Below are 57,671 nucleotides of genomic sequence, written 5' to 3'. Positions count from 1 at the left end.
TCATGTTAGACATTCTCTTGGTCCAGTAGCTGTTCTTGGTGAGATGGTATCTGTAGATAGTCTTCCAAAAACAAAAAGTGGAAAAATAATGAGAAGAATTCTTAAAGCTAAAGAAGCTGGTGAAGATCTGGGTGATACTTCTACATTAGATGATTTATAAAAAACAGATCAATTGATGATATTTTTGTTGAATATTTTTAAATTATTTTTTATTAAACTATTTTTATTAAATTTTTTAGGGAGATTTAATTTTTTCTCCTTATCTTTTTTTTATTTTTATTTCCTTACACAGATCTTTCTTAAAATTTTGTTTTATTAAGGAGAGTTATAATTTTATTATATATTAAGTTTTAGGCAAACCAAAACTTTTTATATTATTAAAATCATAATTATATTATTACATATATTAAAATATAGAAATATTTTTAATATTAGTATTTTTAATTTTAATATTAGTGTTTTTAATAATACTATCTTTAATAAAATAATACTATCTTTAATAATATTTCTAATAATAAAACTGAAGTCAACAAATATTATAAAATTATTAAATAATAATTATAATTAAATTTTTTAAAAGATATAAATTCAACTAATAATATTCAACTAATAATAATTAGTAAATATTATATTTTGCATGATTAGCATTTTGTTTATTTATATCATTTATCATTAATTTATACTTTCGGTGATTTTATGTCAAATAAAGAGCTTAGTGAGAATATAGAGGAATATTTAGAAGTTTTATATAAGTATGGAGATAAAGAAACCTATGTTTCAACAACAAAAATTTCTAAAATGTTAGAGATAGCTCCTGGTAGTGTTACTCAGATGCTAAAAAAATTAGAAGATTTAGGTTATATTAACTATATTCCATATAAAGGTGCTAACTTATCAGATAAAGGATTTAAAGTAGCTCAAAAAATCACAAGAAAACATAGAATACTTGAAAAATTTCTCACTGATGTATTAAACGTAAAACCTGAAAATGTCCATATACAAGCTTGTGATATGGAACATTCATTGTCAGATGAAGCTGAAAGAGCTATGTGTCATATATTGGAACATCCTGATTTTTGTCCAGATGAAAAACCAATTCCTCCATGTGATTTTGATTTTAGCTCTTGTCAAGATTGTGTAAATGAAGAAAAAGACATTGAAGAAATTGGTGTGAGAAAATCTAACTTAATTTCTATTGTAGATCTTTATACTAATGAAAAAGCTGAAGTTTCATTTATTAGAGGCAATTCTGATGTTTTAAAGAATCTAATGTCACTAGGTATAGCTATTGGAACTCAAGTTAAACTCAATGAAATAGATGAAAATAAATCCTCTTTGAATATTTCTGTTAATGGAACAGACATAGAGCTTCCAGGAAATATAGCTAATAATATTTTTGTAAGTATTTTATAAATTTAATTTTTTTATAGATTTAATTTTTTCATTTTTATTTTTAGTAATCTTTTTTTTAAATTTCATTTTCAGAATTATTAGATTCTATCTTTATAATTGTATAAAATATTCTTCATAATTTTAATTCTTTATCAATTGATTATTATACAATAGCTAAATTTATTAATAAGAATTATTATAATTATGTTTATTATAAAAAATTAATATTGATTATAAGTTAATAATGTTTATAAAAATATTCATAGGTATGTTATAAATTAGAAATAGAAGGTTGTGAAGCTAGTGGAACTAAAAATAGCTAAGTTCGGAGGAACTTCGATAGGTAATGGAAAAAAAATAAGAAAAGCAGCCCAATCAGTTGTTAATGAATATATGAAAGGAAATAAGGTAGTTGTAGTGGTATCTGCAATTAATAAGACAACTGACAACCTTATAAAGATTGTTAAAGATTCTGTGGATTCTAATGTTACTGATAAACAAATGGCAGAGATATTATCTATGGGTGAAATGACTAGTGTAAGAGTAATGTCTTCTGTAATTGAATCTTTAGGTGTTAAATCTGAATATATTGATCCTTATTCAGATGAATGGCCTCTTTTAACTAATAATAAGGTTCTTGAAGCTAAAATTGATTTTAAAGCTTCAGAACTTATGAGTAAAGAATTGAATAGAATATTAGATCAAGGAATAATTCCTGTTGTTTGTGGATTTTTAGGTAAAGGGCCTGATGGTGAAATAACTACTCTTGGTCGTGGTGGAAGTGATATTACAGCTTTTCTTTTAGGGCATTCTTTAAATGCTGATGAGGTAATAATTGTCACTGATGTGGATGGTGTAATGTCCACCGATCCAAATAAAATCCAAAAAGCTAAAAAGCTTGATAAGATATCTGTAGAGGAAATGAGAGATTTAGCTACTCATGGAGCTCAAGTACTTCATCCACATGCTTTGAAATATAAGGATCCTTTGATTAATGCAAAAATTATAAGTCATGAGTATGGTGATCTTTCTAATCCTGGAACTACTATTGTAGGTCCTTATGAGGGAGAAATGATGAAGACTACTATTTTATATCCTGAACCAATATCTGTTGTAGCTATTGTTGGTGATGGTATGCTTAAAAAACCAGGTTTGCTTTCAAAAATAACCACAATTTTAGCTAAAAATGACATAAATATATTTGGTATTTCTGCTGGTCAAAATTCTGTGACTATTTTTATTAATAAAAAGAATTCTGATGAGGCTTATCATTTATTACATGATATGGTTATTGATTCTGAGGAACTTAGTTCTCTTTCTCTTGGTAAAGAGATAGCTATGTTAACTCTAGTTAGTCCTGATTTTATTGAAACTCCAGGTATTATATCAGATATTACAGTTCCATTAAGAGAAAACAATATTAATATTGTTGAGATATCTTCTTCTCAAACTGCTGTTGTTATCTTTGTAGAATTGGCAGATGGGGAAAAAGCTTTTGAATTAGTTAAAGATGTTTTAGAATAATATTAAAAATTAATATATTCAAATTTATTTAAAATTATTCAAATTTATTCAAATTTATTTAGAATTATTTAAAATTATTTAAAATTATTTTAAATTTTTTTAAATTTTTTTAAATTATTTAGAATTATATTAAAATGTGAAAAATTAAATATATGAGGGGAAAAATATGAATTTTGAAGGTACAGCAGTAGCTATGATTACACCTTTTACAGAAGATAATGAAGTTGATGAAGAGGGGTATAGAGAAAATATTAACTTCCTGATTGAAAATGGTGTAGATGGTTTATTAGCTGCTGGAACAACTGGGGAATCAGCTACTATAACGATTCCTGAACAAAAAAAACTTATTGATATTTTAATTGAAGAAGTTGATGGAAGAGTTCAAACAATTGCAGGTGCAGGAAGCAACTCAACAAAAGATGCATTGGAGCTTGTTCAATATGCAGAAAGTGCTGGTGCAGATATGGCACTTGTTATAACTCCTTACTATAATAAACCACAACCTCATGGGCTCATTGAACATTATAAAACTATAAACAACAATTCAGATATTCCAATCATTGTTTATAATGTTCCTAGTCGTACTGGTACTGATATTGATCCTGAAACTATAACTGCTGTAGCAGGATTAGATAATGTTGTTGCTATAAAAGAAGCAAACCCAAATCTTGACAAAATGTCTAAAACTCGAAAAACATTAATTGAAGCTGATTTAGAAGATAAATTTTCTATTCTTTCTGGAAATGATGATCTTACAGTTCCTATGATGTCACTTGGGGCAAAAGGTGTTATTAGTGTTGTAGCTAATGTTGATCCTTTTAGAATGAGTCAAATGGTTAATAATTGTCTGGATGGTAGCTATGAAAGAGCTATGGACCTACATTATGAATTATATAATCTTATGAAAATTTTATTTATTGAAAGTAATCCTGTTCCAACTAAAGTTGCTTTGAAAATGTTAGGGAGACCTTCTGGAGATATAAGATTACCTCTTGCTCCATTAAAAGATGAAAATAGGTTAAAAGTTAAACAGGTTTTAAATGATTTAGAATTATTATAATCTAAGGTCATTATAATCTAGGACTATTCTGATTTGAAGATTATTCTGATTTAAATGTTATTATAATCTAGGATTATTCTGATTTGAAGATTATTCTAGTTTAAGGATTATTATTAAGTTTAAAATTATTATAATTGTGAATTATTACTAAATTTAAAAATATTACTAAGCTTAAAAATAAAGATTATATAAAAAGTTATTAATATTATATAAAAGATTATTAAGGGTGTTATATTTATGTTGAAAGTTGCTGTAACTGGAGCTGGTGGGAGAATGGGCTCTGGTATTATTAAAAAAATCCTTGAACAGGATGATATTGAAGTAGTAGCTGCTATTGAAATACCAAACACTCCTCTTGAAGGAAAAGATATTGGGGAAGTTATTGGAATTGGTAGTATTGGTGTTAAAACTAATGGAGCTCAAAATTTAGAGTCCGTACTTAAAGATGCAAAGCCAGATGTTTTAGTAGACTTTACAATAGCTAATGCTGCATTTGAAACAGTGAAAATAGCTGCTTCACTTGGTGTTAATATTGTTGTTGGAACTACTGGTTTTACAGATGAACAATCTATGGAAATAGCTAATATTGTTGAAAAATCTAATATTAAAGCTGTTGTTTCTTCAAATATGGCCATAGGTGTTAATGTTTTCTTTAAAGTCTTACGTGATTTAACTCCAATTCTAAATGATTTTGACATTGAAATTATTGAAGCTCATCACAATAAAAAGAAAGATTCTCCTTCTGGAACAGCTATGACTGCTTTTGAGACAATAGCTGATTCTCTTGAAAGAAATGCTGATGAAGTTTGCGTTTATGGTAGACAAGGTCTTGTAGGGGAGCGAACTAAAGAAGAAATTGGTCTTCATGCTATACGTGGTGGAGATATTGTTGGTGACCATACTGTAATGTTTATAGGCGATGGTGAACGCCTTGAAATCACTCATAGAGCTCATACAAGAGAAGTTTTCATAGCAGGTGTTATGAGATCTTTGAGGTTTATTATGAATTCTGAATCTGGTAAAGTTAGTGATATGGCTGATGTTTTAGGAATTAAATAATGTAATAAACATTTTTAATTAATAGTTTTAATTAATAGTTTCAAAAAATAAGTTTAAATAAATAATTTTATTAATAGTTTTATTAATAATTTTAAATAAATAGTTTTAATAATTTTAATTAATAGTTTTAAAAAATAAGTTTAAATAAATAGTTTTAATTAATAATTTTAATTAATAGTTTTAGATAATAATCTTAATATTTGGTTTATTAAAATCTTAATGGTTTATTTGGTGATGAAATGGTAAATGTAGGAGTACTTGGTGCAACTGGAATGGTCGGACAAAGATTTATTCAGCTTTTGGATAAACACCCTGATTTTGAAATAACTGCTTTAGCAGCTTCTTCTCGTTCAGCTGGTAAAAAATATGAAGATGCTACAACATGGTATCTTGATGATGCTATGCCAGAATCTGTAAAAGATATTGTTGTATCAGAGACCGACCCTTCTTTAATAAGTAATGATGTTGATATACTGTTCTCATCTCTCCCCACTGAAAATGCAGCTGTTGTAGAGCCAAAATTTGCAGAAAAGTTTATAGTTGCATCTAATGCAAGTGCGATGAGAATGGAAAAAGATGTTCCTCTTGTAATTCCAGAGGTCAACCATGAATTTTTAGATATTATAGAAATTCAGCAAAAAAATAGAGGTTGGGATGGCTTCATAGTTACTAATCCTAACTGTAGTACTATTGCATTAACATTAACTTTAAAACCAATTTATGATAATTATGATATAAATAGAGTGTATGTATCTACTATGCAAGCTGTTTCTGGTGCTGGTTATAATGGAGTTCCTTCAATGGCTATTGTGGATAACTTAGTTCCTTTTATTGGTGGTGAAGAAGAAAAAATGGAAAGTGAAACACTTCATTTACTTGGAATTCTTGATGGATTAGAGGTTAAACCTGCTCAATTCGGTCTTACAGCATCTTGCCATAGAGTAGCTGTTTTAGATGGTCATACTGAATCAGTTTTCATTGAATTAGATCAAAATGTTGATATAGATGATATAAAAAATGATATAGCTAATTTCAAATCTCTTCCTCAAGAATTAGATTTATATTCTGCTCCAAAAAGCCCAGTTATTGTTAAAGAGGAAGATAATAGACCTCAACCAAGAATGGATAGAAATGCTGATGGTGGCATGGCTGTAACTGTTGGAAGACTTAGAAAAGATCCTGTGTTTGACAATAGTTTTAAATATGTTTTAGTTGGCCATAATACTATTCGTGGTGCAGCTGGAGCTTCTATTTTAAATGCTGAATTGATTAATAGGACTATTTTATGATCTTTATATATTATTAACTTTTATAATTTTTTAAGGTTTATAATATTTTAATTCATATTATTTTAATTCTTATTTTTTATAATTATATTTCTTTTTTTATTTTAAGAGCTCTTAATTAATTATATAAATCAAATAACTATATATATGATTTTTAATAAATATTTTATTATTTAAGATTATGATTGAAATTATAATAATATTATAATTAATTATAATTAAAATGGTATCTATATTTGATAAAATAAAATTAATAATAATATTAATAATAAAATTATTAATACAATTTTAATAATACAGTTAGTAATACAATTTTAATAATACAATTAGTAATAAAATTTACAATGGTTTTAATAATAAATTTAATTATAATAAATTTAATTAATATTCTCTATTAAAAATAACTTTAATTAATACTTTAGTTAATAATAGCTTTAATTAAAAATAGACATAATAAAAATAGAATAATCTTTACAATAATAGCTTTATTAATAATGTTTATTAAAAATAATATTATTAGAATATAATATTAGAAATAATGTTTTTTTTATAATTAATATTATAAATTAATATTATAATTAATATTAGAATTATTATTAGAATTAATATTAGAATTATTATTGGAAATAATGTTTATTAGAATTAATAATATTAAGTATCACATTTTTTATTATATGTCATTCTTTATTTAGGGACTTGGGGATATTATGGTAGAAAAAGATAAAGAGAAGATTAAATTACAAAATCTAGTTAAATCTTGCTTATTAGAAATAAATGAACTTAAAATAGATCTCATGAATCTTGAAAATGAAAAAAATCTTTTAAAAAATGATGAGACTGTTGAAAAGTTAGAATCTATTGTTAAAGAGAAAGAATCTGTTATTTCAAATTTAAAAGTTGATTTAAATAATTTAAAAGTAGATATTAGTAGTAAAGAAAACATAATAAAGAGCCAAGAATTAAAAATTGAGGATCTTAGTAATTTTAAGGATTCTTTTAATGATATAAAAACTGCCCTTGAAAAAGACCTTAAAAAATTTAAAACAGAAGAACTCAAAGAATATAATGAAAAAATTGAATCTTCTTTAGCTACTATTGTTGAAAAAGATAAGAAAATTAATGTTCTTTTAGATGAAATAGAGTCTTATAAAGAGAAAATAAATGATTTAGAAAGTAATATCGCTAGTAAAGATAATTTAATAGGGATGCAAAGAGAGATTGATAGTAAAGAAAGCGAAATTAAGTTATTAAAAGCAGCTTCTGTAGACCAAGAAGTTTTTAAGTCTATCAAAAAAGAGTTAGAAGATAAAAAAATTAGAATTAAAGAGTTAGAAGATTTTCAGTCATCTTTTGAAGAAATAAAATTGTCTTATGAAGATAAATTATTTGATAAGGATAAACGGATTGAGGAATTAGAGAAGATTCAATTATCTTTTGATGATATTAAAGCTTCTCTTGAAAAGGATATTGAACAATATAAAAACAAAGAACTTGAAGAAATTAATTCTAAACTTCAATCTGCTCTTGATAAAATTGTTGAGAAAGATAATAAAATCAAATCTTTAATTAATGAGATCAATGATAAAAAACTAGAAATAAAGGAAATTAAGGATAATAATGTTTCTAAATTAGATTATGATCGATTGAAAGATGAAATTAATATTAAAGATTCGAAAATTCAAAGGTTAGAGGAAATAAAAGGATTATTTTCAGACTTAGATAAAACTTATGGTGATAAATCACAGGATTCTTTAGGCAAAGCAGTGGACTCTGATTCTGAAACATTAATTAGTGAAAAGTCCTTTGGAAAACTAGGTGAATTGAATAATATTCAGAATGAAGATAATATTAATAAGATTAAAGAAAGTAAAAATGAGATAAAAAGACTTAAGAATGAATTAAACTCATGTAAACAAGTTAATAAAGAATTGGAGTTTATAAAAGATAATTATAAAAAATTAACCTCTTCTCCAAAGAAAGATTTAACTTCTTTCCAATCTCAGATTTATTATTTAATTCCTGATGAACCTATGGATTCTCAGGAAATTCATAATTATATTCAAAAAACAGCTTTTAAAGATATTTCCTATAATAATATAACTAATATTATTCGGGGTCTAGAAAGAAAAGGTTATTTAAAACCTGAAAATCCAGAAAAGCCTAATGAAACTAAATGGTTTAGAATAAATAAAAATAAATAAATTTTATAAATTCAAATAATTTTTTATTAATCAATATCTCTTATTAATTAGTATTTTTTATTATTAACAATTTTTATTAATTAATATTTCTTATTAATTAGTATTTTTTATTATTAACAATTTTTATTAATTAATATTTCTTATTAATTAGTATTTTTTATTATTAACAGTTTTTATTAATATTTTTTTATTTTAATACTTTTTTATTAATTATTTTTATAGATATTAATTTCTTATTCATTCAAATTCTCTTTGTTTTGTATTTTTTCATATTTTACTCTTTTACAAAAGCTCTTATGTAAGATGCTTCTGAGGATATGTTTAATGGAATAAAATAGGAGTCATATTTTTCTTTTACTAATTTATCTGTCTTATTTAAGTTTTCAACAATCCATATATTATTTTTAAGTAATTTTTTATGAATTTTATTTTCACCTATTTTATCCACTGAACAGGTATCTATAGCAATCCCAGAAATCTCATTTTCAATAAAGAACTTAGCTAATTGTTTTGAGATATAAGGATTTTTAAGGAAATAGTCTTCTTCACCCCAATGCTTGTACCAATTTGTATTTAAAATAATGATTTTTTCTAGACCATCTTTTGATTCAATATTTTTCATTGATTTAATTTCTTCAAGTTCCTTGTTTTTATATTGTTCAATATCTTCTATTTTTATACTTCTATTAAAAACATCATCTTTTGTTTTTAAAACACTAGCTTTCCCTGTCAATGTATTAAGACTCAAATCATTAACTTTTTTACCATTTTTAATATAATGATAAGGAGCATCAATATGTGTTCCAGTATGTAAACTTCCACTTATTTCGAACAAAGAGTAGTTAGAATCTTTTGTAATATCTTTTAATATGAATTCAGGATCTCCGGGATAAACAATCATATTATCTTTCATTTCATGACTTAAATCTATATATTTATGGTTCATTTTATCCTCATTTTATCATTATTGTATCCTAATTTTATTCTATACTTATAATTGTTGTATCCTACTAACTTTATTCTATATTTATAATTGTTGTATCCTAATTTTATCCTATCTTTATTGTTATTTATTCTATATTTATAATATCTTTATTCTAATTTTATCTTTATTTTATCATTATCTTATCATTATTTTATCTTATTTTTGATATTCGTATCCTTTTTAATATTTATATTATTCATATCAAATATTGTATTTATAATTCTTTGTATTAATTGTTTTTTCTGTATTTTTTATTTATCTTTATTTTTCTAATATTATTATTTATTATAAAAGTATTACTATTTATTAGAAATTAATATAAATTATATAAACTAAAATATAAAATGATAGTAATAATTTGAATAAAATAACTTTGAATTTTCTTATTATAAAGATTAAAATATTTTATTTGGAGCGATCTTTTGGAGCGATCTTATGAATAATGAGGATGGTAATGATAACGATATTATTGATGATAAGAAAATTAATAATGATATAAGGGATGATTTTGAAACAGAAGGAGTATCTACTATACTTGGGGATCCAAAGAAAGCTATATTGAAATTATCTGGACCTATGATTATAGCTATGTTAATAACTTCTTTTTACAGTCTTATTGATGGCATTTGGGTAGCTGGAATTGGTCATAATGCTCTTGCAGCTATTGGATTCATATATCCTATTTTTTTGATGGTTATGGGATTTTCACAAGGTCTTGGGGTAGGAGCTACCTCTGTAATTTCTAGATTCATTGCTGAAGGAGATAAAACTAAAGCTGACAATGCTGCTCTTCATATTATTCTTCTTACAGTAATTCTGACTATTCTTTCTATGGTTTCTATGGGATTGTTTTTACATCCAATTTTAGAAATGCTTGGAGCTGGAGTCACAACAGAGGCAATGAATTTAGCACTTAGCTATGGTAATGTTTTATTTGCTGGTTCAATATTCATTGTATTTACTGCAACTGCTTATGGAATACTCTTGGGTGAAGGAAATGTTAAAAAAACTACCTATGCTATGTCTTTTGGAGCTATTTTAAATATAATTCTTGATCCTATTTTTATATATGTCTTTAATTGGGGAATGGCTGGTGTAGGATTTGCTACTGTGGTATCTTTAGGTATTGTAAGTGTTATAATTCTTTATTGGTTTAGAGGTGATACTTACATAAATTTTTCCTTAAAGTATTTTGATTTTAATAAAGATCTTTTAAAGAAGATTTTAGCTGTAGGTATGCCTGCAGGGGCAGAATCTATTATAGTTGCTTTTTTAGAAGGATTTTTAATCATGATATTAGTTACAGTTTCTGGAACTGATGCTGTAGCTGTTTATTCATTAGGTTGGATAGTTATAATGATAGCTATTGTCCCAGTTCTATCTGTTACAGATTCTGTTGTTCCTGTAGTCGGTGCTTCATTTGGTGCAGGAAGGTATGAAGATTTGGAAATAATTCAAAATTATTCAATAAAAATTGGAACTTTAATAGCTATTATGTCTGCTTTAATCACTTTTATATTGGCACCTTATATTGCAGGATTATTTACTTATTCTCCTGAAACAGTGGGGTTACATAGTCTTATTACAGACTTTTTAAGAATAATGACATTATTCTGTATATTTATTCCAGCAGGATATGTATCTTTATCAATATTTCAAGGTTTAGGAAAAGGTTTGTATTCTTTTATATTGAACTTAGTAAGTCAACTTATTTTCATTGTAATATTTGCTTATATTTTAGCTATTCCTATTGGCATGGGTCAATATGGTGTTTGGTGGGGAATTATCTTTGGAAACATAATTGGGAGTACAATCGGTTTCATATGGTCAAAATTATATATAAAAAACATTATAGCTTCTAAAAATAGGGAAAATAAAGTTTTTTGATTATTAAAAATTATTCTATTGATTTTAGCTACCTAAATATAAAAACCTAAATATAAAATATTAAATATAAAATACTAAATATAACATAATATAATTTAATATGATTTAATATGATTTAATATGATTTAATTAATAATTTTGATAAATCTCTGATTTTTATTCGTATCAATAATTATTATTATTACTAATTTTTAAATTATTATATTTTAAATTATTATATCAAAAAGTTTAGAAAATTATTGGGCTTCCGAAAGTTTTATATATAACCTCAAACCCACTTTATATTGTAAATTTATTAAAGTTAATAGAAGTTAATAAATTTTAAATAATTTTAATATGCAAATTTATTTTAAATATGTATTTTTTTTGCAATATAACTTTATTAATGCTTGTTAGAAGTTGATAGGTAGCTTATATCTATCTATATATTGTATTAATTTCTCTTAGCTTGTTATAAATCTTGTAAATTTATACATATTTAATTATAATTATTATATCTAAATTTAATATTTTATTTGCATATTAAATTATAAAAGTTTATAATAAATAAATTATGAGGTGATTTTTATGGCACAAGGCCAAGGACAACCAATTTTAGTTTTACCTGAAGGTACTAATAGAATTTTAGGCAGAGATGCTCAAAGAAATAACATTTTAGCTGGTAAAGTATTAGCTGAAACTGTAAGGACTACACTCGGTCCAAAAGGTATGGATAAGATGCTTGTAGATGGATTAGGGGATATTGTAGTTACTAATGATGGTGTAACCATCTTAAAAGAAATGGATATTGAACATCCTGCTGCTAAAATGCTTGTTGAAGTTGCTAAAACTCAAGAAGATGAAGTAGGAGATGGAACTACTACTGCAGTAATTATTGCAGGAGAACTCCTTAAAAAATCTGAATCTTTGTTAGACATGGATATTCACCCAACTATCATTGCTATGGGTTACAGACAAGCAGCTGAAAAAGCTCAAGAAATTTTAGAAGATATATGTATCGATGATATTGAAAAAGATACTTTAGTAAAAGTTGCAATGACTGCAATGACTGGTAAAGGAACTGAAAAAGCTCGTGAACCTTTAGCTCAGCTCGTTGTTGATGCAGTTGAACAAGTAGCTGAAGATGGTGAAGTTGAATCTGATCATATTAAAATTGAGAAGAAAGAAGGAGGTACTGTTGATGAATCTGCTTTAGTTCAAGGTGTAATTATTGATAAAGAAAGAGTTCATCCAGGCATGCCTAAAAATTTAACCGATGCTAAAATTGCTTTAATTAATTCTCCAATTGAAGTAAAAGAAACTGAAATGGATGCTGAAATTAGTATTACTGATCCTACTCAAATGCAAGCTTTCATTGAACAAGAAGAAACTATGGTTAAAGATATGGTAGCTAAAATTGCATCTTCTGGTGCAGATGTTTTATTTGCTCAAAAAGGTATCGATGATTTAGCACAACATTACTTAGCTAAAGAAGGAATTATGGCTGTAAGAAGAGTCAAAAAGTCCGATATTGAAAAATTAGCTAAAGCTACTGGAGCTACTGTTGTATCTAACATAGATGATTTAGCTGCAGAAGATTTAGGTTCTGCTGGAGAAGTAACTGAAAAGAAAATATCTGGAGAAGATATGATCTTTGTAGAAAAATGTAAAGAAGCTAAAGCTGTAACTTTACTTGTAAGAGGAAGTACAAAACACATAGTTGATGAAATCCAAAGAGCTATAGATGATGCTATTGGTGTAGTAGCTGCTACTGTTGAAGATGGAAAAGTTGTAGCTGGTGGTGGAGCTCCAGAAATTGAAATGGCTAAAAAATTAAAAGATTATGCTGATTCTATTAGTGGAAGAGAACAATTAGCTGTAACTGCATTTGCAGAATCTTTAGAAGTTGTTCCTAAAACTTTAGCTGAAAATGCAGGTCTTGACAGTATTGATTCTTTAGTAGATCTCAGAGCTTCTCATGAAGACTCTCCTTATATGGGTCTCGATGTCTTTGATGGAAAAGTCACTGATATGAAGGAAGCTGGAGTAATCGAACCTAAACGTGTTAAAAAACAAGCTATTCAATCTGCTTCTGAAGCAGCTGAAATGATTTTAAGAATAGATGATGTAATTGCATCTGTTGGTGGCGGTGCACCTGATATGGGTGGTATGGATCCTGCAGCAATGGGTGGAATGCCTCCTATGATGTAATAATTTTACATCTTTTTTCTTTTATTTATTTTTTTTTATTTTACTACTTTCTATAATATTTGTATCTTTTGTAATATTTTCGTATTTTTTGTATTTTTTGTATTTTGTTTTTATTCTCTTTGTATTTTTAGGTATTTTTAAATTTTACATTAAAGATTATTTCATATTTTATTAATTTTTCATGTTTTGAATTTCTTATTTTTTAAATTATTTTCATTTATTTCAAATATTCTTAAAAATTAATAAGTAATAATCAATGATTAATAAGTAATATTTAGTAAACTAATAAGTAATATTTAGTAAATTAATAAGTAATAATTTGAAAATATTGATTTTTAAAAAAATAAGTCAATAAAAATTAGTATAATTATAAATTAAGATGTCTATTTTGTATTAAGATATCTGTTTTGTTTATTGTGTTATAAATTAAACTATAAGTTAAAATGAGAAAAATTAGGCATTGAAAATAGATATTATGAAAAGTAAATATTATAAAATTCTTAAAACTATTTTAATAGATATTTTAAAATTAGATTTTTTTTAGATAATGCGGCTGCCGGGATTTGAACCCGGGCTGTAGGCTTGGAAGGCCCAAGTACTAACCAGACTATACTACAGCCGCGATGCGGCGTCCGGGATTTGAACCCGGGTCACTGACGTGGCAGGCCAGAGTCTTAACCAGGCTGGACTAACACCGCAATTGTATAAAATATTCTATAATTCAGAACACAACTATACATTATTTCTTATCATATATAAAATTTTGCATTTTTTAATTTGATTAATAATACAATTCTATATTATGCCTTATTAATTATATAAAAACTATATATTATTATAGCTACTTTTTGTTAGTTTAATCCTAATTTGATTAAGTTTATATATCTTAAATGTAATAATCTTTAAAGGCAATAAAGATTTTTAATTTATATAAATTTTCATATGGATATTTTATATAATTTGATAATAGTTGTTGTAGATATTAATTATTTGTTTAAATGTTATATAAAAATGATTATTGGTATTTTAATCATTAAAATTGATTATAATATCTATTAATACTCAGAGGAAATTTCATGGACTTTAAAAAAATAGGCTTGCCATTAGCTATAATTGTGGCTATAATTATAATGGTTATACCTCTAGATGGTCTTAGTTACTCAGGTCATATGGCATTAGCACTTCTTGCTTTTGCTGTTATAATGTGGGTAACTGAAGCTCTTCATTTAGCAGTTACTTCTATTATTATATTATTTATGCAACCTATACTTGGTATTGCATCTTTTGAAAATGTAGCTATCGGATTTGCAAATCCTATTCTATTTTTAATGATAGGTGGATTTATTATAGCTGAAGGTATTAGAAAAAGTGGTTTAGTTGGAAGATTGACTTATGTCATGTTGGATAAAGTGGGAACGACATCGAGTAAGGGTTTATTTGTTAGTGTATTTTCAACTGGAATACTGTCAGCTTGGATTGAAAATGTAGTTGCATTTGCGTTAGTTCTTCCTATAATTAAAGAAATTATAGATTTAATGGGTTGTAAAGATGTTTGTAATGCAAAAAGTAATTTTGCAAAGGCTATGGTTTTAGGTGCTTCTTTTGCTTCTCTTGCTGGAGGTTTAGCTACTGAAATAGGTACTGCTCCAAACTTAATGGCTGCTGCATATACTCATATTCCATTTGCTAATTGGATGGTATTTGGTGTTCCTATTGCTATCATAATGTTATTTGTAATATGGAAATGGTTAGGTTTTGTTTTCCCATCAGAAGTTAAAGAGGTTATTGGTGGAAAAAATACTTTAACTGATAAATTAGATGCACTTGGATCTATGACTAAAAATGAAAAAATTGCTTTATCTATATTGTTATTTACAATTGTTTTATGGATTACAGCTGGTTTCACTGGCTTAAACAGTTATTCTATAGCTTTAATAGGAGCTTCACTTTTCTTTATATTTAGAATTATTGATTGGAGAGATGCTCAGAAAAATGTTGATTGGGGACTTATCATGTTTTTCGGAGGAGCATTATCATTAGGTGCTGCACTTTTAAATACTGGTGCTGCTGCATGGTTAGTTAATGATATATTCCATATTCTTGGTTCTAATCCATCTACAATGGTTTTAGTTTTAGTTTTAATGGTAATTGGTATTTTAATTACACAAGTAATGTCTAATGTGGCTTTAGCTGCTATTTTAGTACCATTATCTGTTACTTTAGCTCAATCTCAATCTTTACCAATTGGAACATTTGCAGTTCCTGTAGCTATTGCTTGTTCATTATCTTATATGCTTCCAACAGCTGATCCTACAGTTGCTATGGCATATGGTACTGGATTTGTAAAGATAAAAGAGATATTTAAGGCAGGAGCTCCGTTGGTATTTATTGGTATGATAGTTTCTATTATAATTTTATTTACTATTGGAGAACCATTTTTAGCAACTTAAATATTTTTAATTTTTTATTTTTAATTTTTAATTTTTTAGTTTTTTAGTTTTTTAGTTTTTATTTTTTAGTTTTTTATATATTTTTTATTAAGTTTTTATTTTTATTTCTTAATTTTTTATATATTTCATTTCTTAATTTTTTCATTGTTTATTTTTTCATTTTTTAGATATTTTGCTATTATTGGTGGTTATAGCACAATTATTGGTTATTGTACACTTTTTTAATTTTAAAATTAATTATTATTTTGTTATATTGGACCTCTTTATTTTACTGTAATATATAGGAAACATTAATATACTATAAAAACAAAATGCTAAATACTATATAATGATTAATAAATTCAATTAATCTAAAATTAATTTTATTCTTTTTAAAATTTTTAATCAATTAAAACAATATTAATAATTATGGTGTGATTTTATGGCGGGAATTATTGGATATGGTGCTTTTGTGCCATCATATAGGATCAAAGTTGAAGAAATAGCTAAAGTATGGGGAGATAATCCAAAAGCAATATCAAATGGGCTTGTTGTGAATGAAAAATCAGTTCCTGCTCCTGATGAAGATACAGCTACAATATCTGTTGAAGCTGCTAGAAGTGCATTGGCTAGAGCTAAAATTAATCCTCAAGATATTGGGGCAGTTTATGTGGGTTCTGAATCTCATCCTTATGCAGTTAAACCAACAGCTACAATTGTTGCTGAGGCAATTATGGCTACACCAAGTATGACTGCTGCTGATCTTGAATTTGCATGTAAAGCAGGTACTGCAGGTATGCAAGCTGCTATAGGTCTAGTTGACTCTGAAATGATAGATTATGGATTAGCAATAGGTGCAGATACTTCTCAAGGAGCTCCTGGTGATGCTCTTGAATACACTGCATCTGCTGGTGGAGCAGCTTTTATAATTGGAAAAGAAGGTAGTGAAAATGGATCAGTAGCTGATTTTGGTGATACATATAGCTTCACTACTGATACTCCTGATTTTTATAGACGTGAAGGTCAACCTTATCCATCTCATGGTGGAAGGTTTACAGGTGAACCTGCATACTTCAAACATGTAGTAGGTGCAGCTAAAGGAATTTTTGAAAAAACTGGCACTGGTCCAGAAGATTATGATTATGCAGTTTTTCATCAACCAAATGGTAAATTTTACTTAAAGGTTGGTAAAAAATTAGGATTCAATAATGAACAGATAAAAGATGGTCTTTTAACTCCTGTTATTGGTAATACTTATTCTGGAGCTACTCCCCTTGGCTTAGCTTCTATTCTTGATAAAGCTAAATCTGGGGATAATATATTGGCTATTTCATATGGTTCTGGCTCTGGTAGTGATGCTTTTACATTATCTGTAACCGATTTGATTGATGAAAAAAGGGAATTAGCTCCTAAACTTAGTAATATGATTGAAAATAAATCTTATGTTGATTATGCTGTTTATGCTAAGTATAAGGGTAAATTAAGAATGTCCTAATATTTTATTTGGAATGATGTTTGAAATATAAGTTTAATATAATAATTTGGAGATAATTTAATATAATAATTATATTTATAATAATTATGTTAATATTATAATAATATTAATAAAAAATTTATAATAATATTAATTAAAATATTAATAACAATACAATATTGTAATAATATTTATAATACTATTTATAGTAATAGTTATAATAATAGTATATAATTTGGAGATATAGATAATATGAGAGATGTTGCGATTATAGGAGTTTCACAAACAAAATTTGGAGAATTGTGGGATTCATCATTTAGACAATTAATAGCTGAAGCAGGTCTTAATGCTATTGAAGATTCTGGAGTAGGGGGTAATGATTTAGATGCTATGTTTGTTGGAAATATGACTGCTGGTCTTTTTATCCAACAAGAACACATTGCTGCACTTATAGCTGATCATACTGGATTAAATCCAATCTCTTCAACTCGTGTTGAAGCTGCTTGTGCTTCTGGCGGACTTGCTCTTAGACAAGGGGTGATGGCTGTTGCTTCTGGATATCATGATATAGTTATTTCTGCTGGTGTGGAAAAGATGACTGATGTTGTTGATGCAACACCAGCTATAGCTACTGCATCTGATCAAGAATGGGAAGCTCAACAAGGTGTAACTTTCCCTTCACTTTATGCAATGATAGCTAGACGTCATATGTATGAATATGGAACTACTCGTGAACAATTAGCTGAAGTTTCTGTAATTAATCATAAGAATGCTTCTAAAAATCCAAGAGCTCAATATCCATTTGAGATTAGTGTGGATAAAGTTTTAAATTCTACTGTAGTTGCAGATCCTTTAACTCTTCTTGATTGTTCTCCTGTTACTGATGGTGCAGCTGCAATAGTTTTATGTCCTGCTGAAATGGCAAAACAATATACTGATACTCCTATTTATGTAAAAGCTTCTACTCAGGCTTCTGATACAATAACTTTACATGATAGGAAAGATATTACTACCATTGGATCTACTAAAGTTGCAGCTAAAAAAGCTTATGAGATGGCTGGTGTCACAACGAAAGATATTGATGCTGTGGAAGTTCATGATTGTTTTTCAATAAATGGTATTTTAGCTATTGAGGACTTAGGATTTGTTGAGAAAGGAAAAGGCGGAAAAGCAGTAGAAGAAGGTATAACTCATATTGATGGTGAAATACCAGTAAATCCATCTGGAGGACTTAAAGCCAGAGGCCATCCATTAGGTGCTACAGGTATTGCTCAAGCTGCTGAAATTGTATGGCAATTAAGAGGGGAAGCTGATAAACGTCAAATTGATGGTGCAGAAATTGGTATGACTCATAATATTGGAGGTACTGGTGGTACTGCAGCTGTTCATATCCTTTCTAGATAATTTTGTGTTATTTAATTATAACACTTTTTTAAATATAATTATATTTTAAAAGAAGTTTTTATTTTTTTATTTTTATTATTTATATTTTAGTTTTTATTATTTTTTATATTATTTTTGTATTTATTTTATTAAAAATAATATAATTTATAGAATTATAATTTAAATCATGTTTTAGGATGTTATTTTAGGAAATACTTTTATAAAGATATACTTTTATAAATATTCTTAGAATAATAATTAAAAATAATATTAAAATTAATATTAAGAAGATAATAAAAAGAAGATTTTAGAAGAAGAGATTAAATTCTCTTGGGGGGAGAATTATGAAATCTTCTTCTTAGTGTTTAGATTTTTAATGAAATCATTAACACAATTCTTATTTATGTTTATGTTTTCATATATACTTTATTTTTATTTAATTGTAGTAAAATAGTTTGCATTGGATAAAAAAGTTTTATTAAATGAATATAATACAATTAATAATTAGATTATTTTATCAATGTTTAAAATTAATTCTTTTAATTAATGTTTTTAATCTTATTTTTATTTGTTAATTTTATTTACTGGTTTTATTTTTCCATGCTTTAATTCTTTGATATTAATTTATTTATTATTTTATTTATTAATTTATCTATTAATTTATCTATTAATTTATTCCTGATTATTTAATAGATTATCAATGAATTCCATATCTAAGTTTTCTTCAACTATTTTAGCTAATCTGTCAATAGAATAATCTTTTTTTGTTTCATAAGGGTCTTCTTCAAACTTTGTTTCAAGCCCTTTATTTTTTCTTATATAATTTAAAAATTCTCTTCTAAAGTTATAATTATGAAATATCCCATGGAAATAGCTACCAAATACATTTCCATTTATTGCTCCATCAAAGAGCATTTTCTCATCTTTTTGTTTTATGTTTCCTATACCTTTCTTTATTTTTAATAATGGTAATTCGGTTCTAAAATTATTAGTGTCTTTATTATTTTTATTAATGTTATTATTTTTATAATTATTATTATCATCAGTATTATTATAATTATCAGCGTTATTATCATTAACAGTATTGTTATAATTATCAGCGTTATTATTATTAGTAGTATTAGTAGTGTTATTGTTATTATTGTTATAATGGGAGGGGTCTAATGTTGTAATTCCTTCATGAATTTCATAACCTTTAATTATTTCACCTTTTATAGATGAGAATATGTTTTTAAAGTCTCCATATTCATCTTTAATTGTTCCTTCATTTAATATAACTCCCTCACTTTGTTCGACAATTTTTTCTTCTGAAAGATTGTTCTTAAAAAATGTTTCTATATTTAAAAGACCAAGACCATCAACTGACCCTTCCTCAGATTCTCTTCTATTTTCATCATATATTTTTTTTCCAAGAATTTGATATCCTCCGCATATTCCTACTATTGGAACATTAGGATGTTTCTTGTTAATCTCTCTTATTTGATTAGCCATTCCACTTTTTTCTATAGCTATCATATCTTCGGTTGTGTTTCTTGTTCCAGGTATTAAAATTGCATCAATATCAATAATTTCACCATTAGGATTTATTATATTATCATTTATATCAATAAGCTTTAAACCAACATCATCTTCAAATTCAAAAGGATCAATATCTGTAAAATTAGCTATTTTAGGCAGACGAATAACTCCAATAACAACATCCTTATTTGAATTAAATTTATGCTCAAATAATGATGCAGAATCTTCTTCTGGTAAATGAAGGTCATGATCATAAGGTAAAACTCCTAAAACTGGGGCATCAATAATTTTCTCTATTTTTTCAATTCCAGGCATTAATATATCTAAATTTCCACTAAATTTGTTTATTATAACTGCTTTCAGTCTTGATCTATCATAATCATCTAAAAGTGAGAAAGTTCCAGCTATTGATGCAAAAACTCCTCCTTTATCAATATCTGCAACAAGTAGTACATCAGCATTAGCTATATGGGCTATTTCCATGTTAGCTAAATCTTCTTTTCTCATATTTATTTCTGCTGGTGATCCTGCTCCTTCAATAAAAATGATGTCATATTCCTTTTTAAGTTTTTCAAGTGACTCATTTATTGCTGTTAGAGCTTTTTCTCGGAATTTGTGCTGATAATCATAAAAATTCATATCAGCTACAGCTTTTCCTTGGATAATTACTTGGGATTTGAAATTTCCTTTTGGTTTAAGAAGGATAGGATTCATATGTATGCTTGGTTCAACATCTGCAGCTTCTGCTTGTAAAACTTGGGCGATAGCTATCTCTCCATTTTCTTTTGTAGTGTAAGAGTTAAGTGACATATTCTGTGATTTAAATGGTGCTACTTTATAACCTCTTCTGGAATATATTCTGCAAAGAGCAGCTACCATAACACTTTTTCCTGCATTTGATGAAGTTCCTTGAACCATAATACATTTAGCCATTTTTTTACCTTTTTAGATAATTTTATTTTTTAGAAGTTTTTTGATTAATATATAAATATGGACTTATAAAATTGTTAGTTGAATATATAATTCTTGTAAACTTGATAAGATATTTGTTTTATTAAATTATATCTTAATAAAATCATATATTAAAATTTAATTTAAGTAAAGTTTAATTGATTTATTTATTTTTATTTTTTTCATATTTAAATTAATTACATAATATAATAATTAATAATCTGTAATAGTTAATATTTTCCATAATTAAATTATTATAATATAAAATTTAATATTAAGTTTCATATTTTTTTAATTAAGTTTATATTATTTTATTTACTTTAATATTACTAGAAATGATTTGATATTATTTTAATTATACTGGTATTATATTAATCACTCTTTTTTATATTTTTATTACATAATTTTATAATTTTTACAAATTTTTATTATTATTAGAAAATTAAAGATTTCTTAATTTTATAAAAATAAAAAATTTTTATAATTATATAAAACTTATAAAGTACTTTATATTGAAAACATTTATTAATGATAGAGTACAACATATTCATACAAAAAGTTAGTTTAATATTTATCTATTTTTTTATTATTTTTATTTGAAAATCTATGTCAAAATAGATGAAAATGTTTTTTGAAACTAACATATTCTATATATAAAAAGATAAATAATATTCTATCCTAAATATTAAATTTTATTAAAAAAATTTCTAATATTAAAAAATTTCTAATAACATAATTTGAATCAATGATAATTATTATTAAAATTATTGTTGAACAAAAATAATAATCAATAAAATAATAAAAAGATTTAAATGTTTATTAGATAAATAAGACTATTGAATATTAATTAAATTTAATTGATTATAAAAAATAAATTTTAGTTAATTGTAAAATGGTTAAAAATCCAATTCAAGCTTAATTGAGGTTACTATATGAAAATTAATAAAGAATCCTCTAAATTTTTGGATGATTCACAAAAAAAATTTGAAAGTAGTATGAATTATAATAATATTAAAAGTACTTATAGTATTAAAAAAACTAATATTAAAAGTACGGAAAATATTTGTTTTAATGATATTAATGGTAGTGTGAACTCTATCAAAGATATAAATCCAAATAAAACTTCAATTAAGAAAGAGGCGATTAAAATTACATTTGATACTAATAAAAATCATACTAATAAAAATCACAATCTTGCAGAAAATATGGAGAATGATGATATTTCTGAAGATGAACAAAAAAATGAGAATATAGGAAAAGAAGAAATTGAATCAGAGGATAATGATTTAGAAAATAATAAAGATGAATTACCTCAAAGTAATGAAGATTCTAATCATGAAAAACAAAACATGTTAGATTACGAAGATATTGGGAGTACTAAGGATATTGATGTTCCTCCTCTTTTAATAGATCAAGTTATTGGGCATGAAGAGTCTGTTGAAACCATTAAAAAAGCAGCTAAACAAAGAAGAAATGTTCTTCTTATTGGTGACCCTGGTGTTGGAAAATCTATGATAGCTAAGGGTATGGCAGAACTTTTACCTCCAGAAGTACTTCAAGATGTTTTAGTCTATCCAAATGCTGAAGATTCTAATAATCCTTTGATTCGTACAGTTCCTTCTGGTGATGGTAAAAGAATTGTAATGGCAAATAAAAGTACTACAAAAGGTTATGAAGAGAAGAAACTTATTGTCACAATGATCTTAATTGCTGGTGTTCTAGCTCTTGGTTTTATATATAGGACTCAGCTGTTATTTGCAATTTTAGCTGCTCTTTTCATATTCTTTATATCCATGCAAATAAAACCTAAAAACATCACAATGGCTCCAAAGCTATTAGTTAATAATTCTGAAAAAAGATTTGCACCATTTGAAGATGCTACTGGTGCTCATGCAGGTGCACTTTTAGGAGATGTTCGTCATGACCCTTATCAATCTGGTGGTCTTGGTACTCCTGCACATGAGCGTGTTGAACCTGGTATGATTCATAAAGCTAATCGTGGAGTTTTATACATTGATGAAATTGGTACAATGACCATGAAAACTCAACAAGAACTCCTTTCAGCTATGCAAGAGAAAAAATACTCTATAACTGGTCAAAGTGAAAACAGTAGTGGGGCTATGGTTCGTTCTCAAGCAGTTCCATGTGATTTTGTTCTTGTTGCATCAGGTAACATTCAAGTTTTAGAAGGTATGCATATTGCAATGCGTTCTAGAATTAGGGGTTATGGTTATGAAGTCTTTATGAAGGATAACATGCCAGATACAAAAGAAAATAGGAAGAAACTTATTCAGTTTGTAGCTCAAGAAGTTAAAAACGATGGTAGAATTCCTCATTTTTCACCAGAAGCATTGGATGAAATTATAAGAGAAGCTAAGAGAAGAGCTGGTAAAAAAGAATCTCTTACTTTACGACTTAGAGATCTTGGAGGGCTTGTTCGTGCAGCAGGTGATGTAGCTAAAGAAGAAGGAGCTAATCTTGTTCATGCAGAACATGTTTTAACAGCTAAAAAGTATTCTAGAACATTAGAACAACAAATTGCTGATAGGTCTATTATTCAAAGAAAAGAGTATGCAGTATTCAATCCTGAAGGTGGAAAAATTGGTATTGTTAATGGTTTATCTGTAATTGGAGATAGAAGTGGTTTAATGTTACCAATAGCTGCAGAAGCTGCTCCTGCTCAAAGTAAAAGGGAAGGAAAAATCATTGCTACAGGTAAATTGGGTGAAATAGCTAAAGAATCTGTTCAAAACGTTAGTGCACTAATCAAAAAGCACACTGGTACTGATATTTCTCTGTATGATATTCACATTCAGTTTTTACAAACCTATGATGGAGTTGAAGGTGATAGTGCAAGTGTTTCAATTGCAGCAGCTGTTATTTCAGCTATTGAAGAGATTCCAATTGATCAAACTGTTGCTTTAACTGGATCACTTAGTGTTCGTGGAGATGTATTGCCAATTGGTGGAGCTACTAGTAAAATAGAAGCTGCAGCTGAAGCAGGAATTAAAAAAGTTCTTATTCCAAGATCTAACATGAAAGATGTTATGATTGAGAAGAAGTATGAGGATGCAATTGAGATTATTCCTGTTGATACTTTAAGTGATGTTTTAGAAAACATTCTTATTGGTTGTAGTGAAAAAAATAGTTTGATAAAAAAAATGAAAAAGATTAGTAGTGCGGTAGCTGATAAAGTTCCTAAAAGACCTTTAAATGCATGTGATATACCTAGCAAATCCTAATTAATTTAGGATTTATTTTTTATTTTTATTAGTTTTATTATAATTTTAATTTTATTATTGTCTTTAGTTTTTTATTATTTTTATAACTGTTTTTAATTTTTATTATCTTATTGCATCTGCTATGACTTTAGCTATTGAGATACAGCTAACTTCTGATTTTAATGAATCTGTACCAGCTATAGATTTGGCTCCAGCAGAATATATTTTTAAAACAGCATCATTAACAAGAATGGGATGAACACAACAAACACTAACAGATTCTGCACCTTGTTCTTTTAGAATTCCTATTGCATTAACAATTGTGCCTCCAGTAGCTATAATATCATCAATAATTATTGCTTCTTTTCCTTTAACAGACTTTATATCTACTTTTTTTTCATTTTTGTTTAAATTAACTAAATCTGGATCATCTTCAGAAAAATCACACCTAATATCTGCAATCTTTGTTTCAACTTTATCAGGTCCTAAACGCACTTTATTCATATATGTACAGCTACAATCAATTATTTTAGCTATATCTTCTGCAAAGCCTAATGCTCCTTTATCAGGTGCTATTATTATAGGATCGGTAGATATAGAATCTATATAATTAGCAATCGATCTCATAGCTGAGATATTCTTAGTTGGAATATTAAAAAAGTCTCTTACACTGTCTTCATGAAGATTTACAGAAATTACTTCATCGGCACCAGCATCTTCAATGATATTAGCTATTATCTGTGCTGAAATTGATTCTCCACTTTTAAATCTTTTTTCTTGCCTACCATAACCAAAATAAGGAATAACAACTTTTAATTTTTCAACACCAAGATCTTTTAATGTTTTTATTAAAAATAATAGTTCAATCAGGTTTTCATCCTGAGGATATCCTGTGGATTGAATAATAACTGCTTCTTTATCAATTTCTCCCTTTACTCGAAGATATCTTTCTCCATCAGGAAATTTTTTCGTTTCAATTGGACATAAACAATCTCCAAGTTCTTTTGCAACATTAGCTGCTAATTTTTGGGACGCTGAACCACCGATTATCAATAATATCACCATTTAACTATAAGATTAATATGTATTATTTATTATTTATAGTTTAGTTTTTACTTAATAATAACTTAATAATAAATATAGTAATAAATATTGTAATAAGTATAGTAATAACTACAGTAATAACTACAGTAATAACTATAGTAATAACTATAGATATGATAAATATTTTAGTATTAATATAATATTTTAATTTATAATATAACTTTTTAGTTATTTTAATAACTTTTATTTAAGATTTTAATAAATAGTATTATTAAACCTAAAATTAGAATTAAGTTTATTAATATTTAGCAATATTTATTAATATTAATTAATATTAGATATTTATTAATATTTTAGATATTTTTTTATTTTAGATATTTTTGTATTTTGGATATTTTTGGAAAAATATATTATATATGTTTTATAAATATTTTTTTAATATATCTAATTTAAGTTTTATATATTTAAATTTAAGTTTAATATATAATTTTATGTTGGATATATAATTTTAAGTTTATATATTTAATTTAATAATGTCTAATTTAATATTAAATTTATTTTTTTAAGAGGTGTACTGATGCATGAATTATCAATGGCAGATGGTATTTTAAAGGCAGTTATTTCAAATGCAGAGCAAAATGATGCTACTGAAGTTACTGAAGTTACTATTGAAATTGGAAAGTTAGCTCTCCTAAATCCTGAACAAGTTAAGTTCATGCTTGGTGTTCTTAGTGAAGATACAATAGCAAAGGATGCTAATTTTGTTATGGTTGAAATTCCTATTGAAATTAAATGTAAAGAATGTGGATATATTGGTTTAGCTGATAGTGATGATTTGGATCATTATGCTCCTATGGTAGAGTGTCCTAAATGTGAAAATAAAATTATTGAAGTTACCAATGGTAAAGATTGTATTGTAAAAAATATAGTTATTGAAAAACCTGATGATTAGGTATTATTTTTATTAGAGAATTGAATCTGATTAGGATAATTATTAATAAATAATGGTTATTAAAATAGTATGATTATTAAAAGATTATGATTATTAAAGGTTTATAAAAGTTTATTAGATATTGAGAGATGGTTATTAATGCATAAAGTAGCAGAAATTGAAGTTCAACATAATATAATGAAAGCTAATAAAAAACTAGCTGATAAAAATCAAGAAATTTTTAATGGAAACAATGTTTTTTGTGTAGATTTTGTAGGTGCAATTGGTTCTGGTAAAACTTCACTTATTGAAGATCTTATTGATAATATGGATGGTTCAATTGGAGTTATAGCTGGTGATGTAATAAGTAAATTTGATGCTGGTAGATTTGAGCGTCATAATGTTCCTGTTGTAGGTTTAAATACTGGAAAAGAATGTCATCTTGATGCACACCTTGTTGAACATGTTTTAGATGACATGCCAATGGATAAAATTGATTATCTTTTCATTGAAAATGTGGGAAACCTTATTTGTCCTGTAGACTTTGATCTTGGTTCTCACATGAGAATTGTGGTTATAAGTGTTAGTGAAGGTGATGATACTGTAGAAAAACACCCTTTAATATTCCAGAGTGCAGATCTCGTTATTATTAATAAAGTTGATATAGCTGATGCTGTTGGTGCAGATAGTGAGAAAATGTTTAATGATGTTCATGATATTAATCCTGAAGTTGAAGTTATAAAAACCAGTCTTAAGGAAGGTATTGGTTTAGATAAGGTTATTTTAGCTATTGAAAACTTTAAAAATAATATTTAAGTTTAAAAATATTGTCATGTTTAAAAATAATATTTAATATATTACTAAAATTGAATAAAGTATTATTAAAATTGAATAAAGGTGGTTATTTTGAAAATTTGGATAGATATAACAAATTCTCCTCATGTAAGGTTCTTTAAAGATATAATCAAATATTTTCAAGATGAGGGTGAAGATTTAATAATCACTGGAAGACAATTTGGTGATATCCATAAATTAATGGATATGTATGGATTCGATTTTATTTCTGTTGGAAAACATGGTGTTTCTCTTGAAGAAAAGTTAAAGGAAAGTACAGCTAGAGTTGATAGCTTAGTTGATATTATAGCTCATGAAAAAATTGATGTTGCTTTATCTAAACATTCTATTGAATTACCTCGTATTTCATTTGGTCTTGGAATACCAAGTCTTTATGTTTTAGATAATGAACATGCTGAAGCAGCTAATAAACTTACTCTTCCATTGTGTGATAGGTTGATAGCTCCAAGAATCATTGATATGTGGAAGTTAATTGGTTATGGTGCGAATCCTAATAAGCTTATTAGATATAATGGAACTTCTGAAATAATTCATTTTAAAAGTTTTAAGTATAATGAAAACATTTTAAGTGATTTAAATATTGATTTAATAAATCCTAAAACTATTTTAATGAGGCCTGAACCCTCTCTTGCATCTTATCTTGATGCTGACTGTAGAGAGTCTGTTCTTTCTCCAATTGTAGATGTATTGAAAGAGTATGCAAACATTTTGATTTTACCTCGTTTTAAGGAACAATCAGAAATATTTAAAGATATTGAAAATGTTACAATTTTAAAGCCTCCTGTAGATACTTCAAGTATAATAAAACGTTGTGATCTAGTCATCGGTGCTGGTGGAACAATGAATCGGGAAGCTGCGGTTTTACATACTCCAGTTATCTCATGCTATCCTGGAACTCCATTATCTGTTGATAAATATTATATTGATAAAGGATTAATGTTTAGGTCTAATAATACAGAAGAGGTTATAAATAAAGCACTTAGCTTTCTTGTTAATCCTTCTAAGAAGAAAGAAATTAAACATGATAATTTATTCCAATTGATTGTTGATAATGTATATGAGTTAAGTGGTAAAAAATAATAATATTTTAATGATGTTTACTACTTTTATTTATTTAATTTATTTATTTTATTTATTTTATTTATTTTATTTCATTTATTCCTTTTATTTCTTTTATTTACTTATTTTTATTTACTTATTTTTATTTAATTTTATTTAGTCTTTTCTAATCTTTTTTAGTCTTTTTAATCTTCTTTTAATTCTATGATATTTTTATTTATTTTCTAATATTAATTGTAATTTTTATTTTTATTTTTATTATTTCTAGATAATACTTATAGATAGGTTTTATAGATAAATTTAAATACTTATAAAATAAATCTTTTATAGGTATTATAATATCATTAATACCATTAATTGTTGTTAATATGTAGGGGCTGGTAGCTCAGATGGTAGATCGTCGCCTTGGCATGGCGGAGGCCCCGGGTTCAAATCCCGGTCAGTCCATTTTTTAATTATACTTCTTTTATACATCCATTATCTTTAAAAATTTTCATGAGAGTTTTTAAAAGTATTTAGATGTGTTTTCTAATTTGTAGAAAAACTTTTTATTGAATAAGTATAAATACATTTATACTATAAATAATAAGATTATGAATATTAAATTTTAATATTAAATTTTAATATTAAATTTTAATAATGAATTTTAATATTGGATTTTAATAATGAATTTTAATAATAGATTCTAATAATGAATTTTAATAATAGATTTTAATAATAAATTTTATATAAATATATTTAAAAGGGAGTTTTAAATGCCTTTAATAGCTCAAGATCATTTTCAATTTATATTAGAAATAGGGGCAATAATATTTGCTTTGGTAGCATTTACTATTAATTTAGTTCCAATTTCTCTTAGTATAATTACTTTCCTATCACTTTTCTTATCGGTTGCATTCACTCTTCTCTTTGGAGCAGATTTAGCAATGCTATTTTTATCCTTTGGACAGAATGAGTTTACACATCCTTTTGGACCAATAGCACTTTTAGCTATTATAACTTCTCTAGCTTCATTAAAAGTAATGGAAGATTCTGGTGTTAATGTAAAAAGTTTACAAAAATTTGTATTTATTTTATTGATAGGAGTAACTATATTTGGAGGGTTAATGCATAGATCTTTCTTACTTCTTTGGATTTTAGGCCTATTTGTAGGATATTTCCTAATATCTAAATCTTTTAGACAAAAGTCATTTTTAACTATAAAAAGAGTTTTAATATTTTGTGGTTTAGGTGGAGCAGCTTTTGTTTGTCTTGAATTACTTTCTGCTATAACTCATATGGAAATATTTTCCCCACTTCTTAGGATTACAAGGATTGAAACAAATTCTCTTGCAAGTTTAAAAATGGTTTTACATAATACACAGTTAATTGGCCATACTCCAGGTTCTGCATATTGGGGTGCTGAAGATACTGGATTTGCTTCAGGTTATATAAGTCTTCCAATGTCGTTCATTCTATTGTTTGGTTTACCATTCCCTCTGTTTTATGGTGTGTTGGTAACTAAAAAGGATGCTATAGATTATATGCTTCCTGGAATATTTGGTTATTCATTTGATTTTGGATATCTTGGTTTAATTGCTCTGATTGGCTTCACTCTGTTCACGATAATCATTGGACTCATGGTTCTTCGTGAATACAGGGCTAGGCGTGAAAAAAATAATAAAAAGTATCTTGGAAAAGAAGTTCTTTTAATAGGGTCTCTTACAGCTTTTATAGCTCAAGCTATTGTGGGCATGTTTATATTTAACCGTTCTATTAATGGTACTGCTCTTTTAACGTTTATATTCCTAGCCTCGCTAGTTATTTCCCATGTAATATCTCTTAAACGGAACTAAATATTATTTATATGGTATTAATTTGATATGGTATCAATTCGAGTATTATAATTTGAGTATTTATTAAATATTAAAACAATTTAATATTATAATGATTAAATATATAATATATTTAATTATAAATATGATTAATTTAACACGATTAATTTAGCATGATTAATTTAGCACAATTAATTGTATAATAATAATTATTGCATAATATAATAAATACATAGAACATATTTAATAATAAACTTAATTATTTTATATTGTTATTAATATATATTCTTATTAATAATATTACTATTATTAATATTATACATTCATTATTACTTTATATCACAATTATTACTATTATTATTCTTATTACTATTATTATTACTATTATTAATAATACTATTATTAATATTATTAATATTATTACTATTATTCTTATGAATTATTATTTGAAAAAAATTTGAAAAATATAGAAATAAAAGATAGTGGGTAAAATTATGAAAAAAGCTTTGATTTTATTAGGATGTCCCGAATCTCCTTCTCAAACTCCAATGGCGATTTATGTTGCTCAAAAATTAGCTAAAATGGATTATGATGTTACTGTTGCTAGTACTCCATCTGCAGCTAAACTTTTAGAAGTTTCAGATCCTGAAGAATATTATGTAAAAAATAAGACTGATATTGAATCATGTTTAGATGGTCTAGAAAAAGGGCAATATGATTTATTAGTAGGGTTTGTTCATAAAGATGCAGCTGCTTCTTATTTTATTACCTTTTATCATCTTTTAGAATGCGAATCTATTGCTTTAGTTTTTGAAAAGGATAATGAGTTATTAGAAGAATTTGTTAAAATGGTTGATGAAAATACTGATTCTAAGATAGTTGCTGTTAGAGCTTTTCATAATCCAACTCCTCTTAGAGTTAAATTTGATAAAGTCTTAAAAGATTTATAAATATTCATTTTTTATTATAATTGAATATTTGAACATTATTTTAAAATATTTGGACATTATTTTAATATAGGGGGTGATTATATATGTCATTTTGTTTAGAAACTTACCTTCAACAATCTGATGATTATGAGGTTCTATTATCTCGGGCAGGATTTAAAGAATGTGCAGAAATTATAAAAAAGAAGTCTAACGAAGTTCTTTATATTAATCCTGGTGATAAGGTTCTTGGTGCACGTATTATAGGAATTCCTCCAATTCCTGTTGGCATAAATAAAGATAAGGGGACTATAATAATTTCTTATACTAAGCCTTGTCATGGGACTGCAGCTATTGAACTACCTGTAAATGATGAAGAAATTGAAAATATTAGAAAAATAGCTATTGAAAAATAGTGTTATATTTTAATAATATATGTAATAATATAATTGTTAACTAATAATGTTATTATATGTAGTAATATATGTAAATGCGTAAACGCATCATAAATATTAATTTTGTTATAAATTTTAATATTATCATTAGCATTAATATTATTATAATCAGTAGTAATATTATAAGTATTATATATTATTATAAGCATTATATATTATTATAAACTTTAATTTATAATTCTAACTTTTCTCCAAGTTGAATTTAACTATTGAAGTTTTCTTTTTATTATTTTTATTCTTTATTCATTTTATTCTTTTGATTCTTTTTATTAATTCTTAATTTTTGGTGATTAAATGATAAGTACTGTTGTTGGTAGCTACCCAGTTTTTTTAAAAAAAAATAAATCTATTAAAGGAAAAATACTTTCCAATATAGGGGCTTATGACCCATATAAATTAGCTATACGTTATGCTGTTGATTCACAACTAAAGGCAGGAATTGATCTAATTTCTGATGGTCAAGTTAGGGGTGAGATGGTTGAAATATTTGCTAAATCTATTCCTGGCTTTGAAATTGAAGGAAACACTTATTCCATTAAATCTAAAATATATAAACACAATAAATCTATTGGAGCAAATGATTTAAAATTAGCTATCAGGTATATGAAAGATTTTTTATCTAATTCTGAAGAATTTTCTAAGGAAGAAAAATCTAAAAAAGGTTTAAAAGGTATTATTACTGGACCTTCTACTATTATTCAATCTTCTAAATTAGGACCTATATACAAGGACAAAAGCAAAGCTATAATTGATATGGCTTATGCACTTAAGGAAGAGTCTCTGTCTCTTGAAAAAGCAGGAGCTAAGATAATTCAAATTGATGAACCCTTCTTTTCAACTGGTTTAATAGATATGGAAGTGGCTAAAGAATCTATTAATATTATAACTGAAGATTTAACTATTCCTGCAGCTCTACATTGTTGTGGAGATGTTAAAAGTGTCTTTAAAGATATTATATCATTTAATATAGATGTTATTGATTGTGAATTTGCAGGTCATCCAAATAATTTTAATATTTTAGAGAAAAATGCTAATTATTTAATCGATGAAGGTAAAAAAATTGGTTTAGGTGTTATAGATACTAAAAAACCTATTGCTGAATCTGTAGAAGATATATCTAAAATTATTGAAAAAGGGATTAAGATTGTAGGTAAAGAAAACCTTTTAATAGATCCTGATTGTGGTATGAAACTTTTACCAGATGAAGTGGCATTTAAAAAACTTCAAAATATGGTTAAAGCTATGAATTTACATAATTAGCTTTATTGAGATTTTAAAACAAGAAATAATTAAATAAATAAGTAAAAAATTATAGGTAAAAAATAAATAATAATAGTAAATAATAACAGTAAATAAAAATAAGTAACTAAAAATAAGTAAATAGAAATAAGTAACTAAAAATAAGTAATTAAAAGAAAAATAAATAAGTGATAAATAATATTATTTAATAAAAATATTATTTAACTCTTAATAACATATAAACAGAGCCATAATCTGTTGATGTTCTACCTTCAGTAATTGTTTTTCCATCTTTATCAGTAACTATTACATGAGTAGTTCCACTTCCTTGTTGATTAATTGTAATACTTGCATAGTTGCTTATAGTTCCTAGATCAATTTCTTGACTACCAGAGCCACTATTTTGAGAATATCTTCCATCAGTTGTAATATATGATGTCCAACTATTTTCTGTTTCTATATTAATGTTATATTCTCCCTGTGGTATGCTAATTGTTGAGGTTGTACTATTATTTCCTCCGATTGTAATATTTGTATTAGTGATTTCATTTGTTACTTGATTAGCTACGAAAGCAAAGGTTATAGCTCCAACCACACAAAAAATAGCTATAACAATAATTAATATCACAGCTACTTTTTTTCCTGTACTCCATTCATCAAAACCCATTTTAAACCCCCTAAATTTTAAATTTGATTCTGTATATGTTAATATTATGTATTTATAAATATATAATTATTATCTTTTGTTATAATATATTATTATTTTCATTAATTTTTTATTTTATAGGAAAAACTTAAAAAAGTATTATTTATAAATATAATAACTAGTACAAAATGTACTATGTTAATATACGTAAGTTGCAATGATTATTTCTGAATTGTAACGATTTGTAACTATTAATAAGAATAACAATTTAAAAATGTTAAATATAACTAATTGTCTTAAATAGGGGTGTAAATTAATGTTTGAAAAAGAATTAATGCAAAATATTAAAGAATCAGAATATAAAAAAGAAGTTTTAATGCTATTATTTGAAAAAGAAAGAACTAAAAATGAGATGATGGAGATTTTAAATATAAAAAGTCTCGAGTTATCAAGAATACTGCGATTTTTTAAGAAAAAAGAGCTTATAACATCTCATATGTCATTTGATCACCATGTTTTTGAATATTATATTGCAAATGATGGGGTTGTTTTATTGACAATGTTAAACAATGAATTAAACAATGAAAATAGTGATGATTGAATTTACTAGTTGTATATTTTCTTATATGGTTAAAAATGAATTTTCATTATATTCTCATTAGTATTATCCTTATTATTATAATTATTTATTATAATTATTTATTATAAAATTATAATTAGTTGTATTAATGTTTTTTAGTATTGTTTTCATGCTATTATTTTTATATTATCATTATTATTCATTATTACTTTTTTAAAAATTTACATAAAGTTTATATACTGTTTTATTCATAGCTTATGGTATTGAGTTTATTAAGAATTTTTATTAAATTCAATATTTTTTATTAATAAGAGGATAAAGGGAGGTGTAAAATTATGTATTTAAGTATGAATCGTAAACTTTTTTCTATAACTATTGGAATTTTTCTAATATTGTTTTTTTTATCATTATCTAGTTTAGATGCTGCAGTGATTGATAATGGTAATGGAAGTGTTTCTGTTAATGATTCTAGTACTATTAGTGATGGTTTAAATTCATTAACAACTAATTATCAGGGTAATGGTACAATTTATCTTAATGAAGGTAATTATAGTGGTTCAGGTAATGTAAATCAGACAATATCTAATCGCAATATTACTATAATTGGTAATGGGTCATCTGAAAAAACTGTAATTGATGGTTCTTTTGTTAATTGGTTATTTAGGATCAATAATGGCCAAATAACTCTCATTAACTTGAAAATAGCTAATTCTTTCACTGGGTTAAGTGCATATCCGGGTATTATTTCTATTAGTGATGGTGCTATCACTGTTTCAGGTTGTGATTTAATAAATAATATTAATAGTAATACTGCATCTCATACTGGTGGAGTAATTTTTGCAGATAATTCTACAGTGAATGTTATTAATTCTAATTTTATTAATAATTCTGCAATAAGAGGTTCAGGAATCACTGTTGAAAATTCAACAACATTTATTAGGAATTCTAAATTTGTAAATAATCATGATTCTTTTACTGGAGGAGCTTTTTATGCTTCAGGTAACAGATCTAGTGTTACTATTAGTAATTGTGATTTTATAGGAAACAATGCTACTTCTGGTGGTTCAATATATTTAGCTCAAATTGGTGGTCAAGATAACAACAATACTTTTGCAATAATTAATAATTCAAGATTCATTAATAATACTGGTACAAATTATGGTGCTATTTTCACTGGATTTAAAACTTATATTGTTAATTCTATATTCACTAATAATTCAGCTACTGTTAATGCTGGTGCTTTGTTAACTCAATATTATTGTAATATAACTAATTCTACATTTGAAAACAATAAAGCTAGCAATGGTGGAGCTATCTATAGTTCTGCTGCATTGTTTTTAATGAATTCTTATTTTACTAACAATTCTGCGAATGGTATTGGTGGTGCAATATATAAAGTTATTGACTATATATCTGCTGATGGTTGTTATTTTATAAATAATAGTGCTAATAGAGGTGCAGGAATAGGAATTTCATCTCTTGTAACATTAGATGTAAATAACTCTGTTTTCAACAACAATCAAGCTGTTGATTTTGGTGGAGCAATTTTTACTAATAACGGAAACTTTAATTCAACTATAGGTAATTCTAAATTTAATAATAACTCTGCTTCTTATGGTGGAGCCATTTATAATAATGGTAGAATGCTTTTGAATAATAATCTGATGTTTGGAAATTCTGCAACTATTTTAGGTAATGTTATATTTAATAATTATACTATAGGTATTCTTAATTTGACTTTTATTGGTAATAAAACTGTTTATCCTTCTTCTAAGGATAATGTAATTTTGAATGCTACTTTAATTGATGATATGGGTAATCCTATCACTGGTCAAATCGTAACATTTATTATTGAGGGTAATACTTATTCTGCTATGGTTGTTGAAGGAAAAGCTAGTATTATGTATAATTTTTCATCAAAAGGTGAATATGTTTTGACTGGATTTTATAATGGTAGTGGAATTTATCCAATAAATATTTATAATGGATTAATAAGCTTTTTTGGTAATTTAACTTCTGATTTATCATTAGATAAGAGCAAAGTTAAAGTTAATGAAACTGTAAAAGGTTCAGTAAATATTTCTAACATTGGAAATTGGAAAGAAGAGGATGTTATTCTTGTTCTGACATTACCAGATAATTTTATATTAGATATAATACCAACTAATGCAGTATATGATAGTCAAAAAAATACTTTGACCTGGTTTATTGGGGATTTAAATCCAGATGATAGTTTATCTTTTGATTTTATAGGTAAATTTATTAATTCAGGTAATTATACTTTTTATTCTAGTGTTTTTAATGATAATGTTTCTATTAATAATTCAGCGCTTATTGAAGTAATAAGAGAAGATAATAATAACACAAATAATACAAATAATACAAATAACACAAACAACACTAATAAAATAGATATTAATAACACCAATAATACAAATATTAATCAGGTTTATTCAGGTATGAAAGCTACAGGAATACCAATCATTGGATTAATATTAATAATCTTAAGTATAACTGGAATTGGTGTTTATAGGAAAAAATAAAATCATTAAAAATTTTTAATTTTTAAAGTTTTTTGAGGATTTTTTAATCCTCATTTTTTTTAATTATTAGTTTTTAGTTTTGCTATATGAGTTATAAACAATGATAAATAAGTGAGTATTAAATATTATAATCATAAAATGGAAATGATTAATATTTTAAATGGTATTGATGTTGGAAATAATTATAATTATGTTTATGGAGATATTATATATTCTTTCAAACTATTTTTAGGTCAGAATAATGAGTATATTGATGAAATTATAAATATTGTTGGTGAAGGCAACAAGTTGTAAGTTATCTTCAAAGAATAATATTTTTGAATATATTATATCTAATGTTGATATAATCTCTAAATAATTCTAATAATGAAAATACAAACAATACAACTACTAATCATATTACTAGACAATTTGACAATAATCTAATTTATTCAAATATGAAATCTACGGGTATAACTTTAATTACTATAATTTTGATAACTATTGTTTCATCATTGTTTTTTAATGTTAAAAAGAAAAAATAATTTATAACAGTATTTTTTTAGGTAGATATATTTTCAAATTTACTAAATTTCAAATTTTTCAAATCTTTCAAATTATTTTTTAAATTATTTTTTAAATTTTTATTTATTTTTATATGATAATAGCTATAAATAATAATAGCTATATATAATATTTATATAAATGATTTATGTAACTGATTTTCAAATATTTGGAGATATAAAATGCCTATATTAATAGAAGTTGATGAAATAGCTGATGGATGGGAAACATTAGTTAAGGAAATAATGAAAAACGGTAAAGATGTTAATGATGAAAGAGGTTCTTTAACTAAAGAAATTTTAAATGTAATGGTTTCTATTAAAAAACCATTTGGCAAGGATGCTGGAGGGGATTTCTTTAATATTCAATCTAATTCTCATGATATATCTAATATAAGAGTTCCTGAAGGCTATTTCTGGAAAGGTGACAGGTTAAAAACTTATAGTGAACAATTTATAAGTGATGATAAACAAGGGTTTGTTTATACTTATGGAAACAGGCTTAGAGCTCATTTTGGAGGTGTAGATCAAATAAATGAAGCTATTGAAAGGCTTAAAAATTGTAGAGAATCTAGAAGAGCAATTTCTATCACCTGGGATCAAGTGGTTGATTCAAAAAATGATGAAGTTCCTTGTATGATCTTAGTTGACTTTAAAATAAGGGATGATAAGCTTTATACAACTGCTCTTTGGAGAAGTCATGATATTTACGGGGCTTGGTTTCCAAATGCAGTAGGTCTTAGCTATCTAGCTCAATATGTTTCAGAAAGAGTCGATGCAAGTATTGAAACAATAACAATTCATTCAATCAGTGCTCATATTTATGAGGTTAATTTTAAAGAAGCTCGAGAGCTTTTGTAGTTATTAAATAGCTATTTTATTATTATATTATTATAAATTATATGCTATTTTTTATTTTTATAGATTATATGCTATTTTTTTTATAAATTGTTATTTTATTCTTTATAATTAATTTTTATAAGTACACTTTATAATTCATTATTTTATTTTTAGATGTTAATGCTAATTTTTATTGCATAAATTTAATAATGATAATAGTAAAATAAATAATTATATTGATTAATGTCTTATCAATATTATCTTATCAATATTCTATTGATATTACTTCTATAATTTTTCATATTACTATTAAAAAAATTACTATATTAATAAAAATTACCAAATAAGAGGATATAATGAAAATAGGGATGTCACATGGTGCTGGTGGAGAAGTTATGGGGAAACTTATCTCTGAAACTATTCTTAATAACTTATCAAAAAAATCTGTAAATGGGGGGATAGGGTTAGATGCGCTTGATGATGGGGCAACAATACCTTTAGAAGATTATGAGGTAGTTGTTACTACTGATGGTCACACTATAAACCCTTTGTTTTTCCCAGGTGGAGATATTGGTAGAATTTCTGCAGCTGGGACAATAAATGATGTTGCTGTTATGGGAGCAAAACCTTTAGCTATTACAAATGCAATGATAATTAAAGAAGGCTTTTCGATTGAAGATCTTGATAAAATTATAAAATCTATGGATGAAACTTGTGCTGAAGTAGATGTAGCTATTATAGCTGGTGATACTAAAGTTATGGAACAAGATAAAATTGATGAGTTGGTTGTAGTAACTACTGGCATTGGTATTGTAGAAAAAGGTAAAGCTATAAGAGACTCTGGATTAAATGTTGGGGATAAAATAATCATTACTGGAAGTGTTGGAGATCATGGAATCTCTTTAATGTCTTTTAGAGAAGGTTTTGGTTTTGAAACTGACCTTAAATCTGATGTTGCTCCTGTGTGGGGAATGGTGGAAAAGGCTCTTGAAGTTGGAGGAGTTACTGCTATGAAAGATCCTACAAGAGGAGGATTAGCTAATGCTATTAATGAAATGGCAAGTAAATCTGGTGTTGGAATCCTTCTTCAAGATGAAGCAATACCTATAAAACAACAGGTAAAAGCTGTTTCTGATATGCTTGGTATAGATCCTTATGAAGTTGCAAATGAAGGAAAAATTGTTATGGGTGTTAAACCTGATTTAGCTGAGGAAACATTAGATGCAATTTCTAAAGATAAATATGGAAAAGATGCAGCTATTATAGGAGAAGTTATTGAAAATAGTAATACTCATGTTTTAATAGAAACTGAAGTTGGAGGGCAGAGGATTTTAGAATCTCCAATTGCAGATCCAGTTCCTAGAGTGTGTTGATTTTTATTAATGATTATAATTATTAAAAAATCAGAGATTTCTTAAGTTTATAAAAATAAAAAAATTTTCATAATTATTAATTCATTGTTTTAGTATTAATTCATGATTTAATAAATATTTATTAAAATGGTGTTATCATGGTAAGTGTGTTTAAAAAAAGGGTTTTAGCATATATTGCTGACTATTTTGTTGTTTCAGCTATTATGTGGATTATAGCAGAGTTATTGTATATTATTGTATTCCCTTTTTCTGCATTTTTTGTTTATGAATATATGATAATCTTAGCTCCTATTATTGGTTTAGCCTATTTTATTCTACTAGAAAAAAAATTAGGAACAACTGTTGGAAAACATTTATTATTTTTAAAGGTTCTTTCAACTGATAGCTATAATTATAATAATAAAATTTCATATAAACAATCTGTAATAAGAAATCTATCAAAAATTTATTGGATACCTATAATATTTGATATTTTAATTGGTAGATTTACTGGTTCTTCTAATGAAAGAATTTTAGGAAGACTTTCTCATTCTGAAGTTGTTCTAGAAGATATGCAATATTCGAATAAAGTAAGTTTAAATCCTGAGTTAAGCGAAGATAATGATTAAATCTTATTAATAATTTATGAATATTGGTTTTATAATTGTTAAATCAATAATTTTTAAATTTATTATTGTTAAATCTATAACTATTAAATCTATAACTATTAAATTTATAAATATTAAATCCATAGATATTAAATTTATAACTTTTAAATCTATAGTTCGCTGTTAAATCTATAGCTGTTAAATTCCCAATTGTTAAATATGAATATTATATTTGTTGAATATTGTATTTGTTGAATATTATGTTTGTGAATGTTAGGTGATAATTTGGAAACAATTATATGGCCAGTTTATATTGATTCAAGTAAAAGTCGGAATGATGGAAGGAAAATTAGTAAAAATAATGCTGTAACTAATCCAAAATTAACTGAAATCGCTCGTGCTGCACGTAAATTAGGTTTAAATCCTAAAACTGAAGATGATAAGTATTACCCTAGGTTTTGGTGGGATAGTTCTGGGAGAATCATAGTTGAACGTGAAGAAATATCAAAAAATAAGCTTTTAGTTGATATTAGTCAATCAATAAAATCTTTAAGAAAAAAATAGTTTAAAGGTATAATTATTTAAAAGCTTTTAAATAATTACACGATAATTATTAAAACTATATTAGTTAATATTACAATTATATTTAAACTAAATATGTTTTAAAGGATAATTATACTTATTATTATAGAATATTACTAAAACTATTACTAAAACCATTATTAAAACCATTATTAAAATTATTATTAAAATTATTAATATTATTATTAATATTATTATTAAAACCATTATTTATATTATTATTAAAATTATTAATATTATTAATATTTAATATTATAAATATTTTTATAAATATTATTATAAATATTATTAATTTTAAAGAGTTCTAAAGGGAAAGTATGGAAAAATTACCTTTAAAAATGAAACAATTATTCAATAAAGCTAAATTAATGATAGAATCTTCAGAAGATATTAAAATTTATAGTCATAATGACTGTGATGGTATATCTGCAGGAGCTATTTTATCTACAATTCTTGATAGGCGAGAAAAAGACCATGATATTGAGATTGTTAGTTTAGATAAACTCGAAAATTTGGAAATAGAAAATGAGTTAACTCTATTTTCAGATTTAGGTTCTGGCCAAGAAGTTGATAAATTAGCTAATAATGATTCAAAGATAATTATTTTAGACCATCACCCTCCTATTCGAGATTTAAACTATCGAGATAAAGTTTCTTACAACTATTTAGAAATAAATCCTCTTCATCATGGTATTGATGGTTCTTATCATGTTTCTGGTGGAGGATTAAGCTATTTATTAGCTAGAGAATTTGGATATGCTGATTTAAGTTGGATTGGTGTTCTTGCAGCTATTGGAGATATGCAAAATAGTAGTTCTGGTAAACTTGAAGGTTTAAATTCAATTATCTTAAATGATAGTGTTAATCAAGGTTATGTTCAATCATTTAATGATTTATCTTTATATGGAAGACAAACTCGTCCTCTTTTTGTAGCTCTTTCTTATTTTAGTGATGTTAATTTACCTATAACTAATAATAGAACTGAATCAATAGCTTTAATGAAAGATTTAGGTATTCCTCGTAAAGTTGGTGATAGGTCTAGAACACTTAGTGATTTAGATATTTCTGAGAAGGGGAAATTGTTTTCAGAGCTTGTTAAAATGTTATCTAAAGAAGTTCCTAAACGATATATTCATTATGTTCCAAAGCTTGTAGCTAGTGATTCTTATGAGTTTATGATGGAGGAAAACCATACTTTTTTAAGAGATGCTGCTGAATTTTCAACTGCTATGAATGCATGTACAAGGAATAATCGTGAGGATATAGCTTTAGAAATATTAAAAGGTAATAGGACTGATGCTTTAGATCAACTTGAAATTATTTCAAAAGAGCATAGAAGATACCTTGCTCAAAATATTCATAGAATCGAAGAAGAAGATATGATTAAAAACTTAGACAATATACAATACTTTGATGGAAATGGTATTAAAAGTCAGGTTGTTGGAACTATTGCTGGTATGATTCTTAGTTATGGTGATTGGAGAAAACCAATGATTGGTTTTACTCAAATTAGTGATGAAGATGAAAATTTAAAGGTTTCTCTTCGTTGTTCAAGATTACTTGCTTATGATGGTATTCATTTTGGTAATATTATAAGAAAAGTGTCTAAATCTATTGGGGGTAGTGGAGGAGGACATTCTGTTGCTTGTGGAGCTTATATTCCTCTTGATAAAAAAGAAGAGTTTTTATCCACTTTTAATAATCAATTAAATGGAATTTTATAAATTAATATATATGGGTTTTATAAATTAATATATGTGGGGTTTATAAATTAGTATATGTTGTGTTTATAAATTAATATATGTGGAATTTTATTATATATGTGGAGTTTTATAGATGAAGATCTTATTTTTAAATTTACCCTATAAATTTAATATTAGTCGTGCTAGTAGATGGCCTGAAAAGACTAAGGCAGGAACACTTTATTATCCTTACTGGTTAGCTTATGGTGCTGGTGTTTGTGAAAAAAAGGGTATAGAAACTAAATTAGTGGATTGTATTACAAGAGAATACTCTATTGAAGATACCTTAAATGAGATATCGAGCTATGGTCCTGATTATATAATGGCTGAAATAACTACTCCTACTTGTTTTTATGATTTTGAAACTATAAATATTATAAAAAAAGAAAATCCTAATCTTAAAATTATTATTGGAGGTACTCATGCAACTATACTTCCTGAAGAAGTTTTAAATCAATGTGATGGGATTGATTTTGTTGTTCGCCAAGAATATGATTTTACAATTCCTGAAATTATATTTACTCTTAATAATTCTGGAAATATTGATGATAAAGGAGATATTTCTGAAATTAAGGGAATATCTTATAGATCTGACACTATTCATTCAAATGATGAAATTATTGAAAGAGGAAAAATATTTCATAATCCTGACAGAGTTCCTTTAGATGATCTTGATGAGCTACCTTTTGTTTCAAAAGTTTATCAGAAATTTTTAAATGTTGATGATTATGCTTATGCTTTTGCTCAAAAACCTATGATACAGATTGTTAGTGCAAGAGGTTGTCCTAATAAATGTAATTTTTGTTCATATCCTTCTACGATGGGTGGGAGACTATTTAGAACAAGAAGTACCAAGGATCTCGTAGATGAAATAGAATATATTTTAACTGAAATGCCTGAAATTAAAGAAATTTTCATTGAAGATGATACTTTTACAGTTAATAATGAAAGAATTATTGATTTTTGCGATGAGATAATTGACAGGGGTTTAAATCCGATTTGGTCTTGTAATACTCGTGTAGATCTACCTTTTAATGTTATGGAAAAAATGAAAGTAGCTGGATGCAGGCTTCTTGTTACAGGATATGAGTCAGGTTCTCAAAAAGTTTTAGATGAGATTAAAAAAGGTATAACTTTACAACAATCTCTTGATTTTGCAAAAAATACAAAAAAATTAGGTATTAAAGTATTTGGTTGCTTTATGATTGGACTTAAAGGTGATAATTTAGATACTATTAATGAAACCTTCGAATTTGCAAAGAAAGTTTATCCTGACATGTGCTTTTTCCAACAAGCTGTTCCTTTCCCAGGTACTGAGTTTTATGAATGGGTAAAAGATGAAGGTTATCTTATTACTGAGGACTATTCAAAATGGTTAAATGATGATGGTTACTTAAATTGCCTTGTAAATTATCCTTATGCAAGTGCAGAGGAAATTGAGAAAATTCGTGATAATCTTATGAGTAAGTATTATTTTTCATTTACCTATATTTTTAAAACATTTTTAAGTAATTTAGATTGGATAGAGTTTAAAAGGGTTTTTCGTGGTGGTTATGCTTATATCTCATTTAGACTTAAAAAATTAGTAAAAAAGAGCTAAAAATTAGCTAAATTGTAATATTTTTAGTTTATTAATATTTTTAATTTCATAATATTTTTAGTTTGAATAATAATATTCTTAATTTGATTAATATTATTCTTAACTTTATAAATATTATTATAGCTTTATTAATAATATTTTTAGCTATTTTAATTTGAATTAATTTAATTAACGGAGTTTTTATTATTAATATTATTACTATCAATAATAAGAATATCAATAACAAAAATATTAATAACAAGGATATTAATAACAAGGATATCAATAACATCGATATTTCTACTAATGATATAGTTATTGAGAAAGATTATAATATAAACAATAATATAAATGATATAGACAATAATATTAATAATAACATTAATAATACTAATTATAAAATTAGTATAATAATGGCTATTTTTAATGCTGAGAAATATTTAGAAACTTCTTTAAATTCTATAATTAATCAATCGATCGGAGTAGAGAACCTTCAAGTTATATTGGTTAATGATGGTTCTACAGATAAAACTAAAAGCATTATAAATGAATATGCAATGAAATATGACAATTTTTTAGCTATTCACCTTGAAAATAATATTGGAGGGGCTTATGGTCCCAGGAATATTGGTTTAAAATATGCTTTTGCTGATTATTTAATGTTTTTAGATTCTGATGATAGATATGAATCAAATGCTTGTGAAATTCTCTATAATAAAATATCTTCAAAGACTTATGGAAATTTAGATATTGTCTTTGGAAGATATAAACGTATTTATTCAAGGTTTGATGATTTTAATAATAATTCTAATAATTCTAATAATTCTAATAATTTTAATAATTTTAATAATTCTAACAATTCTAAGAATTCTAATACTCCTAATACTTCTAATACTTCTAATATTTCTAATACTTCTAATTCTTTTAATTCTTCTAATTCTTCCAATAGATCTCATGATCATGGGTATATTCAAAAGTCTTATTCTCCTTATGAGGATAATATTGATGAATTTAGTGATGATATTTTAGAAAATCATTATTTGTCTTCTATTTCTTTTTTCTTTTGGAAAAATATTTTTAGTCCTTTATTTTATGGTAAAAAGATAAAAAAATATGATACTGATAATCTTAATACTGATAATGATCATATAAAAGAAATTTATATTAAAAATATTGATGAAGATATAAATATTTTAAAGATTCTCCCTTCTATCTGGACTAAAATATATAAGAGAGATTTAATCATTGAAAATAATATTAAGTTTCCACCTTATATATCAGGAGAAGATTTGAATTTTGTTGTTGAATCTTATTTAAATGCAGATGGAATATTATTTTTGAATGAAGTGTTTGTAACTGATTATTATATGAGGGATTCTCAAGATGACAAATCTGTTACTAAAGATATTTCTTTTAAACTTGTTTTTGATTCTCTGAAGTCTTATAAAAATTGTTTAGATTTATGTAATAAATATGAGTTTAAACATAGTGCTTTGATTTTAAACCCTTTTTTATTGAATTGGATAGAACTATATTTAAAATTTAAAGGAAACAATAATGAAAAAGAAGAAATTTTAACTTTAGCTAAACAAATGAAGGAATCTTATAATGATGGTTTTATAGCTAAATTATTAATGTCTTTCACTATTTTTATAATAAAATTTTTTTAATAAATTTAATATAAACTCAATATAACTCCAATATAAATTTAAAAATTTATTATTAAAGTATTATTTTTCCTTTAACTTCTTTCAATGAGTTTGGAACTAGTTTTAGTGTCATTATATTCTTCTTAATCTTTTTAATCTTTTTTTAATATTTTTAATACTTTTTAATCTTTTTAATCTTTTTTAATATTTTTTAATACTTTTTAATACTTTTTAATATTTTTTACTATTTTTTCTTATATTAATTATAATTCCATAAAATTATATTAAATATAAAACTATTTGTTATAATTATATGATTTATTGTAATGATTTTATTATCTAATGATTTTGTTATGATAATGTTATCTTTAAAATGCTAATCTTTAAAAGCATATAATTAAATACATAAACCTAATTATTATTATATAACAGTATAAATTGTTAAGTATAAATTTTTAAGTATAAATTGTTAAAATAACAAAAGTATAAATCATTGCTAATATAGATATAATTAAAACTATTGTTTATATTGTATGGAGGATACAATGAAAATCTTTAAAAAAAGAGGAGAAATGACTCATTTTCAGATATTGAGCGAAATATCTAAACAAGAACCTCATTTACGTCAAAAAGACATTGCTGAACGATTGGGAATAACAGTACAAGCAGTATCTGAAAATATAAAGACTTTAATTGAGGAAAGATATATAACTTCTAAAGATGGCAGAGCTCCTTATAAAATAACTCAAAAAGGAATATCTAAAGTTAAAAAAGATGCAATAAGTCTTAGAAAGTATTCTGATGATGTTTTAGAAACTATGAATTATTATAAATCTATTTGGCCAGCTATTGCCACGGAAGATCTAAAAGAAGGTGAAAACGTTGGTTTATTCATGGAAGAAGGGCTTCTTTATGCAGGTAAATCTAAACAAAGTGCTAATGCTGAAGTTTTATGTGATGTTAAGAAAGGTGAAGATGTTCCTTTAAGTTCCTTAAGTGGACTTATTGATTTAAAAGTAGGTCAAGTAATTATAGTTACTGTACCAACTATTAAACAAGGAGGATCACGTAATGCTGATCTTGAATTAATTAAATCATTGTACACTTCTGATTTTAAAAAATGGGGAATTGAAAAAATAGATAGATTTGGAGCTATGGGCACGGTTTCTAGATCTGTAGCTAATAAATTGAGTATTCCTGTAGATATTGAATTTGCAATATCTTCTTCTAGTATATCTGCTGCAAAAAAGGGATTAAATGTTTTGATTTTAGTTGTTGGGGATATGGCTAAAGGTATTATAAGAAGATTAGAAGACGATGGTATTAAATATAATGTAGTTGATGCTCATAAATAGTATTTTAATATCATTTATCTCTCGTAATCTTTTATTTCTATTTTACTGTTTTTATTGGCTTATTATTTTGATTTTATTGATAAATTGATTTTATTTATAAAATATTTATTAATATACCTTTTCACTTTTTTAAACAAAATAATCATAGTATTAATGATCATGTCCATTCATAAGGATTAAACTCTGATGGAGGGATAAAAAGTACTTTAGCATAGCCTTTTTTTAATAATTCATTGTTTAGATTTCCAATATCTTCAACATAGACTATTGCTAATATCCTACCATATTTATCTTTAGTTTTAGCATCATCAATATCTAAATATATGGTTTTTCCAAGACACTTACTTTTAACAAAATCTGTTGCATTTTGATATCCTAATTCTCCTCTTTCAGGAGTATTTACTCCTACAAGTCGAATTCTTCCAACACCTCTAACATCTATTGTGTCCCCATCAATGACATGGTCACAAAATCCTTTTGCATCATAATATTTTTTATAATTTTCTGAGTTAATTGAAATATTATTATCAATATTATTAATATTATTAATATTATTACTATTATTATTAATATTGCTATAACCATTATTATTACTATTATTATTATTATTATTTTTTGTATAACTTTGATTGTTTTGATTATTAAAAGAGTAATCGGAATTAATGCTGTTTTCAGACCCTATTAAAATCTTTGATCCCGCTGTAAATAATATAAATATTAATAATATTATCATTATTATTTTCTTGTTTCTTTTTTTCATTTTATCTATTAATTTACTTTATCTATTATTCTTGTTAAATTATATTTATTTTTCTTAAATTATATTTATTAAATATAAATTATATTTATAAAATAATAAAATATATTTATAAAATAAGATAATTATATTTGAATTAAAAACAATATAATTATTTATAATATACTGATTATATTTTTAATAGTACAATATAATAATGTTTAAAAAACTTTGAGGAGTTTTCATGAAAAATAAATTGATTAATAATCCAAATATTAAATATGAAGCTATAAAACATCCTAAAATTAATGGTATTCAGATTATTAATGGTAAAAATAATTTTCCTATAAGTTGGCTAAATCAACAAGGTTATTGTGAGTATAGTTTATATCTTCAATATTTTAAAGGAATTAAAACAGCTCCAACTCAAGAAATGACTTTAGGAACAAAGGAACATCAAAAGCTTGAAGATAAATTTAAAGAGGATGCTGTTCCAACAACTTTTGATGAAGTTTTAAAAACATCTATGGAGGAAGCAGCTGTTTCAAGAGAATTTTTTGTTGTTGCTCCTGAGTATGGAATTAGAGGTTTTATTGATGAAATTTGGATGACTCCTGATGAATTTGTTATTATAGATGATAAACCTGGAAAGATACCTTATCCCTCAACTATTAATCAAGTTTTAGCATATTCATTAGCTTTCAAGTCTATGATTAATAAACTTTCAGAAAATCCTCAAACTACATTATTTTCTCCAAAAAAGGATAAAAGAATGATAAAAGCAGCTTTACGTGAAAGAGGAACTGATAATATATTTTGGATAGATGAATTTGATGAAAATAATGAGAAAAAAATTAGGTTTTTGATAAATAGGATGCAGGGTCTTTTTGAAGGATCAAAACCATTTTTACCTACAAAAAATATTAATAAGTGTAATAAATGTAGATTTCAAAGTTACTGTGAACATTTTTAATTAACTTTTTTTATTTAATAATTCATCTATCTTTTTTTCAATTTTATCTAATCGTTCATCAATTTCTTTTCGATTCTCTTCTTCAATTCTCTTAGTGTAAATTGAGGATATGGCTCCAGTTAATGTGCTGAATACTAGTATTCCCATTACAATTAGGATTATTCCTAATATTTTACCAGTAATAGTGGTTGGAATAACATCTCCATAACCAAGTGTTGTTATTGTTACTAAAACATACCATATTGAGTCTATGAAACTGTTAATTGGTTCTAGCAAGTAAAATGCTACTGAACTACTTATTACAACAATTACAACTGCTGTTAATAATTTATCTAAATGTGTTTCTTTAATAAAATGTGTAAATAGAATTATATTTTTTCTAAATAATATTAGAACTCTTCCCACTCTGATGAGCCTTAACAATCTAACAACCCATGTAACATTACCTAATCCAATCACTGAAAAAATACTATTTAGAAGTATATCTGGTAGCATTGCAATTATATCAATCCAATTATTTTTAACAAAACTTTTTTTATAATTTTCTTTTCTCATTCGATTGATATATTCTATAAATAAGATAATACAGACTAATAAATCAAATAATGATATGCTGTACTCTATTTTTATGGGGAAATCGTAAAATATCGTAGATAATAAAAGTATAGTGTCTGTTAATATTAATATTATAATAATTAGTTCTATAATTGCTTTCTTTTTTGTTTCAAAATTCATCTAAAACTATTTTTAATATACGATTTAATTAACTTTTCTATATTTTTTCAAATATTAATCTATAGTTTTTACATTTTTTAATTTTTCTTGATTTTATTTCTAAAAATAATATTAAAAATAAAATTATTTAAGCAATATTTCATTATGAATACTTTTTTTAATAGTATATTATTATAATTATTATAAAAATTATAAAAATAGGGAGAAATTCTTTAAATATGTTATTTTAATACATAAAAATGAGAAAATATAATATTCACTCACCTTGTGAATATTATTAATTTATTAATTTATTTATTAATTTATTTATTTATTTTTTGTATTTTCTTCTGAGGTATAATTTATAGATAATATAATACACTATTATAGCAATTACAATATATATTAGAATCCAACCCCAAAAGCCTGGGTCAAAACCCATACCTGAGCCATAGTTTACACCATATGCCATTTTATCATACTTTCCTTTATATAGATTATTATAATTATATTTGTTTTTTATACTCTATAAGTTTTTACTATATATAATTAGATTTTTACAAACATTTATAATTTTTTCACTATGAGTTAACCATAATCATTAAAAAAACTAAAAAAAACTAAAATATAGTATTTATAAACTAGAAAAAATAGCTTAAAAGTGATAAAAATAATACCGAAACCATTAAAAAAGTCATCATAGTTGTTTTTCATTGTATTTTAATTATTTAAAAAATATTTATCAAAATTTAAATTACATAAAACTTCAAACATTTAAAATCATCAATGATGGAGGATGTTTGAGTTTCTTCTATTTTTTTTGAAATTCTAAATATCTACACAATATTTACTATAAATATTTACTTATATTATATATTAAAGATATTTTTGTAAAAATAAAATTTATTAACATTATAATATATAATCTATTTTTATTTATATATTTTTTATTTTTTCATTTTTCCCTAAAAGTGGTTAAAAAATCTTATTATTCTTGTTATGAATAAAATAAAAAATGAGAATAGGTTATATTCTTTTTATTACTTTTTTATTACATATATGTATTTTACAAGCAGATTAATAGGATATATTGAGAATCTTTTTTATTTTTATTTTTTCATGGATTTTATAAAAAGTAATGAAAAGACTAGATTTAATAAGAGCATTTAAATACAACTAAGAACATATTAAATAATGTTATATTTAATAGAAATAAATCATTAAGTTTATATTTATTTTAACAATATTTTTTTAAGCATTTTTTCTATTTTTAATAAATTAATAATTTCTATTAATATCTATTAATTACAGCTATATAATAGCTATTAATATTTATCAATAATTTTTATTAGTAATATTTATCAATAACTCTTTATTAATATTATAATCAAATAAAATCTATTAATATGTTGAGTTGATACATTATTACTAGTTTTTAAATTATTAATAATTAATATAATATAAATATTTAATATATATTCTATAGAGAATCAATATATAATTATAATATTGTATACTATAGTAAGATACTAAGATAATAATAATGTATAAATTAACACTGTATGATTTAATGTATAAATTAATACAGTATAAAATACCGTATAAAAAATGATATATAGTGTATTAATTTATATTTTAATTATATTTATTTAATAAGGAAGATCGTATGGAACAATTATCATTTTATAATTTTGATATATCAAAAGAAATTAAGAACGCAGTAAAAGAAATGGGTTTTGAAGAACCAACACCAATTCAAGGTTTGACAATACCTGAAGCTTTAGAAGGTAAAGACATTATTGGACAGGCACAAACTGGTACTGGTAAAACAGTAGCTTTTGGAATACCTGTTTTAGAAAAGATTTTTGTTGAGGATAAAGCTCCTCAAGCTATTATTATATGTCCTACTCGTGAGTTAAGCTTACAAGTAGCTAAAGAAATAGGAAAATTGTCTTCTTTTATGAAAAAATTACATGTACTTCCTGTATATGGAGGTCAACCTATAGGTAGGCAGATTAGAGCTCTTAAAAAAGGAGTTCATATAATTATTGGAACTCCTGGTCGTATAATTGATCATATTGAAAGAGGAACTTTGGATTTATCTGGAATAGAAACAGTTGTTTTAGATGAAGCTGATGAAATGTTAGATATGGGTTTTCGTGAGGATATTGAAAAAATATTAAAGAGAACTCCTAAAAATAGACAAACTTTACTTTTTTCAGCTACAATGCCAAGAGCTATAAAAAAATTAACTCATAATTATCAAAAAAATCCTAAGCATTTAAGAGTAGCTCAACATCTTATAACTGCTCCTGAAATTGAGCAGATATACTTTGAAGCAAGAGAAAAGATGAAACTTGAGTTATTTTCTCGTTTAATGGATATTTACGATTTAAACTTAGTTTTAGTGTTCTGTAATACTAAAAGAAGAGTTGATCGCCTTGTAAGAGATTTAAAAAGTCGTGGATATGATGTTGATGGTATTCATGGGGATATGAGGCAAGCTCAAAGAGATAAGGTAATGAACAAGTTTAGAAAAGGGAGCATTGAAATTTTAGTAGCTACTGATGTTGCTGCAAGAGGTATTGATGTTCCTGATGTTGAAGCTGTTTTTAATTATGATGTGCCTAATGACAATGAATATTATGTTCATAGAATTGGTAGAACTGGAAGAGCTGGTAAAACTGGGTATGCATTTACATTTGTAGCAGGCAAAGAAATATATAAACTTAGAGATATTCAAAAATACACAAAATCAAAGATTAAACAACAGAAAGTTCCTTCTTTAGATGATATTAGGGATATTAAAAATAATTTGATTTTAGATAAAATCAAAAAGTCTATTGAAGAAAATAATCTTAATAAAGAAATTCATAGTGTTGAATCATTGATAGAAATAGGATATAATTCAATAGATATAGCTGCTGCTCTTTTAAAAATGAATAAAGAAAATTAGTCAGTTTGATATTCTATTTTTATTAATTTTTATTAATTTTTAGGCTTTGTAGAAATCCTTATTTTTTTATACTTGAAATTTTTACTTTTGTGAAATTAAATTGTTAAAATAATTCTTTAATTTCAAAATAAAGAATTTTTAATCATATAATCTTTTTTATAATTATATTGATATTAAAAGGATTTCTACAAAGCCAATTTTTTTATTTTTATATTTCTTATTTTTATTTTATTTTTTTTAATTATTTTTTAATATTCCTTTAATTTTAATTTAAAGGCGGGGGGGGGGGGGTAGCTGTTGTTTTTTTTCTTGTGGCTTGTTTATTCATTAATATAATTTATAATTGTTTTATTTATTATTAGCTAGTTTTTAATTTTTTTCTTCTTTTAACTGCCTTTGGTTTGTTTTTTATTTTTTGATAGAAAGCTTTTTATAGGAGTTTTTTTATATTTTATATTAGTGAGTGTTCACTCCTGTTTTTGATTTTTTAAGTTTTTGGGGAGTTTTCAATGGATTTATTATTAGATAATAATCGAAAAATTGCTATTGGAGATGTTATTCTTTCTAAAGGTAAAGATATTGAAAATTTTAATGTTTATCTACTTTATATTCCTTCTAAAGAATATTGGGTTATTATTCAAGGGGATTTTGGGATTAAAACTTTTTCTGTTGAATATTCTAATCCTCCTATTTTACTTGAAGGGTCTAATGATTTTGAAAATGATTCATTGTATTTTTTATTAAATGATAAGATTACAGATTTTATAAAAGATAATTTTGATATTGATAAGATTCCTGATTTTTTTGACATAGTTCTTGATATTGTTAATATCATAGAGGGTATTAGTTCTAATAATACTTCTAATTTTCCTGAAGGTAGTCTTATTTATAATCTTATTGAGGATGCTAGGGAAATATTTACTCTATCTGAATTTGATCTTTTAATTGAAAAAATTAGAAATAATTATAAAAATCGGAAAAATATTTCTAAGAGTAATATGATTCTTGCTAAACTATTAAGTAATAAAGAAAATGTTATTTTGAGAAAAGATTATGGGACAATTTATAAATTAGATGAAAAATCTAATGGTTATAAATTTCTGAGTATCGATGATTTAAAGAGGGTTGTTGATAAGTTGATAGGTGATAAGGAATATGTTAATATAAATGATATTAATACTGCTTTATCTCATATTGGTAATAGACTAAGTCCTCGATATGACTTTGTTCGCTTTAAAAATGGAATATATGATATAAAAAAGATGAAGTTTATTAAAAAATCTAATAAACCAGTTTTCACATTAACAGAAGTTAATCATAAATATAGGCCTGATTTTAAGGGTAAAACTGTAATTGATGATTATTTGAAGAGTTCTTTAAATCGTAGGTCTTCTAAATTAACTAATGATTATATTAAAGGTCTTAAAGAGATTATTGGTTATTTGTTTACTAGTGGTAATGAAGAAGAGATTTTGATTTTTATAGTTGGTATTGGTGGTTCTGGAAAAAGTCTTTTAGTTAATATTTTATCATTGATTTTTGGTAGTCATAAAATTGCAGATCTTAAAATTAGGGATATGAATACTTCTCATGGTACATCTTCTTTAGTAGGTAAACAAATTAACATAGTTCGTGACTCAGATGATACATTGGTTGAAAATATGGCAATATTGAAACAATTATCTGGAAATGATGATTTACAAGTTAATCCTAAAAATAGACCTCATACTATTATTCCTAATAAAGAAGTATCTAAAATCATTGTAATGGCTAATGAAATCCCTGCTTTTAAAAAGCTTGATGATGCTTTTATTGATAGACTGGTTTTCATTGAATTTTTACATAAGTTTAGAGGAACAAAAAAAGAAGATAAAAGCTTATTATCTTTAATATCTAATGATAGCAATGCTATTGAAAAACTAATTTTTGAATCTCTTGAGGCTTATAAAGCTAAAAAACGTGTTGGTAAGGATTTTATACTTAAGAAAAGTTTGAATGAAACTAAAATATTACTTAAAAAGCATTCTAATCCTTTAAATTATTTAATAGCTAAGTTAATTTTGGATTTTGATATAAATTCCACTGAGAAGATTTATGTTGAAGATTTAAGAGTTTTATTAAAAAGATTAGCTAATGTTGAAGGAATTGAGCTATCTTATAATTGTGATGGTGATATTGATGGTAGGTTGATTTCTAAAGCAATTAAATCAACTTTTGATTTAGAAGATTTTAAAATAAATAATAAATCTTATGGTACAAAGATTGATTCTAAGAAAACTAAGAGATACTATCCTTTTTTATGTAAAAATCAAATATTATGGGAGGGTTTAATTAGTGATTAGCTTTTTTAATTTTGGTTGGGTTGTATTTTTTGTATAATTATTACTTTTTATTAGCTAGGAATAAAAATAATACTTATTATGATAATATAATTATATATAAATAATTGGAAAAAATATCAAATTATATTGGCTATGAATTATGAGTGATGATAGATATGTCAGAAAATGGTGATGAAAACTCTAATAAAGAACTAATAGATAACAAACGTTGTGGATGGGTTGGATTGGACCCTCTTTATATCAAATATCATGATGAGGAATGGGGAAAAGAAGTTACAGATGATCATAAAATTTTTGAATTTGTAGTTTTGGAGAGTGCACAAGCAGGTTTAAGTTGGATAACAATTCTTAAAAGACGAGAGGGTTATAAAAATGCTTTTAAAGGGTTTAATCCTGAAAAAGTTGCTAAAATGACTGAAAAAGATGTGGAATGTTTGCTGCAAGATAGTGGAATTATTCGGCACCGTGGGAAGATAGAAGCTACAATTACTAATGCTCAACATTTTTTGGAAATACAAAAAGAATTTGGTAGCTTTTCTAATTATTTGAGAACATTTCTACCAGAAGGAAAACCCATTAATAATCATTGGAAAACATTAAGTGAAGTTCCTAGTTCAACACCTTTATCTGAAACTATTGCTAAAGATATGAAAAAGCATGGCTTCAAATTCTTTGGTCCAGTGATTTGTTATGCTTTTTTACAGGCAATTGGTTATGTAAATGATCATCTAGAAGAATGCCCATTTAAATATACTGATTAAGCTACCTTTTAAATAGAAAAATTAAACAAAAATTGATTTTTTAGTTATTAATATCAAATGGATTTGAACCTTCGATTGCAAGATTGAGAATATTTAGTTTATTTTTAATAGTATGAAGTTAATTATTAGAATAATTTGGTGTTTATTCTTTTAAATTAGATTATTTTGTTGATTAATTTTTTTTTTTTTTGGTATGGTTTTTATTTGAAAGATTTTTGTGTTTTTTCTCTTTTTTTTCTTGTAGCTGCTTTCTGCATACAGATAAACACCATTATATGTTCCTGTGATGTTATTGGCTTGTTTATATGAAGTGTTGTTATAGCTGTATGCAGACAGAGAAACACCAGTGCTGGATGTTCCTGTGATCGTTGTATAGTTTCGGTTATATGTGGTATTTTTGCTGCTGTATGCCTCCAGATAAACACCATAGTCTGTTCCTGTGATGTCGTATTGTCTTGTGTTATATGTGGTATTTTTGCTGCTGGATGCATACAGAGAAACACCATAGTTCGATGTTCCTGTGATGTTATTGGCTTGTTTATATGAAGTGTTGTTATCGCTGGATGCATCCAGAGCAACACCATAGTATGTTCCTGTGATGTTGTATTGTCTTGTGTTATATGTGGTATCGTTGCTGCTGTATGCAGACAGAGAAACACCAGAGCCGGATGTTCCTGTGATGTTGAGTTGTGGTTCTGGTTTATTGGTGTTGTTATCGCTGTATGCATACAGAGAAACACCATAGTCTGTTCCTGTGATGTCATTGGCTTGTTTATATGTGGTATTGTTATCGCTGTCTGCAGACAGAGAAACACCATCGTATGTTCCTGTGATGTCATTGGCTTGTTTATATGTGGTATTTTTGCTGCTGTATGCAGACAGATAAACACCATAGCCTGATGTTCCTGTGATGTTGTGTAATCTTGGTTATATGTGGTATTTTTGCTGCTGGATGCAGACAGATAAACACCAGGGCCGGATGTTCCTGTGATGTTGTGTAATCTTGGTTATATGTGGTATTTTTGCTGCTGGATGCAGACAGATCAACACCAGAGTATGTTCCTGTGGTTGTTATTTTTGGCTTTGGTTTATTGGTATTGTTATCGCTTTATGCATACAGATAAACACCATTGCCGGATGTTCCTGTGATGTTGTGTAATCTTGGTTATATGTGGTATTTTTGCTGCTGTATGCATACAGATAAACACCATATGTTCCTGTGATGTTGTGTAATCTTGGTTATATGTGGCGTTGTTGCTGCTGTATGCATACAGATAAACACCATATGTTCCTGTGATGTTGTGTAATCTTGGTTATATGTGGCGTTGTTGCTGCTGGATGCAGACAGATCAACACCATAGCCTGATGTTCCTATGATGTTATTGTCTTGTTTATATGGAGTGTTGTTATCGCTGTATGCATACAGATCAACACCATTTGATGTTCCTGTGATTTTTGTTTGAGTTAAGTTTGTGGGTTTTTAGTATTTTTTTTCTTTTTTTATTAGTTGTTTTTTGTTTTTTGGAGGTTTTATTTTTCTTTTTTTAGTGATTTGAGGGTATTTTAATAGGTATTGTTTTTTAATTAGTTGTTTTTTCTTTTTTGGAGGTTTTATTTTTCTTTTTTTATTAGTTTGGTGGGTTTTTCTTGTGTTTTTTCCTTTTTTAGTTGTTTTTTGTTTTTTTATGGTGGTTTTCTTTTGTTTTTGTTTCTTTTAGTTATGGTTTTATTTATATATGTTTTGGTTTGATAACAGCTATTTTGATTTTGGTGATATTGTGTTTTTATTTTTTATTTTTTTTTGTTTTATTTTCTCTATTGTTTTGGTGTTTAGCTGTTATTTTTATATTTTTCTTATTTTTTTCTTTATTTTATATGCTTATTTTTTTATTTTATTTGGTTATTATATTTTTTTAGTTTTTTATTGGTTTTTTTTATCTGTTTTTATTATTTTTAAGTTGTTATTGGTTGTATTTATTGTTTTTAGGCTTTTTTATTTTATTTTTTAGCTGTTTTTATTTTATTTGGTTATTATGTGTTTTTTTCGTGTTATATTTTGTTTCCTTCTTTTTTTCTTTTTTATACAGCTATTCTACTGTTTTTGTGGGGGGGGGGGGGTAGCTATTGTTTTTTATTTTTTTTGGGTAGGAAGTTTTTTATAGTAGTTTTTTTATATTATATTATTGTAGCGTAGTGAGTGTTCTCATTGTGCTATGTATTTTTTTATATACTGATTGATTGGATCAGGAGGTGAAAAAACGAAAATGTTTACAATAAATAGATTTTTT

43 protein-coding genes and 3 tRNA genes (1 of these 46 running past the window's edge) are annotated in these 57,671 nt (G+C 25.5%); 36 read left to right on the top strand and 10 right to left on the bottom strand.

What is annotated here, in order from left to right; all coding sequences use genetic code 11:
• The 7 genes from acs to MBBAR_RS05710 all read left to right on the top strand — a co-directional run.
• Positions 1 to 160, top strand: partial view of an acetate--CoA ligase gene (gene acs, locus MBBAR_RS05740; protein ID WP_080460347.1) — the final stretch only. The gene continues 1,793 nt to the left of window position 1, outside the view; 160 of the gene's 1,953 nt are visible here — the last part of the coding sequence; the start codon falls outside the window, past its left edge; the stop codon is at positions 158 to 160.
• A gap of 536 nt (positions 161 to 696) precedes the next feature.
• On the top strand, positions 697 to 1,413 hold the full coding sequence (locus MBBAR_RS05735; protein ID WP_080460346.1) for a metal-dependent transcriptional regulator: 717 nt from the start codon (positions 697 to 699) through the stop codon (positions 1,411 to 1,413).
• A 282-nt stretch (positions 1,414 to 1,695) separates the two neighbouring features.
• Positions 1,696 to 2,916, top strand: coding sequence for an aspartate kinase (locus MBBAR_RS05730; RefSeq protein ID WP_080460345.1), 1,221 nt, complete (start codon positions 1,696 to 1,698; stop codon positions 2,914 to 2,916).
• Between the two features lie 166 nt (positions 2,917 to 3,082).
• On the top strand, positions 3,083 to 3,976 hold the full coding sequence (gene dapA, locus MBBAR_RS05725) for a 4-hydroxy-tetrahydrodipicolinate synthase (protein ID WP_080460344.1): 894 nt from the start codon (positions 3,083 to 3,085) through the stop codon (positions 3,974 to 3,976).
• 237 nt (positions 3,977 to 4,213) lie between these two features.
• Positions 4,214 to 5,035, top strand: coding sequence for a 4-hydroxy-tetrahydrodipicolinate reductase (gene dapB, locus MBBAR_RS05720; RefSeq protein ID WP_080460343.1), 822 nt, complete (start codon positions 4,214 to 4,216; stop codon positions 5,033 to 5,035).
• Positions 5,036 to 5,274: 239 nt separating this feature from the next.
• Positions 5,275 to 6,324, top strand: a complete 1,050-nt coding sequence (gene asd, locus MBBAR_RS05715) for an aspartate-semialdehyde dehydrogenase (protein WP_080460342.1) — start codon at positions 5,275 to 5,277, stop codon at positions 6,322 to 6,324.
• Positions 6,325 to 7,028: 704 nt separating this feature from the next.
• A complete protein-coding gene (locus MBBAR_RS05710; protein ID WP_080460341.1) occupies positions 7,029 to 8,522 on the top strand; it encodes a hypothetical protein in 1,494 nt (497 codons plus the stop codon).
• A gap of 274 nt (positions 8,523 to 8,796) precedes the next feature.
• Here the strand turns inward: MBBAR_RS05710 and MBBAR_RS05705 are convergent, their stop codons facing one another.
• Positions 8,797 to 9,468, bottom strand: a complete 672-nt coding sequence (locus MBBAR_RS05705; protein WP_080460340.1) for a cyclase family protein — start codon at positions 9,466 to 9,468, stop codon at positions 8,797 to 8,799.
• A 474-nt stretch (positions 9,469 to 9,942) separates the two neighbouring features.
• Here MBBAR_RS05705 and MBBAR_RS05700 point away from each other — a divergent pair, with 474 nt between their 5' ends.
• Both MBBAR_RS05700 and thsA read left to right on the top strand, forming a co-directional pair.
• Positions 9,943 to 11,394 carry an MATE family efflux transporter gene (locus MBBAR_RS05700; RefSeq protein ID WP_080460339.1) on the top strand — a complete coding sequence of 484 codons (1,452 nt, stop codon included), beginning with the start codon at positions 9,943 to 9,945 and terminating at the stop codon, positions 11,392 to 11,394.
• Positions 11,395 to 11,961: 567 nt separating this feature from the next.
• A complete protein-coding gene (gene thsA, locus MBBAR_RS05695; protein WP_080460338.1) occupies positions 11,962 to 13,584 on the top strand; it encodes a thermosome subunit alpha in 1,623 nt (540 codons plus the stop codon).
• A gap of 548 nt (positions 13,585 to 14,132) precedes the next feature.
• On the opposite strand, the gene MBBAR_RS05690 is transcribed toward thsA, so the two are convergent.
• Positions 14,133 to 14,206: transfer RNA gene (locus tag MBBAR_RS05690), tRNA-Gly, on the bottom strand.
• 2 nt (positions 14,207 to 14,208) lie between these two features.
• Positions 14,209 to 14,282, bottom strand: a tRNA-Gly gene (locus MBBAR_RS05685).
• A gap of 378 nt (positions 14,283 to 14,660) precedes the next feature.
• On the opposite strand from MBBAR_RS05685, the gene MBBAR_RS05680 reads away from it, so the two are divergent.
• The 3 genes from MBBAR_RS05680 (at position 14,661) to MBBAR_RS05670 (ending at position 18,891) form a co-directional block, all read left to right on the top strand.
• Positions 14,661 to 16,034 carry a DASS family sodium-coupled anion symporter gene (locus tag MBBAR_RS05680; protein WP_080460337.1) on the top strand — a complete coding sequence of 458 codons (1,374 nt, stop codon included), beginning with the start codon at positions 14,661 to 14,663 and terminating at the stop codon, positions 16,032 to 16,034.
• Positions 16,035 to 16,455: 421 nt separating this feature from the next.
• Complete coding sequence (locus MBBAR_RS05675; RefSeq protein WP_080460336.1) at positions 16,456 to 17,508, top strand: hydroxymethylglutaryl-CoA synthase; 1,053 nt, start codon at positions 16,456 to 16,458, stop codon at positions 17,506 to 17,508.
• Positions 17,509 to 17,739: 231 nt separating this feature from the next.
• Complete coding sequence (locus MBBAR_RS05670) at positions 17,740 to 18,891, top strand: thiolase domain-containing protein (protein ID WP_080460335.1); 1,152 nt, start codon at positions 17,740 to 17,742, stop codon at positions 18,889 to 18,891.
• A gap of 651 nt (positions 18,892 to 19,542) precedes the next feature.
• Here MBBAR_RS05670 and cobQ read toward each other — a convergent pair.
• The gene (cobQ, locus tag MBBAR_RS05665) at positions 19,543 to 21,321 is read right to left on the bottom strand and encodes a cobyric acid synthase CobQ (RefSeq protein ID WP_080460334.1); all 1,779 of its coding nucleotides are present in this window, start codon (positions 21,319 to 21,321) and stop codon (positions 19,543 to 19,545) included.
• 1,367 nt (positions 21,322 to 22,688) lie between these two features.
• On the opposite strand from cobQ, the gene lonB reads away from it, so the two are divergent.
• On the top strand, positions 22,689 to 24,581 hold the full coding sequence (lonB, locus tag MBBAR_RS05660; RefSeq protein ID WP_249025037.1) for an ATP-dependent protease LonB: 1,893 nt from the start codon (positions 22,689 to 22,691) through the stop codon (positions 24,579 to 24,581).
• A gap of 102 nt (positions 24,582 to 24,683) precedes the next feature.
• On the opposite strand, the gene MBBAR_RS05655 is transcribed toward lonB, so the two are convergent.
• A complete protein-coding gene (locus MBBAR_RS05655; protein WP_080460333.1) occupies positions 24,684 to 25,613 on the bottom strand; it encodes a ribose-phosphate diphosphokinase in 930 nt (309 codons plus the stop codon).
• 568 nt (positions 25,614 to 26,181) lie between these two features.
• On the opposite strand from MBBAR_RS05655, the gene hypA reads away from it, so the two are divergent.
• The 8 genes from hypA to MBBAR_RS05615 all read left to right on the top strand — a co-directional run bounded on the left by hypA (position 26,182) and on the right by MBBAR_RS05615 (position 32,904).
• Positions 26,182 to 26,556, top strand: coding sequence for a hydrogenase maturation nickel metallochaperone HypA (gene hypA / locus MBBAR_RS05650; protein WP_080460332.1), 375 nt, complete (start codon positions 26,182 to 26,184; stop codon positions 26,554 to 26,556).
• Between the two features lie 138 nt (positions 26,557 to 26,694).
• Entirely contained in the window at positions 26,695 to 27,351 is a 657-nt protein-coding gene (gene hypB / locus MBBAR_RS05645; protein ID WP_080460331.1) for a hydrogenase nickel incorporation protein HypB, read from the top strand.
• Between the two features lie 81 nt (positions 27,352 to 27,432).
• The gene (locus tag MBBAR_RS05640) at positions 27,433 to 28,470 is read left to right on the top strand and encodes a DUF354 domain-containing protein (protein WP_080460330.1); all 1,038 of its coding nucleotides are present in this window, start codon (positions 27,433 to 27,435) and stop codon (positions 28,468 to 28,470) included.
• 353 nt (positions 28,471 to 28,823) lie between these two features.
• Positions 28,824 to 28,896, top strand: a tRNA-Ala gene (locus MBBAR_RS05635).
• Positions 28,897 to 29,204: 308 nt separating this feature from the next.
• Positions 29,205 to 30,284: a hypothetical protein gene (locus MBBAR_RS05630; protein WP_080460329.1), complete on the top strand. Its 1,080-nt coding sequence runs from the start codon at positions 29,205 to 29,207 to the stop codon at positions 30,282 to 30,284.
• Between the two features lie 473 nt (positions 30,285 to 30,757).
• Positions 30,758 to 31,213, top strand: coding sequence for a DUF1890 domain-containing protein (locus MBBAR_RS05625; protein ID WP_080460328.1), 456 nt, complete (start codon positions 30,758 to 30,760; stop codon positions 31,211 to 31,213).
• An 83-nt stretch (positions 31,214 to 31,296) separates the two neighbouring features.
• Positions 31,297 to 31,605 (top strand): DUF1894 domain-containing protein, encoded by a 309-nt coding sequence (locus MBBAR_RS05620; protein ID WP_042703629.1) that lies wholly within the window; start codon positions 31,297 to 31,299, stop codon positions 31,603 to 31,605.
• 333 nt (positions 31,606 to 31,938) lie between these two features.
• Entirely contained in the window at positions 31,939 to 32,904 is a 966-nt protein-coding gene (locus MBBAR_RS05615; RefSeq protein ID WP_080460327.1) for a methionine synthase, read from the top strand.
• A gap of 196 nt (positions 32,905 to 33,100) precedes the next feature.
• Here MBBAR_RS05615 and MBBAR_RS05610 read toward each other — a convergent pair whose 3' ends face one another.
• The gene (locus MBBAR_RS05610) at positions 33,101 to 33,550 is read right to left on the bottom strand and encodes a hypothetical protein (protein WP_080460326.1); all 450 of its coding nucleotides are present in this window, start codon (positions 33,548 to 33,550) and stop codon (positions 33,101 to 33,103) included.
• Between the two features lie 295 nt (positions 33,551 to 33,845).
• On the opposite strand from MBBAR_RS05610, the gene MBBAR_RS05605 reads away from it, so the two are divergent.
• The 11 genes from MBBAR_RS05605 to MBBAR_RS05560 all read left to right on the top strand — a co-directional run bounded on the left by MBBAR_RS05605 (position 33,846) and on the right by MBBAR_RS05560 (position 46,901).
• A complete protein-coding gene (locus MBBAR_RS05605; protein ID WP_080460325.1) occupies positions 33,846 to 34,130 on the top strand; it encodes a hypothetical protein in 285 nt (94 codons plus the stop codon).
• 314 nt (positions 34,131 to 34,444) lie between these two features.
• Positions 34,445 to 36,652: a hypothetical protein gene (locus MBBAR_RS05600; RefSeq protein WP_080460324.1), complete on the top strand. Its 2,208-nt coding sequence runs from the start codon at positions 34,445 to 34,447 to the stop codon at positions 36,650 to 36,652.
• Positions 36,653 to 36,763: 111 nt separating this feature from the next.
• A complete protein-coding gene (locus tag MBBAR_RS10245) occupies positions 36,764 to 36,946 on the top strand; it encodes a hypothetical protein (protein ID WP_158082538.1) in 183 nt (60 codons plus the stop codon).
• Positions 36,947 to 37,377: 431 nt separating this feature from the next.
• On the top strand, positions 37,378 to 38,055 hold the full coding sequence (locus MBBAR_RS05595; RefSeq protein ID WP_080460323.1) for a thymidylate synthase: 678 nt from the start codon (positions 37,378 to 37,380) through the stop codon (positions 38,053 to 38,055).
• A gap of 335 nt (positions 38,056 to 38,390) precedes the next feature.
• On the top strand, positions 38,391 to 39,407 hold the full coding sequence (gene hypE, locus MBBAR_RS05590) for a hydrogenase expression/formation protein HypE (RefSeq protein WP_080460322.1): 1,017 nt from the start codon (positions 38,391 to 38,393) through the stop codon (positions 39,405 to 39,407).
• Positions 39,408 to 39,544: 137 nt separating this feature from the next.
• Positions 39,545 to 40,015: an RDD family protein gene (locus MBBAR_RS05585; RefSeq protein ID WP_080460321.1), complete on the top strand. Its 471-nt coding sequence runs from the start codon at positions 39,545 to 39,547 to the stop codon at positions 40,013 to 40,015.
• Positions 40,016 to 40,279: 264 nt separating this feature from the next.
• Positions 40,280 to 40,558, top strand: coding sequence for a signal recognition particle protein Srp19 (locus tag MBBAR_RS05580; protein WP_249025036.1), 279 nt, complete (start codon positions 40,280 to 40,282; stop codon positions 40,556 to 40,558).
• A gap of 335 nt (positions 40,559 to 40,893) precedes the next feature.
• Positions 40,894 to 42,300: a single-stranded-DNA-specific exonuclease RecJ gene (gene recJ, locus MBBAR_RS05575; protein ID WP_080460319.1), complete on the top strand. Its 1,407-nt coding sequence runs from the start codon at positions 40,894 to 40,896 to the stop codon at positions 42,298 to 42,300.
• A gap of 112 nt (positions 42,301 to 42,412) precedes the next feature.
• A complete protein-coding gene (locus tag MBBAR_RS05570) occupies positions 42,413 to 43,918 on the top strand; it encodes a B12-binding domain-containing radical SAM protein (protein WP_080460318.1) in 1,506 nt (501 codons plus the stop codon).
• A gap of 392 nt (positions 43,919 to 44,310) precedes the next feature.
• The gene (locus tag MBBAR_RS05565) at positions 44,311 to 45,567 is read left to right on the top strand and encodes a glycosyltransferase family 2 protein (RefSeq protein ID WP_080460317.1); all 1,257 of its coding nucleotides are present in this window, start codon (positions 44,311 to 44,313) and stop codon (positions 45,565 to 45,567) included.
• A gap of 524 nt (positions 45,568 to 46,091) precedes the next feature.
• A complete protein-coding gene (locus MBBAR_RS05560; protein WP_080460316.1) occupies positions 46,092 to 46,901 on the top strand; it encodes a DUF7839 domain-containing protein in 810 nt (269 codons plus the stop codon).
• A gap of 157 nt (positions 46,902 to 47,058) precedes the next feature.
• On the opposite strand, the gene MBBAR_RS10730 is transcribed toward MBBAR_RS05560, so the two are convergent.
• Positions 47,059 to 47,421 carry a thermonuclease family protein gene (locus MBBAR_RS10730; protein ID WP_394334523.1) on the bottom strand — a complete coding sequence of 121 codons (363 nt, stop codon included), beginning with the start codon at positions 47,419 to 47,421 and terminating at the stop codon, positions 47,059 to 47,061.
• 460 nt (positions 47,422 to 47,881) lie between these two features.
• On the opposite strand from MBBAR_RS10730, the gene MBBAR_RS05550 reads away from it, so the two are divergent.
• On the top strand, positions 47,882 to 48,610 hold the full coding sequence (locus tag MBBAR_RS05550) for a CRISPR-associated protein Cas4 (RefSeq protein WP_080460314.1): 729 nt from the start codon (positions 47,882 to 47,884) through the stop codon (positions 48,608 to 48,610).
• Here MBBAR_RS05550 and MBBAR_RS05545 read toward each other — a convergent pair whose 3' ends face one another.
• Together MBBAR_RS05545 and MBBAR_RS10240 are read right to left on the bottom strand one after the other, a co-directional pair.
• Positions 48,611 to 49,345, bottom strand: a complete 735-nt coding sequence (locus MBBAR_RS05545; RefSeq protein ID WP_080460313.1) for a potassium channel family protein — start codon at positions 49,343 to 49,345, stop codon at positions 48,611 to 48,613.
• 310 nt (positions 49,346 to 49,655) lie between these two features.
• Complete coding sequence (locus MBBAR_RS10240) at positions 49,656 to 49,796, bottom strand: hypothetical protein (protein WP_158082537.1); 141 nt, start codon at positions 49,794 to 49,796, stop codon at positions 49,656 to 49,658.
• A gap of 1,194 nt (positions 49,797 to 50,990) precedes the next feature.
• Here MBBAR_RS10240 and MBBAR_RS05540 point away from each other — a divergent pair.
• The 3 genes from MBBAR_RS05540 to MBBAR_RS05530 all read left to right on the top strand — a co-directional run bounded on the left by MBBAR_RS05540 (position 50,991) and on the right by MBBAR_RS05530 (position 55,383).
• Positions 50,991 to 52,280, top strand: coding sequence for a DEAD/DEAH box helicase (locus tag MBBAR_RS05540; RefSeq protein WP_080460312.1), 1,290 nt, complete (start codon positions 50,991 to 50,993; stop codon positions 52,278 to 52,280).
• A 509-nt stretch (positions 52,281 to 52,789) separates the two neighbouring features.
• Positions 52,790 to 54,622, top strand: a complete 1,833-nt coding sequence (locus MBBAR_RS05535) for a DUF5906 domain-containing protein (protein ID WP_080460311.1) — start codon at positions 52,790 to 52,792, stop codon at positions 54,620 to 54,622.
• Positions 54,623 to 54,777: 155 nt separating this feature from the next.
• Positions 54,778 to 55,383, top strand: coding sequence for a DNA-3-methyladenine glycosylase I (locus tag MBBAR_RS05530; RefSeq protein WP_080460310.1), 606 nt, complete (start codon positions 54,778 to 54,780; stop codon positions 55,381 to 55,383).
• 200 nt (positions 55,384 to 55,583) lie between these two features.
• Here the strand turns inward: MBBAR_RS05530 and MBBAR_RS05525 are convergent, their stop codons facing one another.
• On the bottom strand, positions 55,584 to 55,967 hold the full coding sequence (locus MBBAR_RS05525) for a hypothetical protein (protein WP_143746143.1): 384 nt from the start codon (positions 55,965 to 55,967) through the stop codon (positions 55,584 to 55,586).
• Positions 55,968 to 57,671: the final 1,704 nt, after the last annotated feature.

Origin of the sequence: Methanobrevibacter arboriphilus JCM 13429 = DSM 1125, from assembly GCF_002072215.1 — an archaeon.
GTDB lineage: Archaea > Methanobacteriota > Methanobacteria > Methanobacteriales > Methanobacteriaceae > Methanobinarius > Methanobinarius arboriphilicus.
The sequence above is the reverse complement of the archived record's forward strand: the minus strand, read 5'-3'. Positions and strand labels throughout refer to the sequence as shown.

Bases quoted from the DNA above. Each gene is read 5' to 3' on its own strand.
- dapA (WP_080460344.1), top strand. From the start codon at position 3,083: ATGAATTTTGAAGGTACAGCAGTAGCTATGATTACACCTTTTACAGAA.
- MBBAR_RS05545 (WP_080460313.1), bottom strand. From the start codon at position 49,345: ATGAATTTTGAAACAAAAAAGAAAGCAATTATAGAACTAATTATTATA.
- MBBAR_RS05670 (WP_080460335.1), top strand. From the start codon at position 17,740: ATGAGAGATGTTGCGATTATAGGAGTTTCACAAACAAAATTTGGAGAA.
- MBBAR_RS05550 (WP_080460314.1), top strand. From the start codon at position 47,882: ATGAAAAATAAATTGATTAATAATCCAAATATTAAATATGAAGCTATA.
- MBBAR_RS05535 (WP_080460311.1), top strand. From the start codon at position 52,790: ATGGATTTATTATTAGATAATAATCGAAAAATTGCTATTGGAGATGTT.
- hypE (WP_080460322.1), top strand. From the start codon at position 38,391: ATGAAAATAGGGATGTCACATGGTGCTGGTGGAGAAGTTATGGGGAAA.
- MBBAR_RS05620 (WP_042703629.1), top strand. From the start codon at position 31,297: ATGTCATTTTGTTTAGAAACTTACCTTCAACAATCTGATGATTATGAG.
- MBBAR_RS05625 (WP_080460328.1), top strand. From the start codon at position 30,758: ATGAAAAAAGCTTTGATTTTATTAGGATGTCCCGAATCTCCTTCTCAA.
- lonB (WP_249025037.1), top strand. From the start codon at position 22,689: ATGTTAGATTACGAAGATATTGGGAGTACTAAGGATATTGATGTTCCT.
- asd (WP_080460342.1), top strand. From the start codon at position 5,275: ATGGTAAATGTAGGAGTACTTGGTGCAACTGGAATGGTCGGACAAAGA.
- dapB (WP_080460343.1), top strand. From the start codon at position 4,214: ATGTTGAAAGTTGCTGTAACTGGAGCTGGTGGGAGAATGGGCTCTGGT.
- thsA (WP_080460338.1), top strand. From the start codon at position 11,962: ATGGCACAAGGCCAAGGACAACCAATTTTAGTTTTACCTGAAGGTACT.
- MBBAR_RS05710 (WP_080460341.1), top strand. From the start codon at position 7,029: ATGGTAGAAAAAGATAAAGAGAAGATTAAATTACAAAATCTAGTTAAA.
- MBBAR_RS05735 (WP_080460346.1), top strand. From the start codon at position 697: ATGTCAAATAAAGAGCTTAGTGAGAATATAGAGGAATATTTAGAAGTT.
- MBBAR_RS05570 (WP_080460318.1), top strand. From the start codon at position 42,413: ATGAAGATCTTATTTTTAAATTTACCCTATAAATTTAATATTAGTCGT.
- MBBAR_RS05585 (WP_080460321.1), top strand. From the start codon at position 39,545: ATGGTAAGTGTGTTTAAAAAAAGGGTTTTAGCATATATTGCTGACTAT.
- MBBAR_RS05565 (WP_080460317.1), top strand. From the start codon at position 44,311: ATGGCTATTTTTAATGCTGAGAAATATTTAGAAACTTCTTTAAATTCT.
- MBBAR_RS05630 (WP_080460329.1), top strand. From the start codon at position 29,205: ATGCCTTTAATAGCTCAAGATCATTTTCAATTTATATTAGAAATAGGG.
- MBBAR_RS05610 (WP_080460326.1), bottom strand. From the start codon at position 33,550: ATGGGTTTTGATGAATGGAGTACAGGAAAAAAAGTAGCTGTGATATTA.
- MBBAR_RS05675 (WP_080460336.1), top strand. From the start codon at position 16,456: ATGGCGGGAATTATTGGATATGGTGCTTTTGTGCCATCATATAGGATC.
- MBBAR_RS05700 (WP_080460339.1), top strand. From the start codon at position 9,943: ATGAATAATGAGGATGGTAATGATAACGATATTATTGATGATAAGAAA.
- MBBAR_RS05705 (WP_080460340.1), bottom strand. From the start codon at position 9,468: ATGAACCATAAATATATAGATTTAAGTCATGAAATGAAAGATAATATG.
- MBBAR_RS05530 (WP_080460310.1), top strand. From the start codon at position 54,778: ATGTCAGAAAATGGTGATGAAAACTCTAATAAAGAACTAATAGATAAC.
- MBBAR_RS05615 (WP_080460327.1), top strand. From the start codon at position 31,939: ATGATAAGTACTGTTGTTGGTAGCTACCCAGTTTTTTTAAAAAAAAAT.
- cobQ (WP_080460334.1), bottom strand. From the start codon at position 21,321: ATGGCTAAATGTATTATGGTTCAAGGAACTTCATCAAATGCAGGAAAA.
- hypA (WP_080460332.1), top strand. From the start codon at position 26,182: ATGCATGAATTATCAATGGCAGATGGTATTTTAAAGGCAGTTATTTCA.
- recJ (WP_080460319.1), top strand. From the start codon at position 40,894: ATGGAAAAATTACCTTTAAAAATGAAACAATTATTCAATAAAGCTAAA.
- MBBAR_RS05600 (WP_080460324.1), top strand. From the start codon at position 34,445: ATGTATTTAAGTATGAATCGTAAACTTTTTTCTATAACTATTGGAATT.
- MBBAR_RS05560 (WP_080460316.1), top strand. From the start codon at position 46,092: ATGAAAATCTTTAAAAAAAGAGGAGAAATGACTCATTTTCAGATATTG.
- MBBAR_RS05540 (WP_080460312.1), top strand. From the start codon at position 50,991: ATGGAACAATTATCATTTTATAATTTTGATATATCAAAAGAAATTAAG.
- MBBAR_RS05525 (WP_143746143.1), bottom strand. From the start codon at position 55,967: ATGGTGTTGCTCTGGATGCATCCAGCGATAACAACACTTCATATAAAC.
- MBBAR_RS05605 (WP_080460325.1), top strand. From the start codon at position 33,846: ATGTTTGAAAAAGAATTAATGCAAAATATTAAAGAATCAGAATATAAA.
- MBBAR_RS05595 (WP_080460323.1), top strand. From the start codon at position 37,378: ATGCCTATATTAATAGAAGTTGATGAAATAGCTGATGGATGGGAAACA.
- MBBAR_RS10240 (WP_158082537.1), bottom strand. From the start codon at position 49,796: ATGGCATATGGTGTAAACTATGGCTCAGGTATGGGTTTTGACCCAGGC.
- hypB (WP_080460331.1), top strand. From the start codon at position 26,695: ATGCATAAAGTAGCAGAAATTGAAGTTCAACATAATATAATGAAAGCT.
- MBBAR_RS05680 (WP_080460337.1), top strand. From the start codon at position 14,661: ATGGACTTTAAAAAAATAGGCTTGCCATTAGCTATAATTGTGGCTATA.